General features: G+C 44.8%; 40 protein-coding genes and 1 pseudogene. 28 read left to right on the forward strand and 13 right to left on the reverse strand.

Annotated features, from left to right (window positions below):
• Positions 1–58: 58 nt before the first annotated feature.
• Positions 59–247, reverse strand: coding sequence for a DUF3545 family protein (locus tag AB4371_RS18745; protein WP_017059319.1), 189 nt, complete (start codon positions 245–247; stop codon positions 59–61).
• A gap of 709 nt (positions 248–956) precedes the next feature.
• Here AB4371_RS18745 and AB4371_RS18750 point away from each other — a divergent pair.
• Both AB4371_RS18750 and yaaA read left to right on the forward strand, forming a co-directional pair.
• On the forward strand, positions 957–2,384 hold the full coding sequence (locus AB4371_RS18750) for a sodium:alanine symporter family protein (protein WP_032545312.1): 1,428 nt from the start codon (positions 957–959) through the stop codon (positions 2,382–2,384).
• A 208-nt stretch (positions 2,385–2,592) separates the two neighbouring features.
• Positions 2,593–3,369, forward strand: a complete 777-nt coding sequence (yaaA, locus tag AB4371_RS18755) for a peroxide stress protein YaaA (protein WP_017059322.1) — start codon at positions 2,593–2,595, stop codon at positions 3,367–3,369.
• A 133-nt stretch (positions 3,370–3,502) separates the two neighbouring features.
• Here yaaA and srmB read toward each other — a convergent pair whose 3' ends face one another.
• Together srmB and AB4371_RS18765 are read right to left on the reverse strand one after the other, a co-directional pair.
• A complete protein-coding gene (srmB, locus tag AB4371_RS18760) occupies positions 3,503–4,768 on the reverse strand; it encodes an ATP-dependent RNA helicase SrmB (RefSeq protein WP_017059323.1) in 1,266 nt (421 codons plus the stop codon).
• A 107-nt stretch (positions 4,769–4,875) separates the two neighbouring features.
• Positions 4,876–5,604 carry a tRNA1(Val) (adenine(37)-N6)-methyltransferase gene (locus AB4371_RS18765; RefSeq protein ID WP_017059324.1) on the reverse strand — a complete coding sequence of 243 codons (729 nt, stop codon included), beginning with the start codon at positions 5,602–5,604 and terminating at the stop codon, positions 4,876–4,878.
• A 314-nt stretch (positions 5,605–5,918) separates the two neighbouring features.
• Here AB4371_RS18765 and brnQ point away from each other — a divergent pair, with 314 nt between their 5' ends.
• Positions 5,919–7,232 (forward strand): branched-chain amino acid transport system II carrier protein, encoded by a 1,314-nt coding sequence (gene brnQ, locus AB4371_RS18770; RefSeq protein WP_017059325.1) that lies wholly within the window; start codon positions 5,919–5,921, stop codon positions 7,230–7,232.
• Positions 7,233–7,378: 146 nt separating this feature from the next.
• On the opposite strand, the gene fldB is transcribed toward brnQ, so the two are convergent.
• Entirely contained in the window at positions 7,379–7,900 is a 522-nt protein-coding gene (gene fldB, locus AB4371_RS18775; RefSeq protein ID WP_372150469.1) for a flavodoxin FldB, read from the reverse strand.
• 150 nt (positions 7,901–8,050) lie between these two features.
• On the opposite strand from fldB, the gene xerD reads away from it, so the two are divergent.
• From xerD to AB4371_RS18815, 8 genes are all read left to right on the forward strand, one after another.
• Entirely contained in the window at positions 8,051–8,965 is a 915-nt protein-coding gene (gene xerD / locus AB4371_RS18780; RefSeq protein ID WP_017059327.1) for a site-specific tyrosine recombinase XerD, read from the forward strand.
• A gap of 26 nt (positions 8,966–8,991) precedes the next feature.
• Positions 8,992–9,771 (forward strand): thioredoxin fold domain-containing protein, encoded by a 780-nt coding sequence (locus AB4371_RS18785; protein WP_372150470.1) that lies wholly within the window; start codon positions 8,992–8,994, stop codon positions 9,769–9,771.
• Positions 9,772–9,851: 80 nt separating this feature from the next.
• A complete protein-coding gene (gene recJ / locus AB4371_RS18790) occupies positions 9,852–11,588 on the forward strand; it encodes a single-stranded-DNA-specific exonuclease RecJ (RefSeq protein ID WP_372150471.1) in 1,737 nt (578 codons plus the stop codon).
• A 236-nt stretch (positions 11,589–11,824) separates the two neighbouring features.
• Positions 11,825–12,923, forward strand: a protein-coding gene (gene prfB / locus AB4371_RS18795) for a peptide chain release factor 2 (RefSeq protein WP_100205982.1) whose coding sequence is annotated in 2 segments (ribosomal slippage) — positions 11,825–11,899 and positions 11,901–12,923 — 1,098 coding nt in all. Because the reading frame shifts where the segments join, the coding sequence is not laid out codon by codon here.
• A 64-nt stretch (positions 12,924–12,987) separates the two neighbouring features.
• On the forward strand, positions 12,988–14,520 hold the full coding sequence (gene lysS / locus AB4371_RS18800; protein ID WP_372150472.1) for a lysine--tRNA ligase: 1,533 nt from the start codon (positions 12,988–12,990) through the stop codon (positions 14,518–14,520).
• Between the two features lie 270 nt (positions 14,521–14,790).
• Positions 14,791–16,125, forward strand: a complete 1,335-nt coding sequence (gene vpsR / locus AB4371_RS18805; protein WP_116870031.1) for a cyclic-di-GMP-binding transcriptional regulator VpsR — start codon at positions 14,791–14,793, stop codon at positions 16,123–16,125.
• Between the two features lie 586 nt (positions 16,126–16,711).
• Positions 16,712–16,963, forward strand: coding sequence for a hypothetical protein (locus AB4371_RS18810; protein WP_008224444.1), 252 nt, complete (start codon positions 16,712–16,714; stop codon positions 16,961–16,963).
• 204 nt (positions 16,964–17,167) lie between these two features.
• Positions 17,168–17,479 (forward strand): DUF6482 family protein, encoded by a 312-nt coding sequence (locus AB4371_RS18815; RefSeq protein ID WP_061033347.1) that lies wholly within the window; start codon positions 17,168–17,170, stop codon positions 17,477–17,479.
• 48 nt (positions 17,480–17,527) lie between these two features.
• Here AB4371_RS18815 and mutH read toward each other — a convergent pair whose 3' ends face one another.
• Positions 17,528–18,193, reverse strand: a complete 666-nt coding sequence (gene mutH / locus AB4371_RS18820; RefSeq protein WP_105059059.1) for a DNA mismatch repair endonuclease MutH — start codon at positions 18,191–18,193, stop codon at positions 17,528–17,530.
• Between the two features lie 616 nt (positions 18,194–18,809).
• On the opposite strand from mutH, the gene rppH reads away from it, so the two are divergent.
• Genes rppH through AB4371_RS18845 form a run of 5 tightly spaced genes read left to right on the forward strand, consistent with a single transcriptional unit; the run spans position 18,810 to position 24,118 of the window.
• A complete protein-coding gene (gene rppH / locus AB4371_RS18825) occupies positions 18,810–19,328 on the forward strand; it encodes an RNA pyrophosphohydrolase (protein WP_004739545.1) in 519 nt (172 codons plus the stop codon).
• Positions 19,329–19,330: 2 nt separating this feature from the next.
• Positions 19,331–21,580, forward strand: coding sequence for a phosphoenolpyruvate--protein phosphotransferase (ptsP, locus tag AB4371_RS18830; RefSeq protein WP_116870032.1), 2,250 nt, complete (start codon positions 19,331–19,333; stop codon positions 21,578–21,580).
• An 8-nt stretch (positions 21,581–21,588) separates the two neighbouring features.
• Positions 21,589–22,380, forward strand: a complete 792-nt coding sequence (locus AB4371_RS18835; RefSeq protein WP_372150473.1) for a sulfite exporter TauE/SafE family protein — start codon at positions 21,589–21,591, stop codon at positions 22,378–22,380.
• 55 nt (positions 22,381–22,435) lie between these two features.
• Positions 22,436–23,257: a prolipoprotein diacylglyceryl transferase gene (lgt, locus tag AB4371_RS18840; protein ID WP_008221585.1), complete on the forward strand. Its 822-nt coding sequence runs from the start codon at positions 22,436–22,438 to the stop codon at positions 23,255–23,257.
• A 9-nt stretch (positions 23,258–23,266) separates the two neighbouring features.
• Positions 23,267–24,118, forward strand: coding sequence for a thymidylate synthase (locus tag AB4371_RS18845; RefSeq protein WP_017062870.1), 852 nt, complete (start codon positions 23,267–23,269; stop codon positions 24,116–24,118).
• A 259-nt stretch (positions 24,119–24,377) separates the two neighbouring features.
• Here AB4371_RS18845 and AB4371_RS18850 read toward each other — a convergent pair whose 3' ends face one another.
• Positions 24,378–25,523, reverse strand: coding sequence for a Na/Pi symporter (locus tag AB4371_RS18850; protein WP_017059340.1), 1,146 nt, complete (start codon positions 25,521–25,523; stop codon positions 24,378–24,380).
• Between the two features lie 389 nt (positions 25,524–25,912).
• Here AB4371_RS18850 and nhaR point away from each other — a divergent pair, with 389 nt between their 5' ends.
• Together nhaR and AB4371_RS18860 are read left to right on the forward strand one after the other, a co-directional pair.
• Positions 25,913–26,803, forward strand: coding sequence for a transcriptional activator NhaR (gene nhaR / locus AB4371_RS18855; RefSeq protein ID WP_017059341.1), 891 nt, complete (start codon positions 25,913–25,915; stop codon positions 26,801–26,803).
• A gap of 100 nt (positions 26,804–26,903) precedes the next feature.
• A complete protein-coding gene (locus tag AB4371_RS18860) occupies positions 26,904–27,197 on the forward strand; it encodes a metalloregulator ArsR/SmtB family transcription factor (RefSeq protein ID WP_004735028.1) in 294 nt (97 codons plus the stop codon).
• 305 nt (positions 27,198–27,502) lie between these two features.
• Here AB4371_RS18860 and rpsT read toward each other — a convergent pair whose 3' ends face one another.
• Positions 27,503–27,763 carry a 30S ribosomal protein S20 gene (gene rpsT, locus AB4371_RS18865; protein ID WP_004739529.1) on the reverse strand — a complete coding sequence of 87 codons (261 nt, stop codon included), beginning with the start codon at positions 27,761–27,763 and terminating at the stop codon, positions 27,503–27,505.
• Positions 27,764–28,014: 251 nt separating this feature from the next.
• Here rpsT and murJ point away from each other — a divergent pair, with 251 nt between their 5' ends.
• From murJ to ispH, 6 genes are all read left to right on the forward strand, one after another.
• Positions 28,015–29,577, forward strand: coding sequence for a murein biosynthesis integral membrane protein MurJ (murJ, locus tag AB4371_RS18870; RefSeq protein ID WP_032545655.1), 1,563 nt, complete (start codon positions 28,015–28,017; stop codon positions 29,575–29,577).
• 70 nt (positions 29,578–29,647) lie between these two features.
• Positions 29,648–30,583: a bifunctional riboflavin kinase/FAD synthetase gene (ribF, locus tag AB4371_RS18875; RefSeq protein ID WP_017062867.1), complete on the forward strand. Its 936-nt coding sequence runs from the start codon at positions 29,648–29,650 to the stop codon at positions 30,581–30,583.
• 63 nt (positions 30,584–30,646) lie between these two features.
• Positions 30,647–33,523 carry an isoleucine--tRNA ligase gene (gene ileS / locus AB4371_RS18880; protein WP_017059344.1) on the forward strand — a complete coding sequence of 959 codons (2,877 nt, stop codon included), beginning with the start codon at positions 30,647–30,649 and terminating at the stop codon, positions 33,521–33,523.
• A gap of 157 nt (positions 33,524–33,680) precedes the next feature.
• Complete coding sequence (gene lspA, locus AB4371_RS18885) at positions 33,681–34,181, forward strand: signal peptidase II (RefSeq protein ID WP_004739521.1); 501 nt, start codon at positions 33,681–33,683, stop codon at positions 34,179–34,181.
• A 149-nt stretch (positions 34,182–34,330) separates the two neighbouring features.
• On the forward strand, positions 34,331–34,762 hold the full coding sequence (gene fkpB, locus AB4371_RS18890; protein WP_017059345.1) for an FKBP-type peptidyl-prolyl cis-trans isomerase: 432 nt from the start codon (positions 34,331–34,333) through the stop codon (positions 34,760–34,762).
• A gap of 156 nt (positions 34,763–34,918) precedes the next feature.
• Positions 34,919–35,875: a 4-hydroxy-3-methylbut-2-enyl diphosphate reductase gene (gene ispH / locus AB4371_RS18895; protein ID WP_029235087.1), complete on the forward strand. Its 957-nt coding sequence runs from the start codon at positions 34,919–34,921 to the stop codon at positions 35,873–35,875.
• Positions 35,876–35,958: 83 nt separating this feature from the next.
• On the opposite strand, the gene btsR is transcribed toward ispH, so the two are convergent.
• The 3 genes from btsR to AB4371_RS18910 form a co-directional block, all read right to left on the reverse strand.
• Entirely contained in the window at positions 35,959–36,690 is a 732-nt protein-coding gene (gene btsR / locus AB4371_RS18900; RefSeq protein ID WP_055319044.1) for a two-component system response regulator BtsR, read from the reverse strand.
• Positions 36,691–36,795: 105 nt separating this feature from the next.
• Entirely contained in the window at positions 36,796–38,466 is a 1,671-nt protein-coding gene (locus AB4371_RS18905; RefSeq protein WP_017080271.1) for a sensor histidine kinase, read from the reverse strand.
• Positions 38,467–38,730: 264 nt separating this feature from the next.
• Positions 38,731–40,221, reverse strand: a complete 1,491-nt coding sequence (locus AB4371_RS18910) for a carbon starvation protein A (RefSeq protein WP_372150474.1) — start codon at positions 40,219–40,221, stop codon at positions 38,731–38,733.
• 354 nt (positions 40,222–40,575) lie between these two features.
• Between AB4371_RS18910 and AB4371_RS18915 the strand changes: the two genes are divergently transcribed.
• Positions 40,576–40,926 carry a DUF2799 domain-containing protein gene (locus AB4371_RS18915; RefSeq protein ID WP_017059350.1) on the forward strand — a complete coding sequence of 117 codons (351 nt, stop codon included), beginning with the start codon at positions 40,576–40,578 and terminating at the stop codon, positions 40,924–40,926.
• A gap of 117 nt (positions 40,927–41,043) precedes the next feature.
• On the opposite strand, the gene murQ is transcribed toward AB4371_RS18915, so the two are convergent.
• Both murQ and AB4371_RS18925 read right to left on the reverse strand, forming a co-directional pair.
• Positions 41,044–41,964 carry an N-acetylmuramic acid 6-phosphate etherase gene (murQ, locus tag AB4371_RS18920; protein WP_032547377.1) on the reverse strand — a complete coding sequence of 307 codons (921 nt, stop codon included), beginning with the start codon at positions 41,962–41,964 and terminating at the stop codon, positions 41,044–41,046.
• Between the two features lie 45 nt (positions 41,965–42,009).
• Entirely contained in the window at positions 42,010–43,125 is a 1,116-nt protein-coding gene (locus AB4371_RS18925; RefSeq protein ID WP_372150475.1) for an anhydro-N-acetylmuramic acid kinase, read from the reverse strand.
• A 121-nt stretch (positions 43,126–43,246) separates the two neighbouring features.
• Between AB4371_RS18925 and nagZ the strand changes: the two genes are divergently transcribed.
• From nagZ to tyrA, 3 genes are all read left to right on the forward strand, one after another.
• Positions 43,247–44,236: a beta-N-acetylhexosaminidase gene (gene nagZ, locus AB4371_RS18930; protein WP_372150476.1), complete on the forward strand. Its 990-nt coding sequence runs from the start codon at positions 43,247–43,249 to the stop codon at positions 44,234–44,236.
• A gap of 246 nt (positions 44,237–44,482) precedes the next feature.
• Positions 44,483–45,556 (forward strand): 3-deoxy-7-phosphoheptulonate synthase, encoded by a 1,074-nt coding sequence (locus tag AB4371_RS18935; protein ID WP_017059354.1) that lies wholly within the window; start codon positions 44,483–44,485, stop codon positions 45,554–45,556.
• A 118-nt stretch (positions 45,557–45,674) separates the two neighbouring features.
• A complete protein-coding gene (gene tyrA / locus AB4371_RS18940) occupies positions 45,675–46,802 on the forward strand; it encodes a bifunctional chorismate mutase/prephenate dehydrogenase (protein WP_017056144.1) in 1,128 nt (375 codons plus the stop codon).
• Between the two features lie 49 nt (positions 46,803–46,851).
• Here the strand turns inward: tyrA and AB4371_RS18945 are convergent.
• Positions 46,852–46,943, reverse strand: a pseudogene (locus AB4371_RS18945) (RNA-directed DNA polymerase); the annotation flags it as partial.

Below are 46,943 nucleotides of genomic sequence, written 5' to 3' on the forward strand. Positions count from 1 at the left end.
GTGTATAAGAGACAGCCTATATAGGTGCCTTTTGCTATCTGATTTCTTATCGTGCTGATTAAAGTTTTATATCGTCAAGGCTAAAATCAAGACCTAGGTTCATCTCTCTCAGCTCTTTCTCAAGCTGCCTACGATCGTTGATGGCTTCGATTTCACGCCACTTACGCTTGAGTGGTTTCGAGCGTGATTTTTGAGTTACACGAGGCATTTCTAGTTCTGATACTTCATCGAATTGAAAGCTATCCATAAGCCATATCTCCTTCCGTGGGACTAGTTCTTACGAACCAATAAATATCATATTTAGGTTCACAATAACTTTGATTTGTTTCTCATTTGTTTCAAATCCATGAAGCTTTTGTTCTATTTTCTTATGCATGCTCACACATTGTGAGAATTATTATGTATAAAAAACAGGCAAACAAACCTAAGTAAACGATTAAATTGGGGGTTATTGAATGTTAATTCATTGTGCGAATGGAATAGCGTTTTGACTACAATGCATTGAAGTGCACATGGTACCGTGCGGTATAGGGATCTCATTGGCCTAGAAAAAAACGAAGATCTTCACTATACCTTGTAAAACCTAGGCTGACGTCATTTTTATAGGATGGTGTTCTTGTTGGGGTAGTGCCGTGGCTGTTGTTGATATTATGTCCCGATAATGTGACTTTTATTGGGCTGCATTGTTGAAAGTTGTGTTAACAAAAGGTGTGTTATTAGTGAAATGTCATTTTAATATAAGTGTATTTGCATATTGATTTTTAGGCCGTCTCGCTGCATTATCCGCCCGTCAAAAAATACACTGATACGTAAAATGGATGCATGAAGCGACATTTACAGTCTCAATCGCCGCAAGAATATAACAAGAGTGCCGACACAACATTGACAGAGGCATAGGCGATTAAGAGGAAGGCTAGGAAGCATGATCGGTGCTTAAACTCAATTACGAGGTTCACGTGACAGACTTAATCAATTTGATGAACGATCTCCTTTGGGGATCTATCTTAGTTTACTTACTGGTTGGTGTGGGTATCTACTTCACTGTACGACTAGGCTTCATTCAATTCCGCCATTTCGGCCACATGTTCTCTGTTCTTAGAAACAGCCGTAAAGCAGACAGTGCTGGTATCTCTTCTTTCCAAGCTCTTTGTACTAGTCTTGCTGCTCGTGTAGGTACAGGTAACATGGCAGGTGTTGCTGTGGCACTAACCGCCGGTGGCCCTGGTGCTATCTTCTGGATGTGGCTAATCGCCATGCTAGGTATGGCAACATCGTTTGCAGAAAGCACACTGGCACAGCTATACAAAACGCGTGATAACGACGGTAACTACCGCGGCGGCCCTGCATACTACATGGAGAAAGGCCTAGGCATGCGTTGGATGGGGGTTCTATTCTCTATCTTCCTCATCATTGCATTTGGTCTTGTATTCAACGCGGTTCAAGCGAACGCGATTGCAAGCGCAATGAATACGGCATTCGACCTTGAGCGTAGCTACGTTGGTGTTGGTATCGTAATCATCTCTGCGTTCGTTATCTTCGGTGGTATCCGTAAGATTGCACGCACAGCAGAAATCATCGTTCCAATCATGGCATTGGCTTACCTAGCGATCGCTATGTACGTGATGTTCGCGAACATCGAGAAAGTGCCTGAAGTACTGGCTCTTATCTTCAAGAGTGCATTCGGTCTGCAAGAAGCAGCAGCGGGTGGCCTAGGTTACGCAATCGCACAAGCGATGATTAACGGCATCAAACGTGGTTTGTTCTCGAACGAAGCGGGTATGGGTTCTGCGCCAAACGCAGCAGCTTCTGCTACGCCTTACCCACCGCACCCAGCATCACAAGGTTACGTGCAAATGCTAGGCGTGTTCATGGATACCATTGTTATCTGTTCAGCAACAGTCGCAATCATCCTGATGTCTGGTGAGTATGTACCACACGGTGAAGTAACGGGTATCGAACTAACGCAACGTGCACTAACAGCACAAGTGGGCGAATGGGGCGGCATTTTTGTAGCGGTAGCGATTTTCTTCTTCGCTTTCACTTCAATCATTGCAAACTACTCGTACGCTGAAACGAACCTTATCTTCCTTGAGCACAACAACAAGAAGGGCCTAGTGCTGTTCCGTATCGTTGTTCTGGGTATGGTTATGTTCGGTTCTCTAGCGACGTTACCAACGGTATGGGCACTGGCTGACGTATCGATGGGCCTAATGGCGATTGTTAACTTGGTGGCGATTATCCTGCTATCAGGTATCGTGATTAAGCTAGCGAAAGACTACAACCGCCAACTAGACGCGGGTAAAGTACCAACATTCGATTCGAATGACTTCCCAGAGCTTAAGTCTCAGCTGGAAGACGGTATTTGGGACAACAACAAGAAGTAATCTTGTTGGAGCGATAAACGGCTCATCCTAAAGTGATTAGAAAGGCTAAGGTTTCGACCTTAGCCTTTTTGTTTGCCTGTCATTTGTCTCATTCTGTCTATCGAAGCTCATTCTCCCTATCGAAGTAATAGGAAGAGTCATAAAGACAAGTTGATGTTTTTTCTATACTCTAGCAGCATCCAGTTAGATAACCGATTAGGGTAAAGTTATGTTAGTTGTCGTTTCTCCAGCCAAAACACTTGATTACGAATCACCATTAGCGACGGAACGCTTTAGTCAGCCTGAGTTTGTTGAACACTCTGCTGAGCTGATTGAAGAGTGCCGCAAACTGACGCCAGTAGATATTTCTGCACTGATGAAAGTCAGCGATAAAATCGCAGGGTTGAACGTAGCGCGCTTTGAGCAGTGGAGCGAGACCTTTACCCAAGACAACGCACGCCAAGCAATCCTAGCCTTTAAAGGCGATGTATACACTGGCCTAGACGCTGAAACGCTATCGGATGAAGATTTTGACTACGCACAAGACCACCTGCGCATGCTTTCTGGGTTATATGGCTTGCTTAAGCCATTAGATTTGATGCAGCCATACCGCCTAGAGATGGGTACACGCTTAGCCAATGCTCGTGGTACTAACTTGTACCAGTTCTGGGGCAACATCATCACAGACAAGCTGAATGAAGCGTTGAATGCTCAAGGCGACAATGTGTTGATCAACTTGGCGTCTAACGAATACTTTAAAGCCGTGAAGCCGAAGAACTTGGATGGCCAAGTGATTACCCCTGTATTCAAAGACTGCAAGAACGGTCAGTACAAGGTGATCAGTTTCTACGCGAAGAAAGCGCGTGGCATGATGGCTCGCTACATCATCGAGAACAAGATCGACTCGGTTGAGGCGCTGACCCAGTTTGATACGGCGGGCTACTACTTCGTTGAAGAAGAGTCGAACGCGAAAGAGCTTGTCTTTAAGCGCGAAGAGCAAAACTAGTAGTCCTTGGCTAACGAGTAGCTCTCGGTTTTAGCCTGTAGTTAATATTAGAGACCGAGACAGACCAGATAGAGAAAAGCCCCATGCAGCGAACTGCATGGGGCTTTTTTATTGAATCGTTGAAGCTGGTAGATTACTTCTTCTTTGCTGCTTTCTTTTTCTTCGCGATTTTTTTCTTCTTCGCGATTTTTTGTTTCTCTACCGCTTTCTTATCTTCTTTCTTCGGCTTCTTCTTCTTAGTCACGGCCGCTTTCTTATGCGTAGGGCGCATGCCTTCGATGAAGCGTTCTTTGATTGGTTCGTCTGTGTAACGAGCCACACGCTCAATCATTAGTTGATCGTGCGCTTCAATGATAGAAACCGCGTTACCTTTTTTACCAGCACGAGCCGTACGGCCAATACGGTGTAGGTATACGTCAGCAGTACGTGGCATGTCGTAGTTGATTACGTGGCTTACGTCTGGAAGGTCGATACCACGAGCAGCAACGTCAGTCGCTAGTAGTACGTTTACAGAGCCGTCACGGAAACGAGCAATCGCGTTGTTACGACGATCTTGAGGCATTTCACCTTGGATCCACGCACATGGAATTTGCGCGCTTTCAAGTTGAGCTCGTAGATCACCTAGACGATCACGCGTCTTCAAGAATACGATGCTGCGCTCAGCTTGCTCTGTGATGACGTGCTTTAGGATGTTCAGCTTGTGCTCTGCTGTGTCTGCACGGTGGTACCACTGAGTGATCTTCTTACGCTCACGAAGTGATGATTTCGCATCGATCTCCGCTGGGTTTTTCAGTAGATCTTCAGTGAAGCCTTCAATGCCTTTACCTTCTAGCGTTGCTGAGAACAGTAAAGTTTGTTTACGCCAGCGACACTCTGCAGACAGACGGTCAACAACAGGACCAAAGCCCATGTCTAGCATGCGGTCGGCTTCATCTAGAACCAGCCATTCAATCGCACGACAGTCAAAACGCTCGCCTTCAATGTATTCCATCAAACGGCCAGGTGTTGCTACTACGATATCTTGAGTGGTACTTAAGATATCTGCGTGCTCTTGGTACATCACACCGCCCGTGATCGTGAAGATATTTAGGCTGGTGTATTTAGCAAGCTCACGTGCTTGTTCGGTGATCTGCATTGCTAGCTCACGCGTTGGCGTCAGGATAAGCATACGTGCAGGGCCAGATTTCTTACGTGGGAAATCCAGTAGGTATTGCAGTGCTGGCAATACAAATGATGCTGTTTTACCAGTACCTGTTGGCGCAGAAGCCAAAACGTCTCTTCCATCTAACGCTTGTGGGATTGCTTCAGCTTGTATCTGTGTTGGACGTTCGTAGCCCATTTCGTCAATTGCTTTAAGCAGCTCTTGGTTTAGATCGAGTTCTGCAAAGGTTCTGATCACTGTTGTTTCTCCACAAGCAATAAATGTTTCTGCCTCAAAAAGCAGACGATAAAAAAGAGTAGTCGGACATTATAGAAGCATTAGTGATTAGGATCACATGGTATTTGCTACATCTTGAGATAAAAATCTTTAGTGAGCGCAATAAATGCTTCGCTATAACCACCTTGATGGTGAATTGTAAGCGATTCGCGCTGCAAATCTTGCTCGCAAGCAGGATCTTTAGATAACTCGAATAAAATTCGGCTAGCTGGCTTTTTATCTGTTGTTTTTACATCAAGGCGTTTTGCTAGATACCAACCACATTGCTCGGCAAGCTTGATAAAACCTTCCCCCTCAGGCGTCGGTAGGATGAAACTGGCAGTCGCGGCGTCGGTTGTTATCTCGAAACAACGCTGGGCAAGCGCTAAATGATCCAAGCTGTCGGTGTGCCTGGCGGTGGCTCTTTGGCTTTGCTGCGCCTGTTCTCCAGAGTTGAAGTAGGGCGGGTTACAGATGATCGCATCAAACCTTTGTGGAAAGTCGGCTGTTAACACGCTGCCGTGATCAAGGGAGATACGATTTTGCCAAGGCGACTGCTCAATATTGACAGTGGCAGCATCAATAGCGTGTTGATCAATATCTATCGCAGAGATTGAAGCATCTTCAAAACGCTGCGCAGCCATCAAAGCCAGCAGACCTGTCCCGGTTCCAATATCGAGTACACATGATCTTTGTGGCAGGCTTACCCACGCGCCAAGTAATACGCCATCGGTACTGACTGGCATACCGCTTTTCCCGCCGTAAATTGAGAATTGCTTAAAATTGAAGCTTTTAGTTTGCACTGTTTTGTCTTTCATTAATGTTCTGAGTATCGAGATATTTTAAGTGATTAGCTCTAATGTTAACCGCTTGTATGAGTTAATGTTCTGCTTGAAAAAATATTGTTGTGCATTGTGGTTAGTTTATAATTGTGGCTATTTTTCTATAGCTAGTGGAATCCACTGCTTTTTGTTCTCATATGCAAATTTATATGGTGTTTTTGTGTGGTGACTTGCAGCTAGCCAGTTGTTTCGTCATTATGCGCGACTATTTTATAGATTGATTGGCAGCTTTGAGCTGTAACATTCATGTAAGCACAACATAAATTCATAAATATAATTAAGGATTATCTGTGAAACAGAGTCTAAAACTAACAGATATAATGGCATTGGGCTTTATGCTTTTTGCGTTTTTCTTGGGTGCGGGTAACATCATCTTCCCACCTCTAGCTGGCCAATTAGCCGGTGATCACTTCCTTCCAGCGATGTCTGGTTTTCTGCTGACTGCCGTTGGTCTGCCGTTAATCACTATCGTCGCGGTCGCAGTGGCTGGTGGCTCTTGGGGTCACTTAACTAAAGATCTTCCTAAGAAAGCAGCAACCATCATGGCTGTACTGATCTTTATCATTATCGGTCCTGCATTTGCTGCACCGCGTACTGGCCTTGTTGCCTATGAGATGGCGGTGAAACCGTTCTTCATCGATGCCTCTCAAGCTCACCTAACTCTCTTTTCGATTGCATTTTTTGCAGTAGCGATGTTCTTCTCATGGTCGCAAGGTAAGCTTATTGACGTCATTGGTAAGGTGCTAACACCTGCACTGTTCGTTGGTTTGGTTGTGCTGGCGATTGCTGTATTCGTTAACCCTCAAGGCGATATTCTTGCGGCTCACGGTGAGTACATCACTCAACCACTGACCAAAGGTTTCCTTGAAGGCTACAACACCATGGATACTTTTGCTTCTTTGATGTTTGGTATGCTGATTGTTGATGCGATTCGTAGCAAGGGCATTACTGACCGTGCAGCGACGACTAAGTACCTAATTAGCGCGGGTTGTATTGCCGCAGCGGGTCTGGCGTTTGTTTACATCTCTCTATTTTTCCTAGGCGCAACAAGTGCAACAGTCGCAGCTGGTGCAGACAATGGTGGTGCTATTTTAAGCCTATACGTTCAATCGTTGTTTGGTCCTTCTGGTCAGCTAGTGCTTTCTGTGATCGTACTATTAGCATGTCTAACTACGGCGATTGGCCTTGTGTCAGCATGTTCTGATTACTTCAGCTCGCTAACGCCTCTGTCTTACAAGACTTGGGTAATCATCAATGGTGTAGCTTGTGCAACCGTTGCGAACGTTGGTCTTTCTCAACTGATTTCTCTGTCTGTTCCAGTACTGTTTGCACTGTACCCAGTCGCTATCGCGTTGGTTGCTCTGACATTCTTACGTAGCCGTTTCCCTAATCCAAAAGCGGCTTACCGCGTAGTGGTATTAGTGTCACTGCTGTTTGCTCTTATTGATGGCGCTAAAGTAGCGGGTGTAGACGTGTCTGCACTTAAGATGCTGCCACTGTTTGAGATCGGTATGGGTTGGTTGCTTCCAACAACGGCTGCAATCATCTGTATGTTCTTTGTTGGCAAGTCAACAGAACAAGAGATGGCTGAAGAGACTGTTTAATCTTCCGTTGAGATTAGATTGTCCTTCGAGATGAAATAGAAAAGGCCTCATTACTTCGCAGTAATGAGGCCTTTTTGTATTCTGTGGTCTTTTTATATCCAGCTAGTTACTTGGTTAGCTACTTAGCCGGGAGTACTTCTGTTTGGTTATAGCTTTTCGCTGTACTCAACCAGTACTTGCTCAACCCAGCTTGCGATACGGTCGTCGCTTAGCTCGTATTGTGAATCTTCATCAAGCGCCAAACCAACGAATTGAGATTGGTCTTCCGTTAACGCTTTAGACGCTTCGAACTCGTAGCTGTCGTCGTTTGGCCAGAAGCCAACAAACTCTGCTCCAGCGGTTTTCAGTTCATCATGCAACAGACCCATCGCATCAAGGAACCATTCGCCGTAGCCTTCTTGGTCACCCAAACCAAACAGAGCCACAACCTTGCCTTTCATAGGCGTGGTTGCGATGTCTTCCCACAGTTCATTCCAATCTTCTTGGATTTCACCGAAGTCCCAAGTCGAGATGCCCAGCAATAAAAGGTCGTAGTCCGCCATCAATGAAAGAGGGCTTTCTTTCACGTTATGGATATCAACTAGGTCTTCACCAATAATGCCGCGAATTTTCTCTGCTGCCATTTCTGTGTAGCAGGTGGTTGAGCCGTAAAATAATCCAATTTTCATAGCAAACGTTCGATTTTAATTTCAGATGGCGAATTCTAACCATAAATCGACTTCGATTGCAGCGATTATCCGCTCAAGTCGTAATTTTTATGGCATTCATATTTGCTCTGGCATACTCTCAAAACAGTTTCCAATATTGTGAGTAACACTATGCAGTCGCCTCAAGGGCAGAGCGCAGACCACGGTCTCGTTGAGCAGTTTTTAGATGCTATGTGGATGGAGCGAGGATTATCGGAGAATACGCTTGTCTCGTACCGTACCGATTTGTCCAAGTTATTAGCGTGGATGGAAAAGAACAATTACCGCCTCGACTTCATTAGCCTTTCAGGTTTACAGGATTATCAAGGCTGGTTAGCCGACGCCGATTTTAAGCAGACCTCTCGTGCCCGTATGTTGTCGGCGATTCGTCGCTTGTTCCAATATTTGCACCGCGAGAAAATCAGAGGCGATGATCCAAGTGCCTTGTTGATCAGCCCGAAGCTGCCGCAACGCTTGCCGAAAGATTTGAGCGAAGAGCAGGTTGATGCTTTGCTCGATGCGCCAGATCCGAACGATCCGATTGAGCTTCGCGATAAGGCGATGCTTGAGTTACTCTATGCAACCGGTTTGCGTGTGACAGAACTGGTTAGCTTGACGATGGAAAACATCAGCCTAAGACAGGGCGTGGTGCGTGTTATTGGTAAGGGTGGCAAAGAGCGCTTAGTACCAATGGGCGAAAATGCGGTGGATTGGATAGAGACTTTTATTGAACAGGGTCGTCCACATCTACTTGGCGAAAACAGTTCTGATGTGGTTTTTCCGAGTAAACGCGCCAAGCAAATGACCCGTCAGACGTTCTGGTATCGTATTAAGCACTACTCGGTCGTCGCTGGTATCGACACAGAATTGTTGTCACCACACGTATTGAGACACGCTTTTGCGACGCATTTACTGAACTATGGCGCAGATCTCAGGGTCGTACAGATGTTACTTGGGCATAGTGACTTATCGACAACCCAAATTTATACTCACGTGGCGACTGAAAGGCTCAAGCAAATTCATGCGCAACATCACCCACGTGCTTAAATCCATTTATTTTTAAGGTGAACTTAATGAGCGTATTACGCCGTCTTCCTCTACTAGCGCTTCCTCTTATGATTACTGCATGTAATGCATCAGAAGCGAAAGTAGAAACAACATCAACAGCCGTAGAAGCTGCTCCAGCTCAAGCTATTGATACAGCTGCGTTAACTAAGCGTTTTGAAAAAATCGGTATTAAGGTCGATAAGATTGTGCCTTCGGATATCGATGGTTTGTTAGAAGTTCAAACCAACAGCGGCATTATATTTTCTTCTCCAGAGGGCGATCACTTTCTAGCCGGTACACTTTACTCTTTAGATGAAAACGGTAAGTTCAGTGATGTTTTGGCTGAGCGTCAAGCTCCGCTGAATGCTGAAAAAGTCGCGGCGATGTCGGATACGGTTATTGAATACAAAGCCGATAACGAAAAGTATGTTGTGACGGTATTTACTGACATTACGTGTGGCTACTGTGTTCGTCTGCACAGCCACATGCAGGGCTACAACGATCTGGGTATTACCGTTCGTTACATGGCTTACCCACGCCAAGGTGCGACAGGGCAAGTTGCCGATCAAATGGCAGCAATCTGGGCTTCAGATGATCCAAAAACAGCGATGCATGACGCTAAAGTAAATCGTCAAATGCCAGCGTCTGGTAAAGATCTAGCAGAGCAAAAGCAGATCATTTTTAAACAGTACCAATTAGGTCGTGAGCTTGGCATCAATGGCACACCGGCTATCGTGCTAGCAAGTGGTGAGTTGGTGAGTGGTTACTTACCGCCAGCACAACTTCTTCAACGTTTAGAGCAATAATCTCGTTTTCTGTATTGCCAATTTATCCCCCATGTTTTTGATTTAAGGAGTGGCCTGATTGATATCGGGCCCATTTTTATATGATAGAGATCCAACGCCGTCCTGAGGTCGACATTTCAGTCTTACCTGCTCACTTACCTGACTTGTTAAAGCGCATTTATGTGAGTCGTGGAATCGACAGTGCCGACCAACTAGAGACAGCAGCGAAAGGCTTGCACTCTTATCAAAAACTGGGCGGCATTGATGCTGCGGTTGAGCTGTTGTTCAAAGCTATTCAGCAGCAAAAACGCATCATCATTGTTGGTGACTTTGATGCCGATGGCGCGACCAGCTCGGCGCTGTCTGTTTTAGCGTTACGTATGCTCGGCAGCTCTAACGTCGACTATCTGGTACCAAACCGTTTTGAAGATGGTTATGGCTTGAGCCCTGAGGTTGTCGAACAGGCAATCGAGCTTGGTGCTGAAGTGATCATGACGGTCGACAACGGTGTCTCTTCAATTGAAGGTGTTCGCTTCGCTAAAGAGAAAGGACTAGAGGTTCTGGTGACCGATCATCACTTGCCGGGCAATGAACTGCCAATGGTCGACGCGATGGTTAACCCAAACCTTGAGAGTTGTGCTTTTCCTTCTAAAGCCTTAGCGGGTGTTGGGGTCGCTTTCTATCTGATGATGGCACTGTGTGTTCACATGCGTAAACTGAATTGGTTTGCAGAACGCGGCATGACAGAACCTAAGTTGATGGAACTGATTGACCTTGTGGCGCTGGGTACGGTTGCCGACGTGGTTCCACTCGATGAAAACAACCGAATTTTAGTTCATCAAGGTTTGCAACGTATTCGTGCGGGTAAAGCTCGTCCGGGCATTCAAGCCTTGATCGAAATTGCTAAGCGAGACGCTAAGCGTTTGGTGGCGTCTGACTTTGGCTTTGCTCTTGGTCCTCGTATCAATGCAGCTGGTCGATTAGACGACATGTCTTTTGGTGTTGAGCTGCTAATGAGTAACAACGTCCATGCGGCTCGTCGAATGGCGAGTGAGTTAGATGGCTTGAACCAAACACGTAAAGAGATCGAAGAGGGTATGAAGCAAGAAGCGATGGCTTTTTGTGAGCGCCTTGAATTTGGTAAAGACGACCTACCTTCTGGCTTGGCACTATTCCAACGTGATTGGCACCAAGGTGTGATTGGTATTTTGGCTTCGCGTATCAAAGACAAATACCACCGCCCAGTGATTGCGTTTGCAGATGGCGGCGAAGGCAGTATCAAAGGTTCATGTCGTTCAATTCCGGGTCTGCACATGCGTGATGCATTGGACCGAATTGATACTCAAAACCCTGGCTTGATTCTTAAATTTGGTGGCCACGCAATGGCGGCTGGTTTAACCATCATGGAAAAGGACTTTGAACGCTTCAGCAAGCTGTTCAATGATGTGGTGAAGAATGAACTCGGAGAAACGGCACTTAAGGGCATTATCTTGTCTGACGGAGAGTTGCTGCCTGAAGAGCTCTCTATGCACACCGCTGAAACTCTGCGCGCGGGTGGTCCTTGGGGGCAAGCATTCCCAGAGCCTATCTTCGATGGTGAGTTTAAAGTACTGCATCAAAAGCTGGTGGGTGAAAAACACCTTAAGCTAATGTTAGAGCCGCTTTACAAAGGCCATCCAACCAATGTGATGATCGACGGCATCGCTTTCAATGTTGATTTGCGTCGCTGGCCAGATGCTTCAGTAAAAACCGTACATCTTGCCTATAAGCTGGATATTAACGAGTTTCGTGGTAACCAATCATTGCAGTTAATGGTTGACCACATCGAAGCAAAATAGCCTAACTTCAATAAGATTACGTCTTCATTCGCCTTATCAAAACAACAAGCTCGGATGTGAAATTCGGGCTTGTTTTCTTTCCTAAATCGCCCGCAATGGCACCAATTTCTGAGCTTAAAACTTTATATTGTTGTAAGTGACTGAATATTGGTTTGCCCTCTAAAAATTTCTGTATCTCCGTCACACTTTTGAGTACAATTCTCCGGTTAAATTCTACTCATAAATGATGAGCTAAAATGTTTGAAATCAATCCTATAAAAAACCGTCTGCAGGATGTGTCTGAGCGCACAAATATCCTGAGGGGGTACCTTTGACTATGACGCTAAGAAAGAGCGTCTAGAAGAAGTAAACGCAGAGTTAGAACAACCGGATGTATGGAACGAACCTGAGCGTGCTCAAGCGCTAGGTAAAGAGCGTTCTGCACTGGAAGCGGTAGTAGAAACGATTGACCAACTTGACCAAGGTGTTGAGGATGTTGATGGCCTACTAGAGCTAGCGGTTGAAGAAGAAGATCAAGAAACGTTCGACGAAATTGAACCAGAACTAGCGGAGCTTGAAGCTAAGTTAGGTAAACTTGAGTTCCGTCGTATGTTCTCTGGTGAGCATGACGCTTCAGATTGTTATATCGATCTACAGTCGGGTTCAGGTGGTACTGAAGCACAAGACTGGACTTCAATGATGCTGCGCATGTACTTGCGTTGGGCTGAAGCGAAGGGCTTCAAAACGGAAGTTATCGAGGTATCTGAAGGTGAAGTTGCTGGTTTGAAAGGTGCAACAGTACGTATCTCTGGTGAGTACGCGTACGGTTGGTTGCGTACAGAGACAGGTGTTCACCGTCTAGTTCGTAAATCACCATTTGATTCAAGTGGCCGTCGTCATACTTCATTTGCATCTGCGTTTATCTACCCAGAGATTGATGACAACATTACGATCGACATTAACCCTTCTGACTTACGTATTGACGTATACCGTGCTTCGGGCGCTGGTGGTCAGCACGTAAACACCACGGAATCGGCGGTACGTATTACTCACGTTCCTACCAACACCGTGGTTCAATGTCAGAATGACCGTTCGCAGCATAAGAACAAAGATCAAGCGATGAAGCAGCTACGTGCTAAGCTTTTTGAACTTGAGATTCAAAAACAAAATGCTGAAAAACAAGCGAATGAAGATACTAAATCAGACATCGGTTGGGGCAGCCAAATCCGCTCTTACGTACTGGATGATTCACGTATCAAAGATTTACGTACCGGCATCGAAAACCGCAATACTCAAGCGGTTCTTGACGGTGACTTAGACAAATTTATTGAAGCTAGCCTGAAATCAGGTCTGTAAGCTTTTTACCGACTATATTTGCGAAAATATAGCTGTTCAAATTATACAAGCAGGGTACATCTCAATGACTGATGCTGTTCAAAACGAAAACGCACAAGAAGCTTCTTCACCTGAAGAGAACAAACTAATCGCTGAACGCCGTAGCAAGCTGGATCACATCCGCTTGAACTGCAAAGCGAACGGTCACCCAAATGATTTCCGTCGCGAGCACCTAGCTGGCGATCTTCAAGCGGAATTCGGTGAGAAGACTAAGGAAGAGCTAGAAGAGCTTAACCACATCGTTGCGATCGCTGGTCGTGTAATGGCGAAGCGTGGTCCATTCCTTGCGATTCAAGAAACTTCTGGTCGTATCCAAGCATACGCAGCGAAAGACGTACAAAAAGTACTGAAAGAGAAGTACCAAGGCCTAGATATCGGTGACATCATCGGTGTTAAAGGTGCACTTCATAAGTCAGGTAAAGGCGATCTTTACGTGAACATGGAAGAGTTTGAACTGCTGACTAAAGCTCTTCGTCCTCTACCAGAGAAGTTCCACGGTCTAACTGACCAAGAGATGCGTTACCGTCAGCGTTACGTTGACCTAATCGTGAACGAAGATTCTCGCAACGCATTCATCGTGCGTTCTAAGCTTGTTTCTTCAATCCGTAACTTCATGAGCTCAAAAGGCTACCTAGAAGTTGAAACGCCAATGATGCACGTGATCCCTGGTGGTGCGACTGCACGTCCATTCATCACTCACCACAACGCATTAGACATCGACATGTACCTACGTGTTGCACCTGAGCTTTACCTTAAGCGTCTAGTGGTTGGTGGTTTTGATCGTGTATTCGAGATCAACCGTAACTTCCGTAACGAAGGTCTGTCTCCACGTCATAACCCAGAATTCACAATGATGGAATTCTACCAAGCGTACTCTGATTACAAAGACCTTATGGATCTAACTGAAGAGATGCTAAGCACAGCGGCTATGGACGTTCTTGGTTCAACTTCTATGCCTTACGGTGACGAAACCGTTGAGTTCGGTGGTAAGTACGCGCGTATGAGCATGTTCGATGCGATTAAGCATTACAACCCTGAGCATGCTGAGATTCAAGCACTAACAGAAGCAGACTTACAAGACCGTGAGAAGATGGTAGCAATCGCGAAATCTGTACACGTTGAAGTGGAAACGTTCTGGACATGTGGTCAGCTTCTTGAAGAGATCTTTGGTGAAACGGCTGAGCCTCAGCTAATTCAACCAACGTTCATCACAGGCTACCCAGCGGATATCTCTCCTCTAGCTCGTCGTAGCGATGACAACCCGTTCTTCACAGACCGTTTTGAGTTCTTCATCGGTGGTCGTGAAGTAGCGAACGGCTTCTCTGAGCTTAACGATGCACAAGACCAAGACGAGCGTTTTAAAGCGCAAGTTAACGCGAAAGACGCGGGTGATGATGAAGCAATGTACTACGATGCAGACTACATCACAGCACTAGAGCATGGCCTACCACCAACAGCGGGTCAAGGTATCGGTATCGACCGTCTAGCAATGCTATTTACAAACACGCACACAATCCGTGACGTGATCTTGTTCCCGGCAATGCGTCCACAAGCGTAACTTTCTCTTACGGGTCGTAGCACCCAATAAAATTTAAAAGCCACCTTCGGGTGGCTTTTTCTGTTTTTAGAGCTCAAAACCTAGTCTGTACCGCACTCTTGATTCGAAAAATCACTATTTCTGACATAGTCTTACTATTGAGACATAAAATCTAAGATAGTCTCACTACTATACGTCTCTGCGCTGAATACGATCTCGTGGCATCTAGTCGAACGAAAAGCGATGAGTCGTATTAGTCTGATTTAAATAAAAATAGAATAAGGAAGAAGGATGGGAACTCAATTTAAGATGGATTCCTTACCAGGTTCTCTTATCGTCGTTGGTGGTGCGTACGAACCCTGGTTATCTGTATTAGAACAAGTGGGTTGGCAGTGTACCCAGTGTGCTGACTTGCGAAAAGCGGATGCCTTGATTGCTGATATTGGCCCATGTATTGGTATTGTCGATCTCAGCCATGATGAATTCAGTCTTAATGGTATTGCTAACCTTGTGAGTAACAATAAGCAAGTACGATGGCTCGCTTTTATCCGTGAATCGCAATTAAGCTCTGATACGATCTGCCAATTTATCGTTAACTTCTGTATCGACTTTTTCACGGCACCTATCCCTGATGCTCAGCTATTGAGTACTATTGGACATCAGCTGGGAATGCTCAAGTTAGAACAGAAAGTATGGCCAAATTACGGTATCAATAACAATATGGGCTTACTGGGTGACTCAGTGGCTGTGAAGCGCTTGAGAGATCAAGTAAAGCGTATTGGTCCAACCGATGTCAGCATCCTGATTTATGGAGAGAGCGGCTCAGGCAAAGAGACGATTGCACGCTCTATTCATCAAAACTCATCACGATCTCAAAAGCCATTTCTAACGGTGAACTGCCGTGCCTTGTCTGAAATGAGAATAGAAGCTGAGGTATTTGGAATATCAGCACAACCAACGTCTTCTCCTTGTATGCTGGAAGAGGCCGATGGTGGCACCATCTTGCTCAATGATGTTTTGGCGATGCCACGTAATCAACAGTTGAATCTGCTGCGTTTTCTACAAGAAGGCAAGATTGAGACCGCAGAAGGACCTAAGTCTGTTGATGTGAGAATTCTGGCTGCGAACTCCTCTGATATCGAGAAAGCACTGATAGAAGGGGACTTCAATGAAGAGCTTTATCACTATATCAATGTGCTGCGCATTCATGTGCCGAGTCTGAAAGAGCGTGTAAGCGATATCTCCGTACTCGCTGATCACTTCCTACGAGAGTATTCGAAAGAGTTTAATGCTCAGGCTAAGAGTTTTTCAGACGATGCCATTCGTTCGATGAATCGCTACCACTGGCCAGGCAATGTTCGCGAATTGATGAATCAGATAAAGCGTGTTGTGTTGATGTCGGATGCAGTGATCATCGAAGATCACCAACTCGATTTACCAAAACAGAATGATGAACGACGTAGCTTGAAGAGTATTCGTGAACGTTCAGAGCGCGATGCGTTGTTAATTGTTTTGGAATCATACGGTGGTCAGGTTTCGCTGGCAGCTAAAGAACTTGGTGTATCACGGGCAACCATGTACCGTTTGTTGAATAAACACAGCCTTATTTCTGAGGGAGTTGTGTAGAACTTTCTTCTAAGTCATTCAATCTGTTCGTGTAAATTTAAGAGCCACGCATCATGCGTGGCTTTTTTGTTGCTAGTCGTTGCGTTTATGTTCGAACAACTGAGAGATGAACTCTAAGTCGTTAAGAGAGATATGCTGTGATTTTATATAATCATAGTGAATATGTTATATGTAAATGAATATGCAACTGATATTTCAGGCGATTGCATTGTTTTAAAAATGTTAACCAATTAGCGGTTGAATAATATACTCACTTGGTTAGACTTTAACCGTGAAAGCAACGATTTAACAAAGACTTGTCTGCTTTTACTTCCCCATTTCTTTTTGGATTTTTTAGTTAGCTTGGAGGCGCAAATGAAACATTTCGATTTTATACAGCACATTTGCGCGTCGTTTGATCCGTGTACTGACATGGTGACTGTTATGTCACAAATCTCAGCCATGGCCGATCGAAACACCCAAGATAAACCTAACTAATAGATCCGTACCCTTATTTGGCTGCGGAAAAATAGCAGCTAAGTGAGAAGCCCTCATACTATCTAACACGCTATTTTTCCTCAGTTGACTCAACAACTGGAGAGTTATTATGCGTCACTCAGTATATTTAAAATTAGCAACAGTCCTTATCCGTGCCGATCTTCGTCGTGAAGAGCGGGAATGGCAGCGAAAAGTACGTCGTAGTTCACTAGACCTACCTTGGCACAACACTCATTTGCTAAGAGATATTGGCCTTGAAGCCGATGGTCGTCCAATTGGTTTCTCTGAGCCTGAAGTTGTCACCATTGAACGTCGCGTTCGTCATCTTCGTCGTGTTCTTAGCGCGCGAATACCGACGTAATCTTTCGGGGTTGATCGCACCTTTCAGCCCCTTAAATCATTGACGGTGATAGTTAGGTGTCAAAAGTGAGCGCTTTTGAACTAGAACTGGACAAAAAAGAGAAGCATTGGCTTCTCTTTTTTGTTTTTTTAATCGATAAAAATCAACGTGCCCTAGTAAAGAAATAGAGTTCTACTAAGCTATAGAGAGCAAGGGAGGCCGGTTATGCAAAAGCATCAGTTAGACATGTGGCTACATGGAGAGCACAAAGACTCGTATCAAATCCCCAAAGTGTACGTTATTGGCTGTTCCGATATCTCGGAATATCTGCTGGCTGTGGAGTACAAACATAAGCTTGAGCCGGTAAAACAAGATGGTGAGCCACTTCACTTTGGATCTTTGGATCAAGTGAAAGAGGAGTTACTCCGGCTAGGGTTTGAAAAGGCCTATCTTCGCTTGCACAATGCTTATGACGAATTTGGCAGTGAGCCAAGTCAAAGCTACTGTGATATCGAATTAGCGTTGAAACCTCATTGATCAAAGAACGTAACTCACTGATATTGTTTCGTACTAATGTTTATTGGGCTATGCGTAATGCGTCGTCAGCAAGTTGTGAGTAAATTGAGTTCGCAAATAAAACCCACGAGGCTTGGTCTTGATGGGCTTGCCACTGGCTCCATAAGCTTCAGTTAACACGCGACTGTTTGCGGCCTTTGGACGTAAGTGTAGGGCTTCTCCATGCCTTGCCGTGATCTGTTCAACGTTCCCTAAAACGATCAACTCCATCAACTCTTCCCAGTCTCTCTTTAGGAGTTCGTTCTCAGCTTCACTTGGTGTCCATAGTAGTGGTGATCCAACGTGACGTTCTGCCAGCGGGATTTCTCTTTCCCCTTCTACAGGGATCCACAACACTTTAGACAGTTTATTGCGAACATGGCTGGTTTCCCATGTCAGTCCTTGCACTCCCATTAATGGCGCAACACAAACAAAGGTGGTTTCAAGTGGCTTACCAGAATAGCCAATCGGAATACTCTTTAGCTCGATGCCTAGCTTCGCGAAATCCTGTTCTGGTTTACTGCCAGCAGGTGCGCCTAAGTGCCATTCTAACAGTTGCCCAACCCAGCCTTTGTCTCGCTTAAGATCGTTTGGCATGTCCATCTCTGCTTCATCAGCGAGCTCTTTGAAGGTCATCCCGGCAATCGCGTAAGCTCTGTCTAACAACTCTTGTTGTGTTTGTGGTTCTGGTTTCATAATAAAAGGCATGATCAAAAAAATGATTTTATCAGAAGTTATCACCAAATGACGACTGGTTAAGAAATGATCTCCTAGCCGAATAAGGGATCAAACTTAGGGTTATCCACAGGACATGAAGGTAATTAATTGAAATATTAATTTAGTGGATAAATAAACAGGGGTTTTTGGTGGATAAAATGCTTGCCAAATGGGGTGTAAAATGAATCTTTCACTTGGTAGTGTGGATAAACACCGGGGTGGTTGATCTTTGAACAGCTTGTGTTTTTAAAAGATCTTTTGTGTTTTGACTGTGCTTTGATTTTTTATTTTTATTTTAAGGTGTTGATTTTTAATGTTTAAGTTTTTGTTTTTCTAGTGGGTAGGTTTTAGTGTTGATTAATCTATGGATTAAAAAAAACGATTGCGGCTAATTCTTCACATAGTTATTCACAGAAAAGGTGAATAAATGTGGTCTAGGTCTCACTATTGTGTGGGTAACTCGGATTTGAGCAAAACTTATCCATATTTACAGATAATATTCATAAATATAGCGCTTATCACGTCACTAAGTTTGCTCCAATTGGGGATATGTGGAAAAATCAGTGTAATTAAAAATTTAGATAGAGGTTGGCCAGTGATAGATGGCGATGGTTACCGATTAAATGTTGGTATTGTAATCTGTAACAACCATGGTCAGGTCTTCTGGGCTAAACGATACGGGCAACATTCATGGCAATTCCCTCAAGGGGGAATAGATGAAGGTGAAACTCCGGAACAGGCAATGTACCGTGAGTTGTATGAAGAGGTTGGCCTTACTAAAAAGGATGTAAAGATCGTCGCGACAAGTCGTCATTGGTTACGCTACAAGCTACCCAAACGACTGGTTCGGTGGGATTCTAAACCTGTCTGTATTGGACAAAAACAGAAGTGGTTCCTTTTACGCTTAGATTGCGATGAATCGCGTATCAATATGCAGCGTGGGAGTACACCTGAGTTTGATGGTTGGCGTTGGGTGAGTTACTGGTACCCAGTTCGACAAGTAGTTTCTTTTAAGCGAGATGTTTACCGTCGAGCGATGAAAGAGTTCGCATCTTTAGCAATGCCGTTTAAAGAGCGAAAAACAAAAGGAAAACGCAAATTGCGTAGAGGTTAAGCATGCTCAGTCAACTAAGGGAAATAGTTGAACACGTATCAAGAGTTGAAGATGTATCGACGGCACTTGATATTCTAGTTAAAGAGACATGCAGTGCGATGCAGACGGAATGTTGCACCGTGTATTTAGCCAATAATGATATGCAGCGCCTTGAGTTGATGGCAACTCAAGGCCTGATCTTTGAAGGTAATAGTATTCACATTGGTTTCGACGAAGGCTTAGTTGGCCTCGTGAAACGAAGTGCTGAACCTATTAACCTTGCACAAGCGTCTGCTCACCCTGCTTATAAGTTTTTTCCAGAACTTGGAGAAAACATTTACCACTCTTTTCTTGGTACTCCTATTATCCATCGCAAGCAAGTGCTTGGCGTATTGGTTATTCAACAAAAAACACCTCGTTTATTCAGTGAGATGGAAGAGTCATTCCTCGTTACGCTGTCAGCTCAACTTGCGGTTATTGTGGCGCACGCTCAAACTCAAGGTCATTGGCTGTTGGAACAACAAAAGCTGCCAGGCATCAAAGGTATTGCTGCTTCATCTGGGGTAGCGATTGGTGATCTGTGGTGGGACAACACCCAACCTGAATTAACGGATGTGTATCCTGCTTCGACGCTCAATATCGAGCGCGAGCAAGAGTTATTGGCAGTGGCGGTTGAGAATGCCCTCAATGACTTCAAGCGCATGCGAAAGCGCTTAGACAGTGAAATCAATAAAGACGCATTGGCGATCTTTGACCTGTTTACGCACTTACTCAACGATCCTATGTTGCGTAAGGATCTAAAAAGCCAGATTCAGAAAGGCGATAAAGCGGACTGGGCACTAAGGCAGGTGGTTGAGAGCTATTCCAATCGCTTTGCTCGTATGTCGGATGTGTATCTGCGTGAAAGAGCACAGGATATCCGAGAGCTCGGTCAAAGGCTGTTGTACTTCCTTCACAACTCTGAGTATGAGCTACGTACCTTAGATAAGCCGATTATTCTGGTGGTTCGTGAGTTAACCGCTTCAGTATTAGCGTCGATTCCAAAAGAGAAGCTGTTGGCAGTGATCTCTTTGGAAGGAGCGGCGAACTCGCACGCTGCTATTTTATCTCGCGCGCTTGGTATTCCTTCGGTGATGGGGGTTAGCATTAACCTCGAGCAAGCGAATGGTAAGCAAGCCATCGTCGATGGTTATAGTGGCGAGATCTTTATCGAGCCGACCAAGAACCTGCTCAAAGAGTATCGCGGGCTGATTCTTGAAGAGAGTGAGCTCTCCTCAATGGTCAATCGCGAGCTGTATCTACCTGCGAAAACCCAAGATGACCAACAGGTCGAAATCCTACTTAATGCAGGTTTGAGTGCTGATACCAATATTGCCATCAACCAAGGTGTAGATGGCGTTGGTTTGTACCGAACGGAAATCTCGTTCTTGTTACAACAACGTTTCCCATCAGAGGATGAACAGTTCAAGCAGTATCGCTCTGTGCTTTCGAGCTACCCAAATAAGCAGGTGGTGATGCGTACGCTCGATATTGGTGGTGATAAGGCATTACCTTACTTCCCAATCGAAGAGGACAACCCCTTCCTTGGCTGGCGTGGTATCCGTTTTACGCTGGATCATCCAGATATCTTCATTATTCAACTGCGTGCCATGCTACGTGCGAGTTGTGAAAGCCATAACTTGAGCATTCTGCTACCGATGATTTCGGGCGCTCAGGAGTTGGATGACGCCCTGCAGTTGATTGAGCAAGCCTATGATGAAGTGCATGAACTTGATAATCGAGTACGGATGCCCCGTATCGGTATCATGATTGAAGTGCCTTCGATGCTCTACTTGTTACCACTGATTGCCGACAAGGTCGATTTTGTTTCTGTCGGTACTAATGACTTAACCCAATATTTATTGGCCGTTGATAGGAACAATTCCCGCGTCTCTGATGTCTATGAATCTATGCACCCGGCAGTGATCATGGCATTGAAACAGATTCATGATACTTGTAAGCAATATCAATTACCTGTGTGTATTTGTGGAGAGCTAGCCGGTGATCCAATGGGCGCATTGTTACTGCTTGGGTTGGGGTATCAGACGTTAAGTATGAACACCTCGAATGTTGCTAGAACCAAGTATTTGATTCGCCAATCTAACTTGAGCGAATTACAGGATTTGGCAAATAAGGCACTTTCAAAGCCGTATGGCAGTGACATCTATAGTATGATGCTGAACTATTTCGAAGAGCGTGAATTTACAGGCTTCATTCGAGCAGGTAAAAAATAGGAATTAACGTGTCATATGAACTGATAGGCTTGCTGGCAGGCCTTGGTGCTGTTGTTGGTGTTTTAGCTGGCTTGCTGGGTATTGGCGGTGGGTTGCTGGTAGTTCCGGCCTTACTGTTCTTGCTCCCTAAAGCGGGTATCCCTCAAGAGTTTGCAATGCAAATGGCATTAGCGACCTCGCTATCTACCATTATTGTTACGTCGGGATCGTCTGCTATTAATCACTTAAAGTTGGGTAACGTCGAGATATTTGTCGTTAAATGGTTAATGCCAGGGGTTGTGGTTGGCGGTTTTCTCGGTTCTTTTGTAGCTGACGTTATTCCTTCTCAATACTTGCCTAAAGTTTTTGGTGTGATTGTGTTAGTGCTAGCACTGCAGATGCTATTGTCGATTCGCTCTAAGAGCCAAAAAGCGATGCCTGCCTCTGCGACAACCATGTTATGTGGTGGTGGCATTGGTTTGGTTTCAAGCTTGGCGGGTATTGGTGGTGGGTCGTTGTCTGTACCTTTCCTTAACCATCATGGTGTGGAAATGCGCAAGGCGGTGGGCTCGTCTTCGGTGTGTGGTTTCGTTATCGCTATCTCTGGAATGCTAGGCTTTATTTGGCATGGCTCGTCTGTCGAGGGGCTGCCTGCGTTTAGCCTCGGCTATGTCTACCTGCCTGCTTTGGTTGCGATATCGTGCACATCAGTACTAACCACACGAGTGGGGGCGAAGCTGGCTACGCAATTACCAACACCAGTACTTAAGAAGTTCTTTGCGGTATTTTTAATGTTTATAGCAGCGACCATGCTGCTGTAGTGTCTTTCGTTAGCGATTGAGCTAACCGTTATTCAATTTAGATAGAGAGCCAAGTATGTCTCAGGGTTTTATTGAATTCCCAAATATCGATCCTGTTCTTATTGAACTAGGACCAATCTCAGTTCGTTGGTACGGCCTAATGTACCTTGTCGGTTTTATGTTTGCTCTTTGGCTAGCAAATCGCCGAGCTGATCAGCCGGGTAGCGGTTGGACTCGAGAGCAAGTATCAGACTTATTGTTCGCTGGCTTTCTAGGTGTGGTACTTGGTGGTCGTATTGGCTACGTGTTGTTCTACAACTTTGACCTTTTCTTAGCGGATCCACTTTATCTATTTAAAGTATGGACTGGCGGTATGTCTTTCCACGGTGGCTTGCTGGGTGTTATCACTGCAATGTTCTGGTATGCGAAAAAGAATGGTCGCACCTTCTTCGGCGTTGCAGACATGATTGCACCACTCGTCCCATTTGGTTTAGGCATGGGCCGTCTAGGTAACTTCATGAACAGTGAGCTATGGGGTCGTGTTACGGATGTGCCATGGGCAATCGTATTCCCGAATGGTGGTCCACTTCCTCGTCATCCATCTCAGCTTTATGAAATGGCACTTGAAGGGATTGTACTGTTCTTTATCTTGAACTGGTTTATTAAAAAGCCTCGTCCTCTTGGTTCTGTATCAGGGTTATTCCTTGCAGGATATGGTACATTCCGCTTCTTAGTAGAATACGTACGTGAACCAGATGCTCATTTAGGCTTGTTCGGCGGGTTTATCTCTATGGGACAAATCCTATCACTGCCAATGGTTATCATCGGTGCGCTGATGATGGTATGGGCATACAAGCGCGGTCACTACAAAGACGAATTACCACAACAAACGAAGTAAGGAATTGGTGTGAAACAGTATTTAGATCTCTGTCAGCGTATCGTTGATAACGGTACTTGGATTGAAAATGAACGCACGGGCAAGCGCTGCCTAACTGTGATCAATGCTGACCTTGAATATGATGTTGGTAACAACCAGTTCCCACTTGTCACTACACGTAAGAGCTTTTGGAAAGCGGCAGTTGCTGAACTGCTTGGCTATATCCGTGGTTACGACAACGCTGAAGATTTTCGTAAGCTAGGAACGAAAACTTGGGATGCTAACTCGAACCTGAATGAAGCATGGCTGAATAACCCTTACCGCAAGGGTGAAGATGACATGGGCCGTGTTTATGGCGTTCAAGGACGTGCATGGGCAAAACCTGACGGCGGTCATATCGACCAACTGAAGAAGATTGTTGATGATCTAACTAACGGTATTGATGACCGCGGCGAGATCTTAAACTTCTACAACCCTGGTGAGTTCCACATGGGATGTTTGCGTCCGTGTATGTACAGCCATCACTTCTCACTACTTGGTGATACTCTGTACCTAAATAGCACTCAGCGCTCTTGCGATGTACCCCTAGGCCTGAACTTCAACATGGTTCAAGTGTATGTCTTCCTAGCTATCATGGCGCAAATCACGGGTAAGAAAGCTGGCGTGGCTTACCATAAGCTAGTAAATGCTCATATTTACGAAGATCAACTTGCACCTATGCGTGATATCCAGTTAAAGCGTGAGCCGTTAGCTGGCCCAACATTCCATATCAATCCTCAGATTAAGTCTCTAGAAGATTTGGAAACATGGGTAACGATGGATGACTTCTGGGTTGAAGGTTACGAATGCCACGAAGCGATTAAGTACCCATTCTCGGTTTAATCTCACTCGCTTTGTTTGATTGAAAGGCTGCCTCTGTGCAGCCTTTTTTGTATCTAAGTTACAGTGACGAGTAATCGAGATTCGAAGAGCAGAGAAATCATATGCTGTGTGATGCTTTATGTTACTCGTATACTCTCAACGCGCATTGGCTCTTTCTCTTCGATACTCGCTTACACGAATCCCGTATCTGCTCTTAAAAAGAAAAAGCCCGCAACCTAGGAGGTAGCGGGCTTTGCTATAAGCGATGTTTATTTTGCTATTAAGCGGTAAGAGCTAACACGCTACCAGGCAGTACAAGGAATACCGCAACAAGGTAACCAGCCACTACAGCTTTGTTCTTCACAGCCATGTCTGAAATCATGTCTGCCGCTTTAACTGGAAGTTCACGTAGGAACGGGATACCGAAGATGAATACCGTTGACATGATGTTGAACACCAAGTGTACTAGAGCAATTTGTAGTGCGAATACTGCGAACTCACCAGACACTGCTGTAGCTGCAAGTAGAGCCGTAATACATGTACCGATGTTTGCACCCAGAGTGAATGGGTAAACGTCACGTACTTTAAGAACACCTGAACCTACTAGTGGAACCATCAAGCTTGTTGTCGTAGAAGAAGACTGAACAAGGATAGTCACGATAGAGCCAGAAGCGATACCGTGGATTGGACCACGACCGATTGCGTTCTTTAGAATCTCACGAGCACGACCAACCATTAGGCTCTTCATCAGCTTACCCATTACAGTAATAGCTACGAAGATAGTTGCGATACCTAGAGCGATAAGCATGATGCCGCCAACAGTGTCGCCAAACGTTGATAGTGGTTCTTTAATCGCACTTACAACAGGCTTAGTGATTGGCTTGATGAAGTTAAGACCACCCATGCTCATATCACCTGTTGCTAGCATCGGTGATACTAACCAGTGAGAAATTTTCTCTAGAATTCCAAACGCCATCTCTAGTGGTAGGAAGATAGCAACGGCTAATAGGTTAAAGAAGTCGTGGATTGTCGCACTTGCGAATGCACGTTTGAACTCTTCTTTACAACGAACGTGACCAAGGCTAACTAGCGTATTGGTTACCGTAGTACCAATGTTAGCACCCATGATCATAGGAATTGCTAGCTCAACAGGTAAACCACCTGCCACAAGGCCAACGATAATTGAAGTAACTGTACTTGATGATTGAATAAGCGCTGTTGCTACTAAACCAATCATTAAGCCTGCAACTGGGTGTGAAGCAAATTCGAAAAGAACCTTTGCTTGCTCGCCTGTTGCCCATTTGAAGCCTGTACCAACCATTGAAACTGAAAGTAATAGTAGGTAAAGCATGAATGCCAAGTTAGCCCAGCGTAGCCAACGAGTAGTGCTCGAGATAGGCGCTGCTGCAGTAGTAGCTTGGTTCATAATGTTTTCTCCATTGGACCGTTTAAGTCTGTGTTTGGTCTGTTTGTTTAATCTGAGCGTGATGTTAGAGGGGAAATATTTCAGTAATATTACATTTTGGTTTAGGTGCGACTTTTTTGTGATGATTTACTCTTTAAATATTCCAATTGCTAATGTGGTTGTTTTAAGTTGTTGTTTTAAATTGTTTTTTAATGGAAATTCTATAGGTGATATAGATCTTAAAAGTTAGAAAAAAATTGAAAATAATCGATGAAATATTACATTATGAAATCAGACACTTCGAAAAAATAAGTGGTAAATCTATGTTTGGTTAGGTTTTTTCGAGTTTGTTGAGTGGCGGTGTCATATTTGATATAAAAGGGTATCTACTCTTTTATTACGGCACATCTATGTCGCATCTCAACTACAACCATCTGTATTACTTCTGGATGGTTTGCAAGCAAGGCTCTGTTACTAAAGCTGCAGAAGCCCTATTCCTAACACCACAAACGGTAACGGGGCAGATAAAAGCCTTAGAAGAACGCATGGATGGCAAGTTGACCAAGCGTAATGGCCGAAGTGTTGAGCCTACAGAGCTTGGGCAACTGGTCTTTAAATATGCCGATCGTATGTTTGGCCTGAGTTACGAGATGCTGGACATCGTGAATTACAGCCAGCACTCCAATATTCTGTTTGATGTTGGCGTCGCGGATGCGCTCTCTAAAAGACTCGTCAGTAAGATACTGATGTCGACCATCCCTCCAGATAACAGCATTCACTTGCGCTGTTTTGAATCGACCCATGAAATGCTACTTGAGCAACTCTCTCAACATAAGCTCGATATGATTTTGTCTGACTGTCCGGTGGACTCTAGTCAAAGCCCGGGCCTGTTCAGTAAAAAGCTGGGTGAGAGTGGAATGAGCTTTTTTAGTTCAGGTCAGGTTGAAGGGGTTAATTTCCCTGCTGTATTGGAGCAAAGAAAGCTTTTGATCCCTGGCAGCCGAACCTCAATGGGTCGTAAAGTGCTGCAATGGTTTGATAGACAAGGGCTTAAGCCAGATATTTTAGGTGAGTTTGATGATGCCGCATTGATGAAGGCTTTTGCTCGTTACCATCATGACGTAATATTTTTAGCACCGACGATTTATATGTCTGAAGTGGAAGACGACACATCACTGCAACTATTAGGCGGTATTGAAGAGTTAAAAGAGGAGTACTACGTCATATTTGCTGAGAGGATGATCCAACATCCAGCAGTAAAAAACGTATGTGACGCAGATTTTAGCAAATTGTTCGAGTGAGATAGTTTGTTAATGAATTGATATCGATTATCATAACTCCGCAATATGCCGGAAATACTGATAGCCCGTAGTTGGCGTAAAGGTTGTAGGGAGCCAAACTATGAACTTAAAAGAGATGGAGAAGAACTCAGCACAAGCTGTGATTCTACTCAAAGCCATGGCTAACGAGCGTCGCTTACAGATTTTGTGCCTATTACATGGCACTGAACTGTCGGTTGGGGAGTTGTGTGGCAAGTTGGAACTGAGTCAGTCTGCTTTATCTCAACATCTTGCTTGGTTGAGAAGAGATGGTTTGGTCGAAACTCGCAAAGAAGCTCAAACTGTGTATTACACATTGAGTAGTGAAGAAGTAAAAGCGATGATTAACCTACTGCATGGTATTTACTGCAAGTAGCTTATTGCTGGTGGGAGGGGGATTTCTTATCAGCGATAGAATGACACAAGGAAGTGTTAGCATTTCACATTGAACGTTAGTGTTTACCTATCTACCTATCTACCTATCTACCTATCTACCTATCTACGTACCAATTTGCTTCTCTATTTATTTTTCTGATTGTTTGTTTTATCTATCTGCTTAAATTGTTTATCGGTCAGAAAAACGGCTGTTAGCACGTAAAATAAAAGCGTTACTCAAAATTTAGATATAAAAAAACCGGCCTAGGCCGGTTTTTTTCGTTTTGCGTTGTAATCAAATTTCTATTAAAGAGCTTTGATTGCAGCAGCGAAACGAGACTTATGACGTGCAGCTTTATTCTTATGAATAAGGCCTTTAGTCGCCATACGGTCAAGAAGTGGTGTAACTTCTACAAGAGCAGCAGTTGCAGCTTCTTTATCACCAGCTGCGATAGCTGCGATAGTCTTTTTCATGTAAGTGCGCATCATAGAACGACGGCTAGCATTGTGCTGGCGACGTTTCTCAGCTTGGATAGCGCGCTTCTTAGCAGATTTACTGTTTGCCAAGGGTCTAACTCCCAAAAACTTAGTTCGGTGACAATTTAAGGGCGAGGACTATCCCTCATTAGCGCTTAATTGTCAAATGATTTGTGCAAAAACCAATCGTAGCCAAACAAACTTTGGTATGGAAAGGTCATCGCGGTTAAGATGGCGGGGATTCTAACAGCATTTTTAGACCAATGCTAATAAATATGCTTCTTAGGACAGGATAGTATTTATCCTCGCTTGAAAGTAATCAACCAGTGTCAGAGGTTTCTGTGAGTAAACGACTATTAAAGTCAGGCCTGATTGTCAGCGCAATGACTTTTGTTTCCCGTGTATTGGGGCTAGTACGTGATGTAGTAGTAGCAAATTTGATGGGGGCAGGAGCGAGTGCCGACGTATTTTTCTTCGCTAATAAAATTCCTAATTTCTTACGTCGACTTTTTGCAGAAGGTGCGTTTTCTCAAGCGTTTGTTCCTGTATTAACGGAATATCACGCCGCAGGTGATAAAGATAAGACACGAGATTTAATTGCTAAGGTGTCGGGGACGCTCGGGGTTTTAGTTTCTATTGTCACCGTCATCGGGGTATTGGGCTCTGGCGTGATCACCGCGATGTTTGGTGCGGGTTGGTTTATCGACTGGCTAAATGATGGCCCATCAGCACCCAAATTTGAGCTAGCGAGCTTTATGCTCAAGATTACCTTTCCTTATTTATGGTTTATCACCTTCGTCGCTTTATCTGGTGCCATTCTTAATACATTAGGTAAATTTGCGGTCTCTTCTTTTACTCCTGTGTTCTTGAACGTGATGATCATAGGCGCTGCATGGTTTATCTCACCTAATTTAGAACAACCAGAAATTGGTTTGGCTATTGGTGTGTTTCTTGGTGGCTTAGTCCAATTCCTTTTCCAAATGCCTTTCTTGATCAAAGCGGGTGTGTTGGTTAAGCCGAAGTGGGGATGGAGAGACCCGGGTGTGGTTAAGATCCGCACATTAATGATCCCTGCTCTGTTCGGTGTATCGGTCAGCCAAATCAACTTATTGTTTGATACCTTTATTGCCAGCTTCCTCGCAACAGGCTCTATCAGTTGGTTGTACTACTCAGACCGACTGCTTGAATTTCCTCTCGGTTTATTCGGTATCGCGATTGCGACTGTGATTCTTCCTGCTTTGTCTCGTAAACACGTAGATGCTCAAGGGGAAGGGTTCGCGCATACCATGGATTGGGGCGTGCGCATGGTGTTGCTGCTTGGTATTCCTGCGATGTTAGGTCTTATCGTTTTAGCTAAACCCATGTTGATGGTGCTATTTATGCGTGGTGAGTTCTCTCCACACGATGTACAGCAGGCATCGATGTCATTGGTAGCTTACGCATCAGGCTTGCTTAACTTCATGTTGATTAAAGTTTTAGCTCCGGGTTACTACTCTCGCCAAGATACCAAAACACCGGTTAAGTACGGCATTATCGCTATGGTGACTAATATGGTGTTTAACGCGATCTTTGCTTATTTTTATGGCTATGTGGGTTTGGCGATTGCGACGGCACTGTCTGCCTTTGTGAATATGGCCTTGTTATATCGAGGATTGCACCTTGCGGGTGTGTATCAATTAACTAAGACAACCTTGTTGTTCAGTGCCAAATTAATTATCTCAGGTGTGGTGATGGTAGCGGCTATTTTATGGCAGCTGGATAATATGCAACATTGGCTTGAATGGAGCTTTAGCCAGAGAGCGCTGACATTAACTGGCTTGATTGGACTTGGTGGCTTTGTTTATATTGTTTCGGTACTGATTTTAGGTATCCGAGTAAAACATTTAAAAGCAGCGACAGATTAATACTGATTAGTATATAATCCGTCGGTTTCACACAATAAATGATGCAAATAACAGGTTTTAGCTGATCATAATGGAACTGATCCGAGGTATACACAATATTAAAGCGCAGCATCATGGCTGTGTATTAACCATAGGTAACTTCGATGGTGTTCATTTAGGACATCAAGAGGTTTTGAGTCAGGTTTCTAAACAAGCTGCAGCATTAGGGCTACCTTCTGTTGTTATGACGTTTGAACCGCAGCCTATGGAGCTGTTTGCCCGAGATAGAGCGCCAGCACGTTTAACTCGTTTACGAGACAAATACGTGCAACTGAGTAAGCTAGATATCAGTCGCTTATTGTGTGTTAATTTTAATCAGTATTTTGCAAGTTTATCCGCGGAAGCATTCATTAAGGATCTTTTGGTTGATAAGCTTGGTGTGAAGTTCTTGGTGGTTGGTGACGATTTTTGCTTTGGTAAAGGTCGTACCGGTAATTTCGCTATGCTCAAAGAGGCGGGTGAGAAGTACGGTTTTGAGGTGGTCAGCACCCAAAGCTATTGCTTAAACCAATTACGAGTAAGCAGTACTGAGATACGAAATGCATTAGCGGTCGATGACTTGGCTGCAAGTGCTACCATGTTAGGACGTGATTACAGTATTAGTGGTCGAGTGTCCCATGGTCGAAAACTAGGGAGAACTATCGGTTTCCCTACCGCTAATATTCCATTAAAGCGTTGTGTTTCTCCTGTATCGGGAGTGTATGTTGTTGAAGCTTTGGATATCGACGGTGTTCCTGTCGGTGGCGTTGCTAATATTGGACAACGACCAACAGTTAATGGGGTAAGGCAGCAATTGGAAGTGCATTTTTTTGACTTTAAAGCCAATTTATATGGTAAACAGTTAGAAGTACGACTTTTGCACAAACTGCGCGACGAGATAAAATTTGAATCGTTCGACGCACTAAAGAATCAAATAGAATTGGATGCTGAAGCCGCAAGGGTGTGGCTGCTTCAGCTAAAGAATTAATCGGATGATTCCACCGATTAACATAATGTCTAACTTCGCCCAATATAACGGAATTAAGAATCGATGAGTGATTATAAAGATACCCTGAACTTACCAGAAACAGGGTTCCCAATGCGCGGCAATCTGGCAAATCGTGAGCCAGAAATGCTGAAGCGTTGGTACAAAGAAGATCTTTACGGCGAAATCCGTAAGGCAAAGAAAGGTAAAAAATCTTTCGTACTGCATGATGGCCCTCCATACGCGAACGGCGATATTCACATTGGCCACGCGCTGAATAAGATTCTTAAAGACATTATTATCAAATCTAAGACCCTTTCTGGTTTTGATGCACCGTACATCCCTGGTTGGGACTGTCACGGTCTTCCAATCGAGCTAATGGTTGAGAAGAAGAAAGGTAAGCCTGGTCAGAAGATTTCGGCGGCTGAATTCCGCGAAGAGTGTCGAAAGTACGCTGCGGGTCAAGTTGAAGGTCAGAAAGAGAGCTTCAAACGTCTTGGCATCATGGGCGAGTGGGACAAACCTTATCGCACTATGGATTTTGGCACAGAAGCGAACATCATTCGTTCTCTTGGCAAAATCGCAGACAAAGGTCACCTTCTTAAAGGTTTCAAACCCGTTCACTGGTGTACTGATTGTGGTTCTGCTCTGGCTGAAGCTGAAGTTGAATACAAAGATAAAGTTTCTCCATCTATCGATGTGAAATTTACAGCAGCTGACGAAGCGGCGCTTCTAGAGAAATTTACTCTAGCTGAAGGTCATGCGGGTCAAGGCGAAATTTCTATCGTTATCTGGACAACAACACCATGGACTCTGCCTGCTAACCGCGCAGTATGTCTACGTGATGATCTTGAATACGTGCTTATCCAAGTTGAAGCGAATGGCGACCAGCCTGCTCAACGTATCGTTGTTGCTTCTGAACTAGCAAAAGACGTAATGGATCGTGCAGGTATCGAGCACTTCCACAACCTTGGTTTTGCTACAGGTGCTGATCTTGAGCTTTCTCAGTTCAACCACCCGTTCTACGACTTTACTGTTCCTGCAGTTCTTGGCGATCACGTAACAACAGATTCAGGTACTGGTGTGGTTCACACTGCGCCTGGTCACGGTCAAGAAGATTTCGTGGTTGGTAAAAAGTACAACCTAGAAATCGCTAACCCAGTTGGTTCTAACGGCGTTTACCTGCCAGATACAGAGCTATTTGCTGGTCAGCACGTATTCAAAGCGAACGACTCTGTTTTAGAAGTTCTAAAAGAGAAAGGTGCACTTCTGCATCACCACGCTTACGAGCACAGCTACCCACACTGTTGGAGACACAAAACTCCAATCATCTTCCGCGCAACACCACAATGGTTCATCTCTATGGATCAAGCTGGCCTACGTGCTAAAGCACTAGAGTCAATCAAGAGTGTTGAGTGGTTGCCTGAATGGGGTCAAAGCCGTATCGAAGGCATGGTTGAAGGTCGTCCTGAGTGGTGTATCTCTCGTCAACGTACTTGGGGTGTGCCAATTGCTTTGTTTGTTCATAAAGAAACAGCAGAACTTCACCCAGAAAGCCCAGCGCTTATTGAAAAAGTTGCGAAGCTAGTTGAAGAGAAAGGCATTCAAGCTTGGTGGGATGTAGACGCTGCTGAACTTATGGGCGCAGAAGACGCTGATAAGTACGAAAAAGTAATGGATACGCTAGACGTATGGTTCGACTCAGGTGTTACGCACTTCTCTGTTGTTGATTCTCGTGAAGAGTACAACTTCCCGAACGAAGAGCGCACTCACAGTGCTGATCTTTACCTTGAAGGTTCAGACCAACACCGTGGCTGGTTCCAGTCTTCTCTAATTTCATCTATCGCGATGAAAGACGAAGCACCGTACAAGCAAGTACTAACGCACGGTTTCGTAGTGGATGGTAACGGCCGTAAGATGTCTAAATCTATCGGTAACGTTGTTGCTCCTAAAGACGTAACCAACAAGCTAGGTGCAGATATCCTGCGTCTATGGGTTGCTTCTACAGACTACACGGGTGAAGTTGCGGTTTCTGATGAAATCCTGAAGCGTTCAGCGGATGCTTACCGTCGTATTCGTAACACGGCTCGTTTCTTCCTAGCGAACTTGAACGGTTTCAACCCTGAAACTGACCTAGTTCCTGCTGAAGAGATGGTTGCACTTGATCGCTGGGCTGTTGGCCGTGCTCAAGCTGCACAAGAAGAGATTGTTAAAGCATACGGCGAGTACAACACTCACGGTGTGACTCAACGTCTAATGCAGTTCTGTTCTATCGAAATGGGTTCTTTCTACCTAGACGTAATCAAAGACCGTCAGTACACAGCGAAGCAGGGCAGCCATGCTCAACGTAGCTGTCAAACGGCGCTTTACTACATCGTAGAAGCTCTAGTTCGTTGGATGGCACCTATCATGTCGTTCACTGCAGATGAAATCTGGAACGAAATGCCAAGCTCTTTACCAACTGGAGAGCAGCGCGACACGTTCGTATTCACAGGTGAGTGGTTCGAAGGTCTATTTGGTCTTGCAGAAGGCGAAGAGCTAAGCAACGAATTCTGGACTGAAATCCAGTCTGTTCGTGGCGCAGTGAACAAGCTTCTTGAAGATGCTCGTAAAGAGAAAACGATCGGTGGTGCACTGCAAGCTGAAGTTACTCTATACGCTGACGATGCACTAGCGGCTAAAATCAACAAGCTAGAAGATGAGCTACGTTTCGTACTTATCACCTCTGCAGCTGTTGTTAAGCCACTGAGCGAGAAGTCTGATGCAGCGCAAGCGACAGACGTTGCTGGTCTATTCGTTGAAGTTGCGGCTACTGAAGCTGAGAAGTGTGACCGTTGCTGGCACCACACTCCAGATGTAGGCACTATCGAAGGTCACGAGAAAGTTTGTGGTCGTTGTGTGTCGAACATCGACGGTGAAGGCGAAGTGCGTAAGTTCGCATAACGACTCAGAGAAAGACTGAACTTTTTGTAAAAATCATAGCCCCAGTATCAACTGGGGTTATTTTTAGTTATAGGAAATGTGTTTAACCAAGTTGGTAATCAAGGTCACGTAAGGTGACTAACAATGAATACCAACTTCGTAAATACTAGGAATAGAAATGAGTGAAGTTTCGTTAAAACAATCTGGTGTACGTTGGTTATGGCTGGCTCTATTGGTCTTCTTGGCTGATATCGGCATTAAACTCTTTGTCATGGACAATATGGGTTATGGTTGGGCAAACCGTATTGAGGTGCTGCCATTCTTTAACTTTTTGTACGTGCATAACTACGGTGCAGCGTTTAGCTTCTTGAGTGATCAAAGTGGTTGGCAGCGTTGGTTATTTACGGGTATCGCATTTGCGGTAACAGGTATGCTGACGTACTGGATGAGCAAACTACCAGCAACAGAGAAGTGGAATAACATTGCTTATGCGATCATCATTGGTGGTGCAGTAGGTAATGTGTTTGACCGAGTCGTACATGGCTTTGTTGTCGATTACTTAGACTTCTACTGGGGCACTTACCACTGGCCTGCATTTAACTTAGCGGATATGGGAATCTGTATCGGTGCTGCGATGATCATCTTAGATGGTTTCCGTAAGAAAGACGAAAGCAAATAGCTTGCTTCAAAGTCAGTCTATGACTCACAGAATAGAATAGCCCTAAGCGCTGTCGGTTGATTCCGACGGCGCTTTTTTTTATGCTTCAGTCAACAAGGAAGCAAAGCACAGCGCATCCTCAAATAATAAAGAAGTCTAAGGAAAGTAACGTGGCAGCAATTAAAAATGATTCAGCAGTAACTCTACATTTTACGATTAAAATGAAGGATGGTTCAGTTGCCGATAGTACGGAGAACATGGGCAAACCAGCGAAGTTCGTCATGGGTGATGGCAGCCTAAGTGAGAACTTTGAAGCGTGCTTACTTGGACTTGAAGCCGGCACTGAAAAGTCTATCGAACTGAAGGCGGAAGACGCGTTTGGTATGCCAAACCCAGATCATATTCACTATATGGATCGTGCTAAGTTTGTTGGCGACTCTGAAGTTGAAGTGGGCACTATCATGGCATTTTCAGGTCCTGACGGTATGGAAATTCCAGGTATTATTACTGAGATCGCAGGTGATTCAGTGACGGTTGATTTTAATCACCCACTCGCTGGTCAAGACGTTAGCTTTGACGTCAATATCTTAACGGTAGAATAACTCTCTTAACGTTAGAATAGCTGTCTTCACGCTAGAATAAGATAGCCTTACAGCTGTGATCTCACCCAGAGCTTCACTGTCTAGACGCTTCACTGTAGAATGCGAACCTCGCTGACGGCGAACTCTATAGAAGCAACCTTAGTACCGCGGTAAATGATGAGCAATGAAATGAAAATAATGTTAGCTAACCCTCGTGGCTTTTGTGCCGGTGTCGATCGTGCGATCAGCATCGTAGAGCGTGCACTCGAAATGTATCAGCCACCGATCTATGTTCGCCATGAAGTGGTACACAACCGCTTTGTTGTTGAGGGGCTCAAGCAGCGTGGTGCTATTTTTGTCGAAGAACTGAGTGAGGTGCCAGACGACAACATCGTGATCTTTTCGGCTCACGGTGTTTCTCAAGCGGTTCGTAAAGAAGCGAAAGAGCGTGAGTTAACGGTATTTGATGCGACGTGTCCTTTGGTGACTAAAGTTCATATGGAGGTTGCTCGTGCGAGCCGCAAACATATGGAAGTGGTACTGATTGGCCACGCAGGTCACCCTGAAGTGGAAGGCACTATGGGTCAGTACGCGAGCCAAACTGGTGGTATGTACTTGGTTGAAAGACCAGAGGACGTACAGAACCTCGTGGTGAATGATCCAAGTAACCTGCACTATGTTAGCCAAACTACGCTATCAGTAGATGAAACTGCAGATGTGATTGAAGAGCTACGTCGAGTGTTCCCTGAGATTCAAGGCCCACGTAAAGACGACATCTGTTACGCGACTCAAAACCGTCAAGACGCTGTGCGTGAGATGGCGAATGACGTTGATGTGGTGATAGTGGTTGGTTCTAAGAACTCATCGAATTCAACTCGTCTAAAAGAGCTAGCTGAGAAACTAGGCACACCAGGCTACCTAACTGACTGTCCTGAAGACATTCAAACCGAGTGGGTTGAAGGGAAAAAGAAAATCGGTGTAACAGCCGGTGCTTCTGCTCCTGAAGAGCTGGTAAACCAAATTCTAGATCGTATTCGTGAGCTAGGTGCGACTGACGTTGAAGAGATTCAAGGTCGTGAAGAGAACATGTTCTTTGAAGTACCCAAAGAGCTACAGATTAAGCAAGTCGACTAATTTCTATCGATTCTTAAACAGTAAAAAGCCAACGTTGATGCGTTGGCTTTTTTGATCGTGCTATATCTAAACCTGAAATTTGTTTACTGGAGGCCGAGTTGCTCTTTTAACGTCTTGAGATAGCGACGACTCACCGGGACTTCAAAGCCCGTCAGTGTGATGATCTCGGCTAATCCATTCTCTAGTAACTTGATCTCTTGGATCGATTTTATGTTGATCAAATATTGTCGATGGCAGCGGATCAAATCGGTCTTTTCTTCCAAGATCTTCAGGGTTAGTTGCGAGGTTGCTGTTTGTGATGAGCTACGAACATGCACGCCACTGATATCAGAATAGGCGCATTCAACCGTTTGGCTTGCCATGATCACAATGCGGTTATGACCAATACACGGAATCTGCTCTAAGTGGCAGGGAGCAATCGCAGAGATGTCTTGTGCTGGCGCTTTCTGATTCTGCTTGATGACCTTATTCAGACGGCAAACACTCTTGTTTAATCGACAAGGTTCGACGGGTTTGAGTAGGTAGTCAAAGGCATTGTCTTCAAAGGCTTGAATCGCATATTGATCGTAGGCGGTCACAAACACCACATAAGGCATGGTTTCCGGGTCAAGCATGCTCAGCAATTCAATCCCAGTAACCTGAGGCATTTGAATGTCCAAATACACCACGTCAGGCTTGAGAAGGTTGATTTGCTTTAGCCCTTCAATTGCATTACTCGCTTGGCCAATGACTTCCACTTCTCCGGTTTCGGTCAGCAGCTCAATCAGCTCTTCGCGAGCAAAAAGCTCATCATCGATAACTAGTGCCTTTAACATCCTACAATCTTCATCTTGGTTCTATCCCTGCTTGGTTCACGCTTATCTTTTAAATGTCTGCTTCTAAATGTTTCAACTCGGAGCGATCCGTCTCCGAAAATACCATTATTTGAGTATAGGTATGATAAAGCTCATTCGAGTAAATTGCTGTGGTTGAGATTCTATTTTTAGTGCTGAATCTTGTCCAAAGAAATTAGTGAGTCGTTTATCAACAATTTCCATCCCTAATCCTACATGATCTTGAGATGGCTTCTGATAATTACCTGCATTGTCTTCAACGGTTAACTTGAACCCACCCTCGAAAGCCTCGCTAGAGATCTTTACTTTACCGCCTTCCAACATATTAGATATCCCATGTTTGATGGCGTTTTCTACCAGCGGTTGCAGGGTAAAGCTCGGCAATTGAGATTCATATAACTGCGGGTCGATATCCCATTCCACTTCTAGTCGATCGGTAAAGCGTGCTTTCTCTATGGTCAGGTAAGCGTTGACGTGTGCCAGTTCGTCTTTGAGCTTCACGGTGTTGATGTTCTGCTTTAGGTTGCTTCTAAAGAAGTGAGACAGGTGTTGAATCAACTCTCGAGCTTTATCTGGGTCACGACGTGTTACTGCGCTGATAGTATTAAGCGCATTGAACAAGAAGTGCGGGTTCACTTGAGCGTGCAGCAGTTTGATTTCTGCTTGTGTCAGTAGCGTTTGCTGCTGCTGGTAGTTGCTAAATAGGATCTGGCTCGATAATAGTTGAGCGATACCTTCACCCATCGACATATTGATAGTTGAGAATAGTTTCAGCTTTGGCTCATAGAGCTTGATGGTGCCGACCACTTCGTTACCCGCGCGCAATGGAATAATCAACGCAGAACCCAATTTACAATCCTGCGACAAGGAGCATTGGTATGGGTTCTCTTTGCCATCAAGGTAGATGATGTCGTTCTGTTCCATCGAAGTGAGCGTGCTTTGCGATGAAATCGGGGTGTTCGGAATATGGTGTTCATCACCAATACCAACGAACGCGAGGATTTTCTCTCGGTCGGTAATCGCTACCGCCCCTACGTTGGTCTCTTCATAAACGATACGTACGATTTTTTGTGCGTTATCGGAATTGAACCCACCATGCAAAATACCCACCGAACGTTCGGCAATGGTCAGTGCGCGGCGTGAGAAGGTAGCCGAGTACTTTTCGAAGATGGTTTTTCTGTCTTGGATGATGCTCATGAACAGTGCTGCACCGACCGAGTTAGCGATGATCATTGGCGCCGCAATATCGGAGACCAGAGCATAGGATTGTTCGAAGGGTTTTGCGACCGCCAGCAGAATCAGCATCTGAATGATCTCTGCAAACAGGGTTACCGAGAAAACCACTAACGGATTAAACAGTTGGCTGGCTTTGTTCTTTCTCACGAGATAAACGTGTAACAGGCCGCCAATCAAGCCTTCTGCTGTGGTTGAAATCGCACAAGCCAAGTCTGTGAAGCCGCCTAATGAGTAACGGTGAATTCCACCAGTAAAGCCGACGGCAAAGCCAACGACAGGGCCGCCAAACAGACCTCCCATTACCGCACCCATCGCACGCGTGTTGGCGATGGCATCATTGATCTGCAGTCCGAAATAGGTACCCATAATGCAGAACAGGGAAAACAGAACGTAGCAGCTGATCTTATGGCTTAAGCGAGATGAGATGCTCAACAAAGGGAGAATCAGTGGGGTTTTACTCAGCATGTAAGCAATCACTAAGTAGACGCAGGTTTGTTGCAGCAGAGAGAGAATGAGTTCCATATTTTCACCTATTGAGACGCTTGTTAAGTGTAAAGCTCATTGCTTGGTAACGGTAGCTTTGCTTGTGTTTTCGTAGGTTATATTCGCTTCCCAGAGTCGAAAGCACTAACGCCTGAAAACACTAAAGCCCATCACAGTGGACGGGCTTTAGTCTTAGATTCCACGAATCACTGAGTGATTACGGGAGCAAGCGAAGTTGTGTTTGGCTGTTCTTTTGTCTCATTCTCTGAAGATTGGTCTCTTGTTCCCAAGAGCCTTAAAGAACTAGGCTGTTTTGGTAACGCCTTTTGCTTCTTTCTCTTCTTCATCAGCTAGGTCGATATCGCCTTTGCCTTTTGAAATTTTAATAACGTAAGCCGCAACACCTAGCGCACTCACCACACCAATGATGGTTGAGATTTGCATTGGTAGACCGAAGCCCAGTTGGCTGTTGTTCAGGATGAATGTGATACACACAGACGTCATGAAGATAGCTGGAACTGTTGTTACCCAGTGCAGTTTGTTGTGGCGAAGTAGGTAAGCTGAAGCTGTCCACAGCATCATTACGGCTGTTGATTGGTTAGCAAAACCGAAGTAGCGCCAGATGATACCGAAATCAACTTGAGTCAGGATGCCACCGATAACGAACAGTGGTAACGCCATTAGTAGACGGTTACGCAGTGTTTTCTGTTCCATGTTGAAGTATTCAGCAAGGATAAGACGGCTTGAACGGAACGCTGTGTCACCAGAAGTGATTGGTAGGATAACCACGCCAAGGAAAGCAAGGATACCGCCAAATACACCCAGTAGACCAAATGAAGCGCTGTATACCACGTTACCTGGGCCGCCGTTTGCAATTGCGTCAGACAGAGACTCAACCGAACCGAAGAAAGACAGAGCAAGTGCACACCAGATTAGAGCGATGATGCCTTCACCAATCATTGCGCCGTAGAATACGAAGCGACCGTTCTTCTCGTTTTCCATACAACGCGCCATCAGAGGAGACTGAGTGGCGTGGAAGCCAGAGATAGCACCACATGCGATAGTGATGAAGAGAGCAGGCCAAAGTGGTAGGTCATTCGGGTTCATGTTGGTGAACATGTCGCTGATCTCAAAGCCCTCCATGATTTGGTGTTCGTCAGATAGACCAATCGCAGTGATTAGGCCAACAGACATAAAGATAAGCAGTGCACCGAACAGTGGGTAGAAGCGACCAATGATTTTATCGACAGGGACAATCGTTGCGATGATGTAGTAAGCAAAGATGATAACAACCATCGTAGTTGCAGACATCGCGAAATCAGTTTGGTCGTTCACTAGGTTAGTGATCATACCTGCTGGAGCAGATACGAATACCACACCAACAAGAAGCAGTAGAACAATGGCAAAGATGTTCATAAAGTGTTTTGCGCCATTGCCTAGGTAACGTCCAGTGATGGTTGGAACCGAAGCTCCGCCATTACGGATAGATAACATACCTGAGAAGTAGTCGTGTACTGCACCTGCGAAGATACAACCTAGAACGATCCAAAGCATTGCTGCTGGACCATAAAGGGCACCCATGATAGGGCCGAAGATTGGACCTACACCTGCGATGTTAAGCAGCTGAACTAGGTAAACCTTTGGTGTCGACATTGGAACGTAGTCCACGCCATCTTGCTTAGTGTGAGCAGGTGTTTGGCGTTTTTCATTGATACCGAAAATCTTCTCGATAAAGGTACCGTAAATAAAGTAGCCACCAATGAGTGCTGCGACACAGGTAAGAAACCACATCATAATTTGTTATCCCTGAATGTATTAATTAAGTCAGGGTGTATATTAAAGGAGTCGATGAGAAGAAACTTCCGCTACGAGAGTGAGTGGTCGAATAGCCAATTTAGCGGTGTTATAACTGATTTAGTGGTTTGTTCACTGTGATGAGTGGCCGATATTTCTATCGAGAGGCCTATTAGCTCTATAGAGAGGTTGTTTGAGTTGGCTTAACGGCGACTATTGATTCTGAGTGGTCGGAATGAACCTAAAGTGGCGAACATTAGACAATAAGTGGACATCGATAGGCGTTCAGCGGAGAATCACCACAAAGGCAGCGCTTCGTCAGAAAGTGGTGAAGTAACAATATAAAGGATTGAAATGAAAAAAATAATCGTACTATTCGCCGTGGCATTTAGCCTTGCAGGATGCAGCGCCAATGTTCAAGATTTAGCAGCTGAAGGCAATTGGCAAGAGATTGGCTATCGTGATGGTATCAAAGGCCACACTCAGCGTTCGTATTCAGAGATGACTGAGCTTGGCGCAGTCGATCAAGCGAGTTACACAGAAGGTTATCACCTAGGTGTGACTGAATATTGTAATCCGAACCATGCTTATCAGATTGGTTTATCTGGTCAGGTGTATGAAGGCGTGTGTTCTGGTACGGAAGACGCTCAACGTTTCCGTATGGAATGGCAACGCGGCTGGGACGAGTTCTCAAACGACTATTAAGCCCAAGCTAGCCATAAAAAATTAAAACTAAAAAAAGACCAGTACCGCGTGTGTGCTGGTCTTTTTGTATGTCGTTGAAGTAGCTGTCTAAATGAGAAGCTACAAGCCAAATTAAGATTACTGATTATTCTCGACGGCTTTTCTCAAGAAGCCATTTTGCTTATCAAGCTGAGCCTTGGCTAACTCTAAATCTAGCCCTGTTAGAATCATCAAAATAGATAACTTCACATCGTAATCAGTCGCTTTAAGTGTTGACACTGCCAGTGCTTTGTCGCACTCCGTTGCTTGGATAACGATACGAGCAGCGCGAGCAACCAACTTTTCATTGGTCGCTTTTACGTCGACCATCAGATTTTGGTAGCTCTTACCAATGCGAATCATGCTGGCTGTGGTCAGCATATTAAGCACCAGCTTTTGTGCTGTACCTGATTTGAGTCGTGTTGAACCAGTCAATGCTTCTGGGCCAACCACCGGGCTAATTGCGATTTGAGCGATTTCAGCAATTGGAGAATCAGGGTTACAAGACAATGCAACCGTTACTGCGCCAAGCTGATTGGCATAATTGAGTGCACCAATCACGTAAGGTGTGCGCCCGCTCGCTGCAATACCTACCACGACATCATTTTCTGTAAATTGAATGGCTTTCAGGTCTTCAATACCGAGAGTCAGCGAATCTTCCGCTCCCTCTTTGGCTTTTAAAATCGCTTCTGGTCCGCCAGCGATTAAGCCGATAACCATTTTGTCTGAAACACCGAAAGTCGGAGGGCATTCTGATGCATCTAAAACACCCAATCGACCACTGGTGCCTGCGCCCATATAAATCAGTCGACCACCGTTTTGAAAGGCATGAGCAATTTTATCGACCGCTTTCGCGATCTGTGGCAGTTCCGCTTCAATCGCCAGTGGGACTTGTTTGTCTTGTTGGTTAATCTTTTCAACCACTTCGAGAGAGGTGAGCAGATCAATATCCATAGTGTCAGGGTTTCTCCCCTCCGAAACGAGGTGCGAGAGCGCTGATATGAGAGCGTCGTTACTCATAATGATCCTTAAATGGTGATTCTAAAATTATGGTTCTAAAGTTGTTTAGTCAGCTTGATAGAGAACGCCTAGAGAGGCCGCTCTGCTTGCGCCAGTCACTTCTGGTAAATTGCTTGGCAGTTTATGGACATGACGCTGAGCAAGCCACGCAAAGGCCATTGCTTCCATGTAATCGGCATCCACGCCTTTACTGGTGGTTGAGTCAACCTCCCAACTTGGAAGCAGTTCAGACAGCCTCTTCATCAACAATGGATTTCGTGTACCACCGCCACACACATACAGTGCAGGCTGGTCACCCAAGCGATAAGTCTCCACTTCATTGGCTATCGTCAATGCGGTGTATTCACAAAGCGTGCGCTGAACATCTTCTACTGCAAGATCTTTAAATTCTGTTAATTGTTGCTCTAGCCAAGGTAGGTTGAATAGTTCTCTACCGGTACTTTTCGGTGGTATTTGAGATAGATAAGACTCATTTAACAACTGTTCGAGTAAAGCTTGATTGAGTTGACCTTTAAGCGCAAATTGCGCATCATGGTCAAACTTCTCACCAGTGTGTTTATCAACCCAAGCGTCCATCAACATATTGCCCGGGCCTGTATCATAACCAAGCGTTGGCTGATTAGGGCGCAGCACTGAAATATTCGAGATACCACCAATATTCAACACTACAACTGAGCTGTCTTGCGGGTGAAAAATCGTATGGTGAAAAGCGGGTACGAGTGGCGCACCTTGTCCGCCTAATGCCATGTCTTTACGTCTGAAATCAGCAACCGTTTGAATCTGTGTTTTAGCGGCAATGATGTTGGCATCACCCAACTGCATGGTAAATGGAGATTCGCCGCTTGGCTGGTGGAATACCGTTTGACCATGATTACCAATCGCAGTCACAGAAGATGCAGGTGTACCTGACTTTTCGAGAAGTTGCAAAACCGCATCGCCAAACAGATGGCCAAGCTGGTGGTCGAGTTCTCCAATGGCAATTAAATCGGTTTTCTGACCAATACAAACTTCAAGCAGACGCGCTTTGAGGTCACCAGGCATTGGAAACTCATCATGAGCAAGCAATGTGATGCGCGTATCTTCAATCGACACTAAGGCCGTATCAACACCGTCCATACTCGTCCCTGACATCACACCGATATACAGTTCTTTATGATCCATTTCTAAGCTCTTGCACTGCATTCTTAAAGTCTTCCACAGATTGGTTTAAAAACATTGTAAAGCAAATTTAAAGAGAATAATCTCGGGAAGTTTATGAAATTAGGTTTAATAAGGGATAAATATGGGACCGTTGTGGGTTGATGTTGCAGGCTACGAGCTGACAGCTGAAGACAGAGAAATTTTAGAGCACCCAACTGTTGGTGGTCTCATCTTATTTGCTCGAAACTACCACGATAGCAAACAGTTATCGGCGTTAAACAAAGAAATTCGTAAGGTAGCGAAACGTCCTATTTTGATTGGTGTTGACCAAGAAGGTGGTCGAGTTCAGCGCTTCCGCGATGGCTTTTCAATTATTCCTGCTGCTCAGGAATTTGCGACTAAGAATAACGGTGAACATTTAGCAGAACAGGCTGGCTGGCTGATGGCGGCAGAATTGATTGCCCACGATATCGATCTGAGCTTTGCGCCAGTATTAGACAAAGGCCACGACTGTAAAGCAATTGGTAGCCGAGCGTTTGGTGAAGATATTGATACCATTGTTCGTCATAGCAGCGCTTTCATCAAAGGCATGAAGTCGGTTGGCATGGCGACGACAGGCAAGCACTTCCCTGGACATGGTGGCGTGATTGCTGACTCACACTTAGAGACGCCATATGACCCTAGAGACAACATCTTCGAAACCGATATGGCAATCTTCAAGGCGCAAATTGAAGCTGGAATATTGGATGCCATGATGCCAGCTCACGTGGTTTTCTCTCACTATGATGATCAACCTGCGAGTGGTTCACAGTATTGGCTACAGAAAGTATTGAAGCAGCAGCTTGGGTTTAAAGGCTTGGTATTCTCTGACGATTTAACGATGGAAGGCGCTGCCATTATGGGTGGACCAGCCGACAGAGCGAAAGCGGCCTTGAATGCAGGTTGTGACATGGTGTTGATGTGTAATAAACGAGATGCACAAATTGAAGCTCTGGATAACTTAGCGATTCAAGAGGTGCCTTTAGCCAACTCATTGCTTAAAAAACACAGCTTTGATTTGTCGACACTTCACTCGGATGCTAGGTGGAAAGAGACCTCAGAGACGATTAAGCGAATGCTAGGCAGTGAGTGATAAATAAACACATTATAATTTTAGATAAGGCGATATGATAAATATCGCCTTTTTTGTATGTGTGATCCATGGTTTAAACCTATTTATCTCTTAGAGTGAGCTAAATTCAATGTGTAAGATAAAATTTACAGTTAATGTTTTTTATTGTTTACACTTGCAATCGTTTTTTTAGCTGTTATTGTGTTTTTAAAGATTGTTAGCCCAAATGGAAATGTTGGGTGTAAAAATAAATATACAGGTTGAGTTATGCAGAAAAGTGAATTAAGCAATGTCAATATCATCGACGAACAGGTACTGATTACTCCTGAGGAGTTAAAAGCAAAACTGCCTTTGAGTGATAATGCTCGTCGTTTCATTCAAGAGTCTCGTCAAACTATCGCAAACATCATTCATAAGAAAGATCATCGCATGCTTGTTGTATGTGGCCCATGTTCTATCCATGACATTGAAGCTGCGAAAGAGTACGCGAAACGCCTAAAAGCCTTATCTGAGCAACTTAGCGATCAACTGTATATTGTTATGCGTGTTTACTTTGAGAAACCTCGTACCACTGTCGGTTGGAAAGGTTTGATCAATGACCCACATCTAGACGGCACTTTCGATATTGAGCATGGTCTGCATGTTGGTCGTGAACTACTTGTTGAACTCGCTGAGATGGAAATCCCACTAGCGACTGAAGCATTAGACCCAATTAGCCCGCAATACCTAGCAGATACCTTCAGCTGGGCGGCTATTGGCGCTCGTACGACTGAATCTCAAACTCACCGTGAGATGGCAAGTGGTCTTTCAATGCCAATCGGTTTTAAAAACGGCACCGATGGCAACCTAGGCACTGCAATCAACGCAATGCAGGCGGCTTCTTCTAGCCACCGTTTCATGGGTATCAGCCGCGAAGGTCAAGTTGCACTACTAACAACGCAAGGTAACCCAAATGGTCACGTGATTTTACGTGGCGGTAAGCAGACGAACTACGATTCAGTATCGGTACACGAATGCGAGCAAGAGCTGGGTAAATCTGGCTTAGAGGCAGCGCTAATGGTCGACTGTAGCCACGCGAACTCTCGTAAAGATTTCCGTCGCCAACCTTTAGTTGCAGAAGATGTGATTCACCAAATTCGTGAAGGCAACAAATCGATTATCGGCCTTATGATTGAAAGCCATATTAACGAAGGAAACCAATCTTCGGATATACCTCTCAATGAGATGAAATACGGCGTTTCTATTACCGACGCGTGTATCAATTGGGATTCAACTGAGGCACTATTGAAACATGCACATACGGAATTAGTCCCGTTCTTAGAGAACCGCTTGAAAGGTTAGTCAGAGTTTTAAATTTAAGTGCCTCATCTAATGGGGCATTTTAAGATCTGTTGCTAGCGAACCTACGTGATTGTGGGCTGATAGATTGGCACGGGCTTATAGATTAGTAAGGAATAAAATGGCCGTTGAACTGAACGAATTACGCGACCAAATCGATGCTGTCGATAAACAAATGTTGGATTTACTGGCTCAACGCCTTGCTCTAGTAGAGAAAGTAGGCGAAGTAAAAAGTGAACATGGTTTACCTATTTATGTACCAGAGCGTGAAGCTGCGATGCTGGCATCTCGTCGTCAAGAAGCTGAGAAAATAGGGGTTCCACCACAGTTAATCGAAGATATTTTGCGTCGTACTATGCGTGAGTCTTATGCCAGCGAGAAAGATTCTGGCTTTAAGTGTCTTAACCCAGAGTTACGTTCAGTGGTTATCGTTGGTGGTAATGGTCAACTTGGTGGCTTGTTTGGTCGTATGTTCAAACTGTCTGGCTACGAAGTAAAAATCCTTGGCAGCCAAGATTGGGATAAGGCCGACGAAATCTTAGATAATGCTGGGCTTGTGGTTGTTACGGTTCCAATTCACCTAACGGAAGGTGTGATTGCGAAGCTAGGTAATCTACCAAGCGATTGTATTCTATGTGATTTGACGTCAATTAAATCTAAACCTCTACAAGCAATGATGAACATGCATCAAGGCCCAGTAGTTGGATTGCACCCAATGTTTGGTCCTGATGTTCCAAGCCTTGCTAAGCAGGTGATTGTTTACAGTGATGGTCGTGGTTCTGAGAGCTACCAATGGCTACTGAATCAATTTGGTATTTGGGGCGCGAGCCTTTGCCAGATGGATGCAGCTGAACACGATCACGGCATGACCTTGATTCAAGCACTTCGTCACTTCACCTCTTTTGCTTACGGCTTACACCTGAGTAAAGAGAACCCGAATATTGATCAGCTTCTGAAGCTAAGCTCACCAATCTACCGACTTGAGATTGCGATGGTTGGTCGTCTATTTGCTCAAGACCCGAACTTGTACGGTGATATCATTCTGTCTTCGGATGAGAATATAGAGATGATTCGACGCTTCCATAGCTGTTTCGGAGAAGCGTTAGAAATCCTAGATGGCAAAGATAAGGCTAAGTTTGTTGAGAGCTTCAACCAAGTGAGTGATTGGTTTGGTGACTACTCACAACAATTTTTACAAGAGAGCCAAAGCCTGTTAAAACAAGCACATGACTCGATTCATCGCGGTTAATAGTGTGGTTTGAAATCGAGTAGGAGGAGGCCTCACGGCCTCCGTCCTCTCACACCACCGTACAAGCGTGGGTCGCATACGGCGGTTCCGAATATATTTTCAGTGACTCATACCCATCTCCCAATGAGTACAGGCCCAACT

The sequence above is a fragment of the Vibrio sp. 10N.261.51.A3 genome (genome assembly GCF_041471965.1).
GTDB lineage: Bacteria > Pseudomonadota > Gammaproteobacteria > Enterobacterales > Vibrionaceae > Vibrio > Vibrio crassostreae_C.

Coding starts and splice junctions, on each gene's coding strand:
- AB4371_RS18745 (WP_017059319.1), bottom strand. CDS start 247: ATGGATAGCTTTCAATTCGATGAAGTATCAGAACTAGAAATGCCTCGT.
- yaaA (WP_017059322.1), top strand. CDS start 2,593: ATGTTAGTTGTCGTTTCTCCAGCCAAAACACTTGATTACGAATCACCA.
- AB4371_RS18765 (WP_017059324.1), bottom strand. CDS start 5,604: ATGAAAGACAAAACAGTGCAAACTAAAAGCTTCAATTTTAAGCAATTC.
- fldB (WP_372150469.1), bottom strand. CDS start 7,900: ATGAAAATTGGATTATTTTACGGCTCAACCACCTGCTACACAGAAATG.
- xerD (WP_017059327.1), top strand. CDS start 8,051: ATGCAGTCGCCTCAAGGGCAGAGCGCAGACCACGGTCTCGTTGAGCAG.
- AB4371_RS18785 (WP_372150470.1), top strand. CDS start 8,992: ATGAGCGTATTACGCCGTCTTCCTCTACTAGCGCTTCCTCTTATGATT.
- recJ (WP_372150471.1), top strand. CDS start 9,852: ATGATAGAGATCCAACGCCGTCCTGAGGTCGACATTTCAGTCTTACCT.
- lysS (WP_372150472.1), top strand. CDS start 12,988: ATGACTGATGCTGTTCAAAACGAAAACGCACAAGAAGCTTCTTCACCT.
- vpsR (WP_116870031.1), top strand. CDS start 14,791: ATGGGAACTCAATTTAAGATGGATTCCTTACCAGGTTCTCTTATCGTC.
- AB4371_RS18810 (WP_008224444.1), top strand. CDS start 16,712: ATGCGTCACTCAGTATATTTAAAATTAGCAACAGTCCTTATCCGTGCC.
- AB4371_RS18815 (WP_061033347.1), top strand. CDS start 17,168: ATGCAAAAGCATCAGTTAGACATGTGGCTACATGGAGAGCACAAAGAC.
- mutH (WP_105059059.1), bottom strand. CDS start 18,193: ATGAAACCAGAACCACAAACACAACAAGAGTTGTTAGACAGAGCTTAC.
- ptsP (WP_116870032.1), top strand. CDS start 19,331: ATGCTCAGTCAACTAAGGGAAATAGTTGAACACGTATCAAGAGTTGAA.
- lgt (WP_008221585.1), top strand. CDS start 22,436: ATGTCTCAGGGTTTTATTGAATTCCCAAATATCGATCCTGTTCTTATT.
- AB4371_RS18850 (WP_017059340.1), bottom strand. CDS start 25,523: ATGAACCAAGCTACTACTGCAGCAGCGCCTATCTCGAGCACTACTCGT.
- nhaR (WP_017059341.1), top strand. CDS start 25,913: ATGTCGCATCTCAACTACAACCATCTGTATTACTTCTGGATGGTTTGC.
- AB4371_RS18860 (WP_004735028.1), top strand. CDS start 26,904: ATGAACTTAAAAGAGATGGAGAAGAACTCAGCACAAGCTGTGATTCTA.
- ribF (WP_017062867.1), top strand. CDS start 29,648: ATGGAACTGATCCGAGGTATACACAATATTAAAGCGCAGCATCATGGC.
- ileS (WP_017059344.1), top strand. CDS start 30,647: ATGAGTGATTATAAAGATACCCTGAACTTACCAGAAACAGGGTTCCCA.
- lspA (WP_004739521.1), top strand. CDS start 33,681: ATGAGTGAAGTTTCGTTAAAACAATCTGGTGTACGTTGGTTATGGCTG.
- ispH (WP_029235087.1), top strand. CDS start 34,919: ATGAGCAATGAAATGAAAATAATGTTAGCTAACCCTCGTGGCTTTTGT.
- btsR (WP_055319044.1), bottom strand. CDS start 36,690: ATGTTAAAGGCACTAGTTATCGATGATGAGCTTTTTGCTCGCGAAGAG.
- AB4371_RS18905 (WP_017080271.1), bottom strand. CDS start 38,466: ATGGAACTCATTCTCTCTCTGCTGCAACAAACCTGCGTCTACTTAGTG.
- AB4371_RS18910 (WP_372150474.1), bottom strand. CDS start 40,221: ATGATGTGGTTTCTTACCTGTGTCGCAGCACTCATTGGTGGCTACTTT.
- AB4371_RS18915 (WP_017059350.1), top strand. CDS start 40,576: ATGAAAAAAATAATCGTACTATTCGCCGTGGCATTTAGCCTTGCAGGA.
- murQ (WP_032547377.1), bottom strand. CDS start 41,964: ATGAGTAACGACGCTCTCATATCAGCGCTCTCGCACCTCGTTTCGGAG.
- AB4371_RS18925 (WP_372150475.1), bottom strand. CDS start 43,125: ATGGATCATAAAGAACTGTATATCGGTGTGATGTCAGGGACGAGTATG.
- nagZ (WP_372150476.1), top strand. CDS start 43,247: ATGGGACCGTTGTGGGTTGATGTTGCAGGCTACGAGCTGACAGCTGAA.
- AB4371_RS18935 (WP_017059354.1), top strand. CDS start 44,483: ATGCAGAAAAGTGAATTAAGCAATGTCAATATCATCGACGAACAGGTA.
- tyrA (WP_017056144.1), top strand. CDS start 45,675: ATGGCCGTTGAACTGAACGAATTACGCGACCAAATCGATGCTGTCGAT.